The sequence below is a fragment of the Sphingomonas pseudosanguinis genome (assembly GCF_014196255.1).
GTDB lineage: Bacteria > Pseudomonadota > Alphaproteobacteria > Sphingomonadales > Sphingomonadaceae > Sphingomonas > Sphingomonas pseudosanguinis.
The window spans coordinates 1-57,671 of sequence record NZ_JACIDH010000007.1; the positions used below are offsets into that span (position 1 = coordinate 1).

The following is a 57,671-nucleotide window of genomic DNA, read 5'->3' on the forward strand; positions in this document are numbered from 1 at the left end:
GACATGCTGGCCCGCTTCAACCGACGAACCAAGCGCGCCTCCAAGACCCAGCACATGCTCGAGGTCACCCTCGACATCTTCCTCGCCAGAAAACGATTGCAGAGTCCAAAGTGAACACTCCCCCTGCAAGGGGGAGGTGGACGGGGGGTGTCACGGCCGGCGAGAAGGGTCTGCATTGCCCAAACAAGCCCCTCCCCTTCAGGGGAGGGGTTGGGGTGGGGCTTCTCCCCCTGGCGCAGGGCTTGCGGAAGCGCCCCACCCCCGTCCCCTCCCCTGAAGGGGAGGGGTGATTGTGTTTTGAATCATCGCGTTGCCGGTCAGCCCGGCATGGGGAGGGTGCCTTCGCTGGCGGTGACACCCCTCCGTCAGCCCTGCGGGCTGCCGCCTCCCCTTACAGAGGAGGAAGGGACAATATTTACTGCGCCTCGCGCTTGTTGGTGATGTTGCCCCAGATCGGAGCGGTAACCGTGGACACGCGGACCTTGTCGTCCCCGGTCAGGTCGAAGAAGCGGATCTTGTTCACCCCCGCCTGCAACCATGGCGCCGGCGTGAACAGCGTGTGCACCGGTCCGATCGACCAGAAGCGGCCCAGATTATGCTCACCTAGCCACAATTGCCCCTTATGCGCCCCGCGCATGTCGAGATAGGTGTCGCCCGGCCGGTCGACCGTCATCTCGACCTCGTAGAAGCACGGCCCTGAGCAGGGCTCGGCGGTCATCGGCAGCTTGGCGACATCGTCCATCGGCAGGCGGTACATCCGCCAGTCGCGCAGCACGCGGCCGTCCAGGGTCACCGCGCCGGTCAGCCCGGTCTGCTCGGTGCGGATGGCGTGCGAATAGTTCACGCGTCCGGTATTCTCGACGAGGATGTCGATCGTCGCCGGCTTGTCCTGCGGCGTGATGTCGACCCGCTCCTGCCCCAGCCGCCGGTCGATCGTGCCGATCAGCTTCTGGTCGACATAGACCTGCGCATAGCTGTGCATGTTCTTCAGGACGAGCGCTCCGCCCTTCCCCGCCGGCAGCGCGACGCGGTAGAGGACATAGCCGTAATTCTGATCGAGTTCCTCGAAGGTCATGGGCAGATCGGCGCGCACCGGCTGCGGCAGGTTGCGCCAGAGCGAGGCGCTGTGCCGCACGGGCGAGACGGGGAAGCTGACCGCCTTGGTCGCGACGGGCGTCGGCGCGGCGGGCTTGCCCGTCACCTCGGCGATCACCGAGGCGAGCAGGCCGTATTTGTAGCGCGGATTGCCCGCCTCATCGAGCGGCGCGTTATAGTCATAGCTGGTCGTGTCGGGATGATAATCGGTGCCGGTGTGCGAATCCGCGCCGTTCATCCAGCCGAAGGTGGTGCCGCCATGGAACATGTAGAGCGACACCGAATAGCCGCGCTTGAGCATGAAGCCGAGTTCCTCGGCCTCCTTCTTGCCATCGGTCTCGTGATGGTCCTCGCCCCATTTGTCGAACCAGCCCGCCCAATATTCGCCGACCATGCGCAAGCCCTCGGGGCGGAATGCCTCCAGCTTGGCGACCGCGTTCTGCGCCCCGCCCGAGCCGAAATTGACGACCGACGGCACCTCGGGCAGCGAGCCCTTGGCCAGATCGCCCGCCTGGTTGGAGGTGAACAGCACGCCATCGGCGAGGCCGGCGCGCTGATAGCTGGCCTTCAGCCCCTCCAGATACGCCTTGTCGCTGCCGAACGCGCCATATTCATTCTCCAGCTGGATCGCGACGATCGGCCCGCCATTGCGCAGCAGCAGCGGCTTCACCTCCTGCCCCAGCCGCGCCAGCCAGCGGTCGACGGCGGCGGTGTATTTCGGATCGGTCGAGCGCAGCAGCAGCGAGCGATCCTTCAGCAGCCAGGATGGGTAGCCGCCCAGCTCCCACTCCGCACAGACATAGGGGCCGGGGCGCAGGATGACGTCGAGCCCCTCGGCCTGCGCATCGCGGATGAAGGCAGCGATGTCGTTCTGCCCGGTGAAATCATAGGTGCCGGGGCGCGGCTCATGCGCGTTCCAGAAGGAATAGGTGGTGATGGTGTTCAGCCCCATCGCCTTGGCCTTGCGCAGCCGGTCGCGCCAATAGGCGCGCGGGATGCGGGTATAGTGCATCTCGGCGGAGATGACCTGATAGGGCTTGCCGTCCTTTAGAAAGCCGTTGCCCTGGACGGCGAAGCTGTGCGCCGGCGTCGTCCCTTGCGCCGAGGCGATCGCCGGCACTAATGCCGATGCCGCCACCATCATTCCCAAAGCCGATCGCATTACCCGCTTCACGCGCCTCTCCTGCCCTTTGCCCCCGCCGCCCCCTTGGCCGGGGTCGCGCGATGATGTCGTCGTTCGGCGGCAAGGTGACAGGCGGAAGCGCGCGCGTCAATTTGTCAGACCTAAAAAGTCGACGAGCACATCCTCCCCGATACAAGGAGGTGGCAGGCCGTCAGGCCTGACGGAGGGGGGGCTTCAGCACAGGACACCCTTTGCGGCGCCCCCCCCCTCCACCATGCTTAGCATGGTCCCCCTCCCCGCGCCGGGGAGGATTTTTAGAAGGTCACTGTTCGTTCGTCGGAGCCTCTTCGGGCGCCGCTTCGTCCGACGACGCACGACCGCGCGTCACGCGCGACGTCATGCCGGTGGCTGAGGCGTCGTCGAGCACCTGCTGGTCGACCGTCCGCTCGGGCGGCGGGGGCGGCAGGGTTTCCTCGACGGCGTTCATGTCCGCGACCGGTGCGGCCTGGTTTTCCATCGCCGGCATCACGTCTTCGGGCTTCGTCTCGATCACGCCCGTGTCGTTTTCGGTCATCGCGGCCGGCTGTTCCTCCGGCTCGGAGCGCGAGCAACCGGCCAGCGCCGGCAGCAACAGCCCCGCCGCGACAAGCGCCAGGCCATGGCGGCGATAGGTCTTGATGGTCATGGCTTTACCCCTCTTTTCTATTACTTGGTCGACTGCGCGCGCTCGGCCGAGCGTGCCTCGATCTTGCTCGCCAGCTGGCTGTCCCAGCCATAGGGATCTTCGCGGAACCCGACCTGCCCGTCATTATTGGCGAAGGCCGTCCAGTAGAGCAGATAGACCGCCACCGGCTCGGCCATGCTGGCGCGTACCGTCTTGCCCGACGCCAGCGTCGCGTCGACCGCCGCCGGCTGCCATTCGGGCGTGGTCTTCAGCACCCAGTCGGCCAGTTCGGCGGGCTTTTCCAACCGGACGCAGCCATGGCTGGCCAGCCGGTCGAACTTCGAAAAGCCCGACTGCGCCGGCGTATCGTGCAGATACACGGCGAAGTCGTTGGGGAAGTCGAACTTGAACCGACCCAGCGCACTCTTTTCCGAGGATTGCTGGAGGCGCTTGGAGCCGTCGCCATTGTCGATGATGCGGAAGCCCGCGCGCTTCAGATAGCCGGGATTGGCGCGCTCCTTGGGCCACAATTCCTTGTTTGCGATCGAGCTGGGCACGTTCCACGGCGGATTGAGCACGACACTGTGGATCGAGGACACCAGCATCGGCGTCTCGTTGCCCGGCCGCCCGGTCACCGCCTTCATCGACATGACGGGATTGTCGCCCTCGAACACGGTCAGCACGGCGGCGGCGATGTTCACCTGCACCCGCTTGGCCTCCAGCTGCTGGGGCAGCCAGCGCCAGCGCTCCATGTTCGCCATGATCTGGCGGATGCGCTGCGACACGGGCACGTTCAGCGCGGCGATCGTCTGCGACCCCACCGTGCCGACGGGGTTCAGGCCGTAACGACGCTGGGCACGGCGCACCGCCGCCAGCAGCGGTTCGTCGAAGGTCGCGCCGGTCGCGCTGACCGCCGGGTCCTCCATCGCGAGGCGCTTGCGCAGTTGGGCGACCAGCGGCCCGCTCGACTGATAGGGGATGGTGGCGTTGGCCGGAAGCGCGGTCCAGCCGCCCGCCTCCGCCATCGCGCGATAGCGGGCGAGCCCGGCGACCAGCGTGTCGTAACCGGCATAGGGCGGCGGCAGCGATGCGATCCAGTCGGCGATCCGATCCTGCCGCACCGCGTCGGTAAAGCCGGGCAGCGGGTCATAGGATTGCGGCCGGATACCCCAGTCCTTGGTGAAGTCGGCGGTGTCGAGCCGCCCGACATGCACGGCATGCGCATAATCGAGGGCGATGCGCGCGATCGCGTCCGGGGCCATGCCCGACAGGTCGCGCGGCGCGCCCTGTCGCAGGCCGTTGGTCACCTCCCCCTTGGCGATCAGCGTCGCGAGCTGACGCGCCTGCGCCTCGCTGAGCGTCGGCATCGCCACCGGGGCTGCGATCTGGGTCGGGGTGGCGATCCGGGGCGCGGCGGCCGGCGCTTGGGCCGCGGGCGGCATGGTCGCCTGCGGTGTCGCGGCGGGTACGGGCACGGGTGGCGGCGACACCTGCGCCATCAGCGGCGTCGCGACGAGCGATCCGCTCGCCAGCGCGCCGATCCAACGGGTAACCGAACGGCCAGAAACAGGGAAAGGCGATGCGGTCATAATATCAGGATTGCCCCTTCTCGACATGGTGCCCCTCGGCAAACGCGGCCTATTGCACCATCCTATCCTACGCCAAGCTGAACCGATCGGTCCCGCCCCCGATTAATTTTTTTGCCGGCCGGCCTCTGCCGGATCGCCCCCGATCCGCTTCCCAAGCGAAGGGTATAATGGGCGTTAACCAACTGAATCAGTTCCGATTGCGGACAGGTAGCATCTCAGGCGCGGCCGACCCGGTTAGCATGCCAGCAATGGGAGGAGGTCGTGCGCCCGCACGGCATGACACGGGTTCACGGCCCTTCTCCCGCCGACGCCGACGCGTCGGTCCAGTGACATGCGAAAAGGGAGGATCACGCCATGCAGACCGAGATCATCGCAAAGGCAACCGGCACCACCACGACCACCACCGCCAATGTCATCGATCTCACCACGCCCAGCGTCGTCCGCCTCGATCTGAACCGCGATCGGGTGGCGAGCATGGAGCGGGACGGCAATGATCTGGTCATCCGCCTGACCGACGGTCAGACCATTCGCATCGACAACTTCTATGCCGACCAGCGCGGCGTGGGCAGCGACCTGGTGCTGCGCGAGGATAATGGTGGCCAATGGCTGGCCAACCCGAACGCCAGCGGCGCGGGCCGGTTCACGACGCTGACCAATCTCGACGATCTGCTGGCGGCGCAGGCCGCGCAAGGTGGCGGCTCGTCTTTCGTGCTGCCCGCGATCCTGGGCCTGGCGGGGGCCGGCGGCCTGATCGCGGCGGTGGCGAGCGGCGGCGATGACGACAATGATTCGCAGACGCCGACCACCCCGCCCGACACCAGCGCCCCGGCGCGCCCGACCGCGCTGTTCGGCTCGAACGGCGGCGTCGTCACCGGCACCGGCGAGGCGGGCGCGACCGTGCGCGTCATCGGCGGCAACGGCACCGTGCTGGGCACCGGCACGGTCGGGTCGGACGGCAATTACAGCATCCCGCTCAACCCGCCCCAGACCAACGGCCAGCAGCTGACGGTGACGCAGACCGACGCGGCCGGCAACGTCTCGCCCACCACCCCGGTCACCGCGCCCGACCTGACCGCACCGAACGTCCCCACCGCCGCGATCAACGGCCAGGGCACGACCATCACCGGCACCGGTGAGCCGGGTGCGACCGTCACCGTGCGCAACGCCGCCGGTCAGGTGTTGGGCACCGCCACGGTGGATGCGCAGGGCAATTACAGCCTGACGCTGACCACCGCGCAGGCCAATGGCGGCACCCTGACCGTCACCCAGAGCGATGCCGCCGGCAATGTCTCCCCCGCCGCCAGCGTCACCGCGCCCGATCTCACCCCGCCCGCCGCGCCGACCGCCTCGATCGACGATGAAGGTGCGATCATCGCCGGCACCGGCGAACCCGGCGCGGTCGTCGCGGTGCGCGATGCCGCCGGCGTCGTGCTGGGGTCCACGACCGTCGATGCGCAGGGCAATTACAGCCTGACGCTCGACGTGCCCCAGGCCAATGGCGAGGCGCTGACCGTCACGCAGAGCGATGCGGCGGGCAATCCCTCGCCGACCGTGCCGCTGACCGCGCCCGACATCACGCCGCCGGCCGCGCCCACGGTCACGATCGCGGCGGACGGCGTGTCCGTCAGCGGCACTGGCGAGCCGGGCACCACCCTGACCATCCGTGACGGATCGGGCGCGGTGCTGGGCACGGCGGTCGTCGATGCACAAGGGGCCTATAGCCTGACGCTCGCCACTCCGCCGGCGAACGGCACGATGCTGATGGCCACGCTGACCGATGCGGCGGGCAATGTCTCGCCCGATGCGACCGTCATCATCTCGGACCTGGAGGCGCCCACCGCGCCGACCGCGACGATCAACGGCGACGGCACCAGCGTGACCGGCGCGGGCGAGCCCGGCGCGACCGTCAATGTGCGCGACGCGGCGGGCCAGGTGCTGGGCAGCGCCGTGGTGGCGGCGGACGGCAGCTACACTCTCACCCTCTCGCCCGCTCAGGCCAATGGCGAGACGCTGAGCGTGTCGCAGACCAATGCGCAGGGCCTGTCCTCCCCCGCCATCGATCTGCCCGCCCCCGACATCACCGCCCCCGCGATCCCGGTTGCGACGCTGGCCGGTGACGGTGCGACCGTGACCGGTACGGGCGAACCCGGTGCGACGGTTCGCGTCGTCGGCGCGAACGGCCAGGTGATCGGCACCGCCACTGTGGGCAGCGATGGCAGCTTCACCGTGCCGCTCAACCCCGCACTGACCAATGGCGAGACGTTGAGCGTCGATCAGGTCGATGGCGCCGGCAACACCTCGCCCGCCGCGACGCTGACCGCCGCCGACACGACCGCGCCGACCGCCCCCACCGCCGCGATCGATGGGCAAGGGACCGCCGTCACCGGCACCGGCGAGCCGGGCGCGACCGTGACGGTGCGCGACCCCGCCGGCCAGGTCATCGGCACGGCGACCGTCGATGCCCAGGGCAATTACACTCTGCCGCTGACCACGCCGCAAACGGCGGGCGGCACCCTGACCGTCACGCAGAGCGATGCCGCCGGCAACGCCTCCCCCGCCACCAGCATCACCGCCCCCGACACGTCCGTTCCCGACACGACACCGCCGACGGCCCCGGTGGTGACGGTCAGCGCGGATGGCACCACCCTGACCGGCACCGGCGAGCCCGGTGCGACCGTGCAGGTCACCGACGCCGCCGGCCAGCCGATCGGCACCGCCACGGTGGCGGCCGATGGCAGCTTCACCATCGCCCTGCCCGCTGGCACCGCCGATGGCCAGTCGTTGAGCATCACCCAGGCCGACGCCGCCGGCAACGTCTCGCCCGCCACCAGCGCTGCGACCCCTGACCTTGTCGCCCCCGGTGCTCCCACGGCCGCTCTCAGCGCCGACGGCACGGTCGTCACCGGCACCGGCGAGATCGGCGCGACCATTCAGGTCACCAATGCCGATGGCCAGTCGGTCGGCACCGCCATTGTCGGCGCTGATGGCCGCTATAGCGCCGCGCTGCCCGCAGGGACGGCGGACGGCCGTCCGCTGACCGTTACTCAGACCGATGCGGCGGGCAATGTCTCGCCACCGACCACGGCCGTCACGAACGACACCACCGCCCCCGACGCGCCAGTCGCGACGGTGAGCGCCGATGGCGCAACCCTGACCGGCACCGGTGAGGCCGGTGCGACCATCCGCGTGACCGACGCCAATGGCCAGCCGGTCGCCACCACGACGGCAGGCCCCGATGGCAGCTTCAGCGTCGCGTTGCCCGCCGGCACTGCCACCGGCCAGTCGCTGAGCGTCACCCAGACCGACGCCGCCGGCAACGTCTCACCCGCCACCAGCGCCGTTACCCCAGACCTTGCAGCGCCAGCCGCCCCCACGGCTACCCTCAGTGCCGATGGCGTCACCCTGAGCGGCACCGGTGAGCCGGGTGCGACCGTTCAGGTCCGCGGCGCCGATGGCACCGTCCTCGGCACCGCGACGGTGGCCGCCGATGGCAGCTACACCGCCACGCTCAGCGGCGCACAGGCCAACGGTCAAACGCTGACCGTCACCCAGACCGACGCGGCGGGCAACGCCTCGCCCGCGACGACCATCACCGCGCCCGACACCACCGCACCCGCAGCGCCCGCTGCGACTGTGAGTGCGGACGGCACCACCCTGACCGGCACCGGCGAACCCGGTGCCACGGTGCAGGTTACCGATGCCGCCGGCCAGCCAGTCGGCTCCACCACGGTGGGGGCCGATGGCAGCTTTACCATCACCCTGCCCGCTGGCACCGCCGATGGCCAGTCGCTGAGCGTCACCCAGGCCGATGCGGCCGGCAACGTCTCGCCCGCCACCAGCGCAGCTACCCCTGACCTTGTCGCCCCCGGCGCTCCCACGGCAGCGCTCAGCGCCGATGGCACGGTCGTCACCGGCACCGGTGAGATTGGCGCGACCGTTCAGGTCACCAATGCCGATGGCCAGCCGGTCGGCACCGCCATTGTCGGCGCTGATGGCCGCTATAGCGCCGCGCTGCCCGCCGGGACGGCGGATGGCCGTCCGCTGACCGTCACCCAGACCGATGCGGCGGGCAATGTCTCGCCCCCGACCACAGCCGTCACGAACGACACCACCGCCCCCGACGCGCCAGTCGCGACGGTGAGCGCCGATGGCGCAACCCTGACCGGCACCGGTGAGGCCGGTGCGACCATCCGCGTGACCGACGCCAATGGCCAGCCGGTCGCCACCGCCACGGTCGCGGCCGATGGCAGCTACAGCGTCGCGCTGCCCGCCGGCACCGCCTCCGGCCAGTCGCTGAGCGTCACCCAGACCGACGCCGCCGGCAACGTCTCGCCCGCGACCAGCGCGGCGACGCCCGATCTCGTCGCTCCTGGGGCGCCGACCGCCACGCTCAACGCCGATGGTTCGATCCTGACCGGCACCGGCGAGCCGGGCGCGACCGTGAAGGTCACCGATGCCAATGGCCAGCCGATCGGCACCGCCACGGTGGCCGCCGATGGCAGCTACACCATCGCGCTGCCCGCCGGCACTGCCACCGGCCAATCGCTGAGCGTCACCCAGGCCGACGCCGCCGGCAACGTCTCGCCCGCAACTGATGCGGTCACCCCCGACCTCGCCGCGCCCAGTGCGCCAACGGCAACGCTGGGTGCCGATGGCATCACTGTCTCCGGTACCGGCGAACCCGGTGCCACGCTCGAAATCCGTGCGGCCGATGGCACGCTGCTCGGCACGACGACGGTGACGGGCGACGGCAGCTACAGCGCGACGCTGAGCGGTGCGCAGGCCAATGGCGAGACGCTGACCGTCACCCAGACCGATGCGGGCGGCAACGCCTCGCCCGCCACGACCATCACCGCCCCCGATACGACCGCGCCCACCGCTCCGGCGGCGACGGTCAGCGCAGACGGGACCACCCTGACCGGCACCGGCGAGCCCGGCGCGACCGTTCAGGTCAATGACGCCAATGGCCAGCCGATCGGCACCGCCACGGTGGCGGCCGATGGCAGCTATAGCCTCGCGCTGCCCGCTGGTACGGCGGATGGCCAGGCGCTGAGCGTGACCCAGACCGATGCCGCTGGCAACACATCCCCCGCGACCAGCGCAGCGACGCCCGACCTCGTCGCGCCCGGCGCACCGACGCTGACCGTCGCGACCGATGGCACGAGCGTATCGGGCACGGGCGAGGCCGGCGCGACGGTCGAGATCCGTGCGGCGGACGGCACCCTGCTCGGCTCGGCGGTCGTCGCGGCGGATGGCAGCTATAGCGCGACGCTGACCCCCGCACAGGCCAATGGCGAGGCGCTGACCGCGACGCAGACCGACGCGGCCGGAAACATCTCGCCGGTCGCGACTGCCACCGCGCCCGACATCACCGCCCCCGCCGCGCCGATCGTGACGCTGGCGGCCGATGGCGCCTCGGTGTTCGGCAATGGCGAACCCGGCGCGACCGTCCGGATCGTCGATGCCAATGGCACGCTGCTCGGCACCGGCGTGGTCGGTGCGGACAGCAGCTTCACCCTGACGCTGACCCCGCCCCAGGTGAACGGCCAGACGCTGAGCGCGACGCAGACCGATGCGGCGGGCAATATCTCGCCCGTGAGCACGGTCGGCGCGCCCGACGTGATCGCCCCCGACGCGCCGGTCGCGACCGTCTCGGTCGACGGCACGGCCGTCACCGGCACCGGCGAGCCCTTCGCCACCGTCACCATCCGCGCCGCCGACGGCACGGTGCTGGGTACCGCCGTGGTCGCGGCGGACGGTAGCTTCTCCGCAGCCCTCACGCCGGCGCAGGCGGATGGCGAGACGCTGTCGATCGATCAGACCGATCGTGGCGGCAACACCTCGCCCGAAGCGACGCTGACCGCCCCCGACATCACCGCCCCCACCGGGCTGGTCGCGGCGATCAGCGGCGATGGCAGCATCGTGACCGGCACCGGCGAGGCGGGCGCGACCGTGACCGTCCGCGATGCGAACGGCGTGACCTTGGGCACGGGGGTGGTCGCCGCCAACGGCACCTATAGCGTCACCCTGACGCCGCCCCAAATCGACTCCGAGCCGCTAAGCGTCGTGCAGGCCGATGTGGCCGGCAACGTCTCGGCCCCCGTGGCGCTGACCGCGCCCGACCTGACCGCCCCGCTCGCCCCCACCGGATCGGTGATCGACGGCGGCGCGACGCTGGCGGGCACGGGTGAGGCGGGTGCCACCGTCACGGTGCGCAGCCCCGACGGTACGGTGCTGGGCACCGCCATCGTCGCGGCGGACGGCAGCTTCGCGGTGCCGCTGACCCCGGCGCAGGCCAATGGCGAGACGGTGCAGTTCAGCCAGGCCGACGCGGCGGGCAATGTCTCGCCGAACGTCACGCTCGTCGCCCCCGACGTCACCGCCCCGACCGGGCTGACCGCCGGGATCAGCGGCGATGGCAGCATGGTGACCGGCACCGGCGAGGAGGGTGCGATCGTCACCGTCCGCGATGCCAATGGCGCGACGCTGGGCACCGCGACCGTCGATGCCAATGGCGTCTATATGGTCCAGCTGACCCCGCCGCAGATCGATGCGGAGGCGTTGAGCGTCGTCCAGGCCGATGCCGCCGGCAATGTCTCGGCCCCCGTGCCGCTGACCGCGCCGGACCTGACCGCGCCGCCGGCCCCGACAGGGATCGTGGTGGATGCCGGCGCGACGCTGACCGGCACCGGTGAGGCCGGCGCGACCGTGACCGTGCGTGCCACCGATGGCACCATCCTGGGCACCGCGATCGTCGCCGCCGATGGCAGCTTCTCGGTGCCGCTCGCGACGCCGCAGGCCAATGGCGAGACGCTGACGCTGGTGCAGACCGACGCGGCGGGCAATGCCTCGCCCATCGTCGCGGTCGTCGCGGCCGACATCACCGCGCCCACCGGGCTGACCGCGACGGTCAGCGTCGACGGCGCCGTCATGACCGGCACCGGCGAGGCGGGTGCGGCCGTCACGATCCGCGACCCGGCGGGCAACGTCATCGGCACCGCGACCGTGGCGGGTGACGGCAGCTATGCCGCCATCCTGACCCCGGCGCAGCTGAACGGCGAGGTCCTGCAGGTGATCCAGGCCGATGCGGCCGGCAACGCCTCCACACCGGTCAATCCGATCGCCCCCGACCTGACGGCACCGGACGCACCGCTCGCCGCGCTGGCGGCGGGCGGGGCCAGCGTCACCGGCACCGGTGAGGCAGGCGCGACCGTCACCGTGCGCGCCGCCGATGGCAGCGTGCTGGGCACCGCGACGGTCGCCGCCGATGGCAGCTTCACCGTTCCGCTGGCCACCGCGCAGGTCAATGGCGAGACCCTGACCGTCGAGCAGAGCGATGGGGCGGGCAATATCTCGCCCCAGCTCGGTCTGACTGCACCGGACATCACCTTGCCCACCGCGCCGACCGCCAGCATCGACGGCACCGGCACGGTCGTCAGCGGCCAGGCGGAGGCGGGCGCGACCGTCATCGTGCGCGATCCCACCGGCGCCGTCATCGGCACCGTCACGGCGGGTGCCAATGGCGACTATGCGGTGGCGATCAACCCGCCCCAGGCCAATGGCGAAGCGCTGACCGTCACGCAGAGCGACGCGGCGGGCAATGCCTCGCCCGCGACGCCGGTCATCGCGCCGGACATCACCGCGCCCAACGCGCCGCTGTTCACCGTCAATGGCACCGGCACCGAGGCCAGCGGCAGCGGCGAGGCGGGGACCACCGTCACCATCCGCGATCCCGCCGGCGCGGTGCTGGGCACCGCCGTGGTCGCAGGCGACGGCAGCTTCATCGTCCCGCTCAACCCGGCCCAGGCCAATGGTGGTACGCTCAGCGCGACGCTGACCGATGCGGGCGGCAACGACTCGCCCGTGTCGACCGCGCCCGCACCCGACATCACCGCGCCTGGCGCACCCGTCGCCGCGCTCGACGTGACCGGGACCATCGTGTCCGGCACCGGTGAGGCCGGCGCGACGATCACCGTGCGCGCAGGCGACGGCACGGTGCTGGGCACCGCGCTGGTGGCGGCCAACGGCACCTATGCGGCGGTCCTGTCGACGCCGCAGCTCGACAGCCAGGTTCTGTCGGTGAGCCAGGCGGATGCGGCGGGCAACCTCTCGCCCACCATCACCGTCACCGCGCTCGACCAGACCGCACCGGCCGCCCCGGTGGCGACCATCTCGGGCGATGGCGTGACCCTGACCGGCACGGGCGAGGTCGGCGCGACAGTGACGATCGCCGATCCGGTCGGCGTCGTCATCGCCACCGTGCCGGTCGGTGCGGACGGCAGCTTCACGGTTACCCTCACCCCACCGCTGGTCAACGGCCAGCTGCTGACCCTGACCCAGGCGGATGCGGCCGGCAACGTCTCGCTGCCCGGCACCACCGCCGCACCCGATCTCGTCCCCAACGACACACCGGGTGCGCCGACCGCGACGGTGGCGCTCGATGGCGCCAGCGTGACCGGCACCGGTCTGGCGGGCACGACCATCACCGTCCGCGATGCGACCGGCGCCATCATCGGCACCACCACGGTCGCGGGTGACGGCAGCTATACCGCGACCCTGACCACCCCGCTGATCAACGGCGAGACGGTGCGTGTGACCCAGACGGATGCGGAGGGCGATGTCTCGCCGCCCGCCACCGCGCTGGCACCCGATCTGACTCCACCCGCCCTTCCGACCGCCGCGATCGACGCGACCGGCACGGTGGTGACGGGCACCGGCGAGGCGGGCGCGACGCTGACCGTCACCGACGCCGGCGGCGCGGTGATCGGCACGACCACCGTGCTGGCCAATGGCAGCTATGCCGTGGTCCTCAACCCCGCCCAGATCGACGGGCAGGCGCTGACCGTCACCCAGACGGACGGTGCGGGCAATCCGTCGCCGGGCGCGGGCGTCACCGCACCCGACCTGACCGCGCCGCTGGCCCCGGCGGGCATCGTGTCGCTCGACGGCACGACGCTGACCGGTACGGGTGAGGCCGGCGCGACCGTCACCATCCGCGATGTCACCGGCACCGCGATCGGCACCGCCGTGGTCGCCGCCGATGGCAGCTTCACCGCGACGCTGACCCCGGCGCAGGCCAATGGCGAATTGCTGACGCTGGCCCAGGCAGATGCGGCGGGCAATGTCTCGCCCGTCACGCAGGTAACCGCGCCCGACATCACCGCGCCGGTCGGCCTGACCGCCGCGATCAACGGCGCGGGTACGCTGGTCACCGGCACCGGTGAGGCCGGGGCGATCGTCACCATCCGCGAAGCCGGCGGCACCATCCTGGGCACCGCGATCGTGGCGGATACCGGCACCTATGCCGCACTCCTGACCCCGGCGCAGCTCAATGGCGAAATCCTGAGTGCCACCCAGGTCGATGCGGCCGGCAATGCCGGGGTCCCGGCGGGCGTCACCGCACCCGACCTGACCGCGCCGCTGGCCCCGGCGGGCATCGTGTCGCTCGACGGCACGACGCTGACCGGTACGGGCGAAGCGGGTGCCACCGTCACCATTCGCAATGTCGATGGCACGATCCTGGGTACCGCGGTGGTCGCCGGCGACGGCAGTTTCACCGCCACGCTGACCCCGGCACAGGGCAATGGCCAGCTGCTGTCGCTGACCCAGGCGGACGCGGCGGGCAATATCTCGCCCATCGCCCAGGCGCTCGCGCCGGACTTCACCATCCCGGTCGGGCTGACCGCCGCCATTAACGGCGCGGGCACGCTCGTGACCGGCACCGGTGAGGCGGGCGCGACCGTCACCATCCGCGATGCCGGCGGCACGGTGCTGGGCACGGCGGTGGTCGCGGCGAACGGCACCTATGCCGCCGTCCTGAATACGCCGCAGATCGCCGGTCAGGCGCTGACCGCGACGCAGGCTGACCCGGCGGGCAATGCCGGGGCCCCCGCCCCGATCACCGCGCCGGACCTGACCGCCCCACTGGCCCCCGTCGGCGCCATCTCGACCGATGGCACGACGATCACGGGCACGGGCGAAGCGGGCGCCACCGTCACCATTCGCGGTGTCGACGGCACGGTACTGGGCACCGCCGTGGTCGCTGGCGACGGCAGCTTCACCGCCCCGCTGACGCCGGCACAGGCCAACGGCCAGCTCGTCTCGCTGACCCAGGCCGATGCGGCGGGCAATGTCTCGGGCGTGGCGCAGGCGCTCGCACCCGACATCACCGCCCCGATCGGACTGACCGCCACCATCAACGGCGCAGGTACGCTGATCACCGGCACCGGTGAAGCGGGCGCGACCGTGACCATCCGCGATGCGGGCGGCACGGTGCTGGGCACGACGGTGGTCGCCGCGAACGGCACCTATGCCGCCGCGCTGACCACGCCGCAGATCAACGGCCAGGCCTTGACCGCGACGCAAGCGGACGGGGCGGGCAATGCGGGGGCGCCGGCCCCGGTCACCGCACCCGACCTGATCGCGCCGCTGGCCCCGGTCGGCACGATCGTCGCCAACGGCACCACCCTGACCGGCACTGGCGAGCCAGGCGCGACCGTCACCATCCGCAGCGCGGGCGGCACGGTTCTGGGCACCGCCCTGGTCGCAGGCGATGGCAGCTTCACCGCCACCCTCACCCCGGCGCAGGCGAACGGCCAGATCGTCTCGCTGACCCAGACCGATGCGGCGGGCAATGTCTCGGGCGTGGCGCAGGCGACCGCGCCGGACATCACCGCGCCGATCGGGCTGACCGCCGCGATCAACCCGGCCGGCACGCTCGTGACCGGTGCGGGCGAAGCGGGCGCGACCGTCACCATCCGCGATGCGGGCGGTGCGATCATCGGCACGACGGTGGTCGCGGCCAACGGCACCTATGCCGCGATCCTGACCACGCCGCAGCTCAACAGCCAGACGCTGACCGTGACCCAGGCGGATGCGACGGGCAATGTCTCCGCCCCCGCCACGGTCGTCGCCCCCGATCTCACCGCGCCGCTGGCACCGGTCGGGATCGTGGCGACCAACGGCACCTCGATTACCGGCACCGGTGAGGCGGGCGCGACGGTCACCATCCGCGCCGCCGACGGCACGGTGCTGGGCACGGCGGTGGTCGCGGCGAACGGCACGTTCACCGCGCCGCTCAGCCCGGCCCAGGCCAATGGCCAGATCGTCTCGCTGACCCAGGCCGATGTCGCGGGCAATGTCTCGCCGATCGGCCAGGCGACCGCGCCCGACATCACCGCCCCGGTCGGCCTGACCTCGACGATCAACGGGCTCGGCACGGTGGTGACCGGCACCGGCGAAGCGGGGGCGACCGTCACGGTCCGCGATCCGCTGGGCAATGTGATCGGCACCACGGTCGTCGCCGCCAATGGCAGCTACACCGCGACGCTGACCACGCCGCAGGCCAATGGCCAGTTGCTGCAGGTGACGCAGGCGGATGCCGCCGGCAACGCGTCGCTGCCCAATGCAGTGCGCGCGCCCGACATCACCCCGCCGGCCGCGCCGATCGGCTTCGTCAACGGCACCGGCACGGTCGTGACCGGCACCGGCGAGGCGGGGGCGACGGTCCGCATCCTCGACCCCCTGGGCCAGCTGGTCGGCACGGCGGTGGTCGCCGCCAATGGCAGCTTCAGCGCGACGCTGACGACGCCACAGGCAAACGGCCAGGTCCTGACGCTCAGCCAGACCGATGCGGCGGGCAATGCCTCGGGCACGGTCGCGGTCAATGCGCCGGACATCACCCCGCCGGCGGCCCCGACCGCCGTCATCGATCCGACCGGCTCGGTCATCACCGGCAGCGGTGAGCCGGGCGCGCGGATCGAGGTGCGCAACGCGGCGGGGACGCTGATCGGCACCGGCACGGTGACGGCGGGCGGCCTCTATGCCGTCACGCTGACCAGCCCGCAGGTGGCGGGTCAGGCACTGGGCGTCGGTGCGCGCGACGCGGCGGGCAATCTGTCGCCCTCGACGGCGGTCACCGCGCCGTTCGACATTAGCGCCTTCGACAATACGGCGATCGCACTGGTCGACCTGAACCCGGTCCAGACCAACCAGAATGTGGGCAGCGCCAACTATACTGCGCTCGTCTCGCTGGGCCTCATCAACCTGAATGCCCAGGTGCTGGCGGTCCCCAACGTCCAGTTCACCGTCCAGCCAGGCCATACGCTGGCGGCAACCTTCACCTATGACGCGACGGCGAATGTCGGCGTGGCCAGCGGTTACTCGGTCGTCATCCAGCGGTTCAACGGCACCAGCTGGGTGGCGGTGAATGGCGGCGGCAACAGCTCGCTGTTGCAGGTCGGGCTGCTCAACGGCGACCTGGTCGCCACGGCGGATCTGGGGCCGGGCCAGTACCGGGCCTTTGTCAGCTTCGACAATACGGCGGGTGTCGGCCTGCTCGGCAGCCTGAACGTCCGCGGCGTCGACTCCGACTTCACCGATGTCGCCTCGGCCGTGCCCGCACCGGTCAGCGGCAACGTGATCACCGATCCCGGCCCCACGGGCCAGATCGACGTGGTCAGCCCGCAGACCCGCGTCGAAAGCGTGACGCTGAACGGCGTGACGACGCAGGTGACCGTCGACGACACGGTGGTCACCGGGCAATGGGGGACGCTGATCATCGATCGCGACGGCAGCTATACCTACACCCCCAATGCCAATGCGGCATCGATCGGAAAGGTCGACAGCTTCACCTACACGCTGCTCGACGCCAGCGATAACGAGCGTGAGAGCGCCCGCCTGACCATCTCGATCGGCAGCCCGGACATCACCGGCGCCCCGATCGCGGTGAACGACACCGCCATCGCGACCGCCAACTTCACCAATGTCGTGGTCAACCGGCCGGCGGTGGTGGACTCGTTCTTCTCCACCCCGGCGGTGCCGCTGCTCGGGTCGGCGCAAACGACCCGCGTCAATGACAGCTTCACCGTCGACGCCAACAGCAGCTCGACCGTCACGCTGTCGGCGGTCACCACGTCGGTGCTGGCGGTCCTGCCCAGCTACACCATCACCGTCACCAATTCGGCGGGCACGGTGGTCGGCACCGCGTCGGGAACGGCCCTGGCCGGCGTGGGCGGTCTGGTCGGCAGCGGGATCAGCGTGACGCTGAACAACCTGGCGTCGGGCACCTACAACTATACGGTCACCGGCACGAACGGCGCGCCGCTCCAGCTCAACACCAATGTCTATGTCGCCGAGACGGTGACCCGGCTGAACGAGTATAACCCACCGGTCACCACACCGGTCAGCGGCCTGTTGACCGCGAACGACACGCTGGGCAGCCCGTTCATCGGCATCAAGGTGCTGACCGCCGCCGGCTTCCAGGAGGTCGGGGAGACGCCGATCACCCTGACCGGCGCGCATGGCCAGTTGGTCGTCAACGAGACCGGGGGGTACACCTATACCCCGATCGGCGTGACCTATTCGGCGACCGATCCGATCGACAGCTTCACCTATCAGCTGATCCAGCCCGACGGCCAGTTCTCGACCGCGCGACTGGATGTGGCGGTGAACATCAACAACGGCGTGGCACCGGTCTTCCCGACCGCCACGGTCACCGCGCTGTCGGCCGATGCCTCGCTGACGCTCGATGCCGATGTCGTGCCGCTGTCGCTGGCGGCGGACCACACGACCCAGGCGGACGCACCGACGCTCGATCAGGGGGATGCCCGCCTCGCCTTCTCGCTGATGGAAGGACAGGGCGACAGCATCGAGGATGTGCTGGGCCGTTATCTCGACAACCAGGAAACCGTAACGGAATCAGCAACAGCAAATGACAATACGGACTTCACCCATGCCGCTACCGATACCAGTATAAGTGCCCCGATTATGGACGACCCCCTGTCGTATCTGACCGTTTCGGTCGATCCGGATCAGGAGAAACTGAGCACCATGCATATTATGTGACCATCGCCGTCACTGGTCCGGAAACGGGCTTGATTATGGGTGCCGAAACCGCTCCCTTTCGGCACCTATTTTGTTTAAATAAAACAGCTTAGCCGAATGTAGCGGCCAAGCGGATTAACGGGGCGATCGATGACGGGACGGCGGCAGGGACGCTACCAGGATCGAGGGAAACGGGTTTGGCGAACCGCCGGCACCCTTTTCGTCATGGCGTCGATCGCCACCCCGGTTAGCGGTAATTCCACCCCCGTCACCATGGAACGCGCGATGCAGGAGGTGCTGTCCTGGCACCCCACGGTCGTGCAGGCCGCCTCCACGCTCGACGCGCGCGGCGAGGATGTGACGGTGGCGCGCGCGGGCTACCTCCCCCGCATCAGCGCCGGGGTCGGCAGCGGCTATGACAGCCGGATCGGCAACATCTGGCGCCCCCGGCCGCAGGTCTCGGCCTCGCAGATGCTCTTCGATTTCGGCAAGGTCGCCAGCGCGGTCGACTATGCCCGTGCCGGCACGCGGCTGGGCCGCGCCGACATGCTGCTGGCGATCGACGGGCTGATCCGCGAGACGGGCTATGCGATCGTCGAGGTGCAGCGCAACGCCGCGCTGCGTGCCGTCGCGCTCGAGCAATTGTCGCGCATCCAGGAGATCAGCGCGCTGGTCGAAAAGCGTTTCGGCAAGGGGGCGACCACCCGCTCCGACACGCTTCAGGCGCAGTCCCGCGTCGCCGCGGCGCAGGCCTCGCTGACCCGGATCGAGGCGGAGCAGCGCCGCTGGACCACCAGCCTCGCCTTCCTGCTGGGTCGCGACACCGCGCCCATCGTCGATCCCGACGTACCCGACTGGCTGATGCGCAGCTGTCGCCAGGCGACCCAGGTCGACTGGGCCGACATCCCCGTCATCATGCGCGCCAAGGCGCAATATGAACAGGCCACCGCCGAACAGCGCCGCGCGCGCGCCAACCGCCTGCCGACGGTGGCGCTGGCGGGCGATGCGGCGGCGGACATATCCTCGCCCTTTTCCGACCGCAGCATCTATAATTTCGGGCTGAACGTCAGCAGCGATGTGTTCGGGGGCAGCGCGGTGCGCGCCCGCGTGCGCGGCGCCGATTATGCCCTGCGCGCCGCCGAAGCCGCCGAGCGGCAGGCGCGCGTCGAGATCGGCCAGCGCTTAGCCGAGGCGCAGCAGCAGATCGCCGGGCTGACCGAGCTGCTCGGCACTCTGTCCGAGCGGCAGGAGAATATGATCGAGACGGGCAAACTCTACCGTCTACAATATCTCGACATGGGCACGCGCACGCTGGTCGACCTGCTCAACGCCGAGCAGGAGTTGCAGCAGGCGCGCTTCGACGGCGTCAACACGACGCACGACCTGCGCCGGCTGGAGATCGACTGCCTCTATTATTCGGGGCGCGCGCGCGACGATTTCAAGCTGACCGGCACGACGATTCGCGGGGTGACGCTGTGAGCCCCGCCACCCTGTCCGCCGCACCACCGACCGATCCCTTCGCCTGGATCGACATGCTCGGCCAGGTCGCGCGTCATTTCCGCATGCCCTTCGCCGAGCAGCGCGCCCGCCTGACCACGCTTTGGCAGGGTGGCGGCGACGAGGAGACGCGGGTCCGCGCGCTCGCCCGCGCCTCCGGCCTGTCGGTCCGCTTCGTCGCGCCCAGCGCGATCCGGCTGACGAGCTGGCGGCTGCCGGTCATCGCCTGCCTGAACGACGGCGAACTGGCGCTGATCACCGCAATCGATGCCGATGGCGAGGCGATCTTCTCGGTCGCGGGCGAAGGCGGATCGCCGGTGCAGCGCCCGCTATCCGCCCTGGTCGAACAGACCCGGCTGTTTGTCGTCCCCCGCCCCGCCCGCTCGGCGACCGACATCCGCGTCGACAGCTATATCCGCCCCTTCGAGCAGCATTGGCTGCGTACCCTGCTGTTGCAGGATGCCAAGGGTTATGGCCATGTCGCCATCGCCTCGGTCGTCACCAACTGCCTGGGGCTGGCGGGCGTGCTGTTCTCGATGCAGGTTTATGACCGGGTGGTTCCCGCCCAGTCGATGCCGACGCTCTACATTCTGTTCCTGGGCGTGATCCTGGCGACGGGGTTCGACTTCGTGCTGCGGCGGTTGCGGGTCAGCATCACCGACATTCTCGGCAAGCGCGCCGACCTGCGGCTGTCGGACCGGGTCTTCGGCCATGCGCTGCGCGTTCGCAACCGGGCGCGGCCGACCTCGACGGGGACCTTCATCGCGCAGCTCCGCGATCTGGACCAGGTGCGCGATATGCTGACCTCGACCACGGTCGCGGCGATCGCCGACCTGCCCTTCTTCATCCTGTTCCTGGTCATCCTGGCCTTCATCGGCGGCGCGCTGGCGCTGGTGCCGGTGGTCGCGCTCGTCGCCCTGCTGCTGCCCAGCCTGCTCGCCCAGCGCCGGTTGCGCGCGCATGCCACGGAGTCGATGCGCGAAACCTCGCTGCGCAACGCCCTGCTGGTCGAGGCGGTGCAGGGGATCGAGGACATCAAGACGCTGCAGGCCGAGGAACGCTTCCAGCGCCAGTGGAACCATTGCAACGCGGTGGCGGGCGAGGCGCAGCTGCGGCTGCGCGGCCTGACCGCCAGCCTGTCGACCTGGGCGCAGAGCGTGCAGAACGCGGTCTATGCCACCGTCATCTTCGTCGGCGCGCCGATGGTGATCGCGGGCGACATCACGACCGGCGCGCTGGTCGCCACCTCGATGCTGGCCAGCCGGATGATGGCGCCGATGGGCCAGGTGTCGCACCTGCTCGGCCGCTATCAGCATGCCAAGGTCGCGGCGGGCAGCCTGGACCAGATCATGGGCCTGCCGGTCGACAACCCCGATGCCGAGCATCGCATCCCCCTGCCCTCGGTCAGCGGCCGCTTCGCGCTTCGCTCGGCGGTGTTCGGCTATGCCGATCCCAACGCCCCGCCCGCGCTGACCGTGCCGCAACTGGAGATCGCGGCGGGCGAGAAGGTCGCGCTGCTGGGCCGCAACGGCGCGGGCAAGTCGACGCTGCTCCAGGGCCTGTCGGGGATGCTCCAGCCGCTGGCGGGCGAGGTGCTGCTCGACGACCTGACGCTGCATCAGATCGACCCCGCCGATGTCCGCCGCGACGTCGCCCTACTGACCCAGAACAGCCGGCTGTTCCACGGCACCTTGCGCGAGAACCTGACCATGGGCGCACCGATGGCGTCCAACGAGGAAATCATCCGTGCGCTCGACATGGTGGGAGCGATCGACTTCGTCCGCCGCCTGCGCAACGGGCTGGAGCATGTCGTGCTGGAGGGCGGGCTGGGCCTGTCCGGTGGCCAGCAACAGGCGTTGTTGCTCGCCCGGCTGCTGATCCGCCAGCCCCAGGTCATGCTGCTCGACGAGCCGACGGCGGCGATGGACGAAACCTCCGAGCGGCTGTTCATCGACCGTTTCCGCGACTGGAGCCGGGATCGCACCATCGTCGTCGCCACACACCGGATGCGCGTCCTCGATCTGGTCGACCGGATCATTGTCATCGATAATGGCCAGATCCTGCTCGACAAGTCCAAGGCCGCGGCGCTCGAGACGCTACGCGGTGGTGGACGGAGCCAGGCGGCATGAGCGCGCTGACCGCCCCCGCCGATCTGCCCTTCGCCGATGAGGGCGGCGCGCCGCTGCTCGCGGCCAAGCGGATGACCTGGGTGCTGACCGCGCTGTTCGTCGTCGCGCTCGGCTGGGCCTGGTTCGCGACGCTCGACGAAGTCGCGACGGGCAGCGGCAAGGTGGTGCCGACCAGCCGCGAACAGGTGCTGCAATCGCTGGAGGGCGGCATCCTCGCCAAGATGCTGGTGCGCCAGGACGATATCGTGAAGCCGGGCCAGATCCTCGCCCAGCTCGACCCGACCCAGGCCGGATCGACCGTCGAGGAAAGCGCCGCCAAATACCGCGCCGCGCTGGCCGCACAGGCGCGGTTGCAAGCCGAGGTGAACGGTACGCCCCTTACCTTCTCCCCCGAACTCGCCGCCTTCCCCGATCTGAAGGCCGAGCAACAGCGGCTCTACAATGCCCGGCGCAGCAGCCTGTCCAGCTCGATCGGGCTGATCGACGAATCGCTGGCGCTGATCGGGCGTGAGGTCGGCATCGGCGAGTCGCTGATCCAGGTCGGGGCCGCCAGCAATGTCGAGGTGCTGCGCCTGAAGCGCCAGCGCGCCGAGCTGGACCTGAAGAAATCCGACCTGCGCTCGCAATATATCGTCGAGGCGCGGCAGGATCTGGCCAAGGTCAGCGAGGAGGTCGAGGCGCTGGCGCCCGTGGTGCGCGGCCGGTCTGATACGCTCAGCCGCCTGACCCTGCGCTCGCCGGTGCGCGGCGTGGTCAAGAATATCGAGGTGTCGACGATCGGCGGCGTCATCCCGCCCAACGGCAAGATCATGGAGATCGTGCCGCTCGACGAACGCCTGCTGGTCGAGGCGCGGATGTCGCCGCGCGACATCGCCTTCATCCGCCCCGGCCAGCGCGCCAGCGTCAAGATCACCGCATACGACTATGCGATCTATGGCGGGCTGGAGGGGCAGGTCAGCAGCATCTCGCCCGACACCATCCGCGACGAGGTGAATCCGGACGTCTATTATTACCGCGTCTTCATCCGCACCCGGTCGGACTCGCTGGTCAACAAGGCGGGCAAGCGCTTCCCGATCGTGCCCGGCATGATCGCCACCGCCGACATCCACACCGGCAGCAAGACCGTGCTGCAATATCTCCTGAAACCGCTCAACCGCGCACGCGAAGCGATGCGCGAGCGATGATCATGTTTTTCACCCACTCCCACGCCGCTCCCATCCCACGCCACATCCCGGGATTTGCCCCGGCATCAGCACAGGATCATGCCCATGCCCAAGAGTAGCGCCATCCGCTATTTCCCCCCGGCCTCGACACGGAGTTACAGCGCGCAACCGGCCGCGCGGGACAACAAGCCCACCCTGCTCGACCTGGCGCGCCAGACCCAGGCGATGCGCGCCAATGTCGCACAATTCTTCCCCCGCGACGTGTTCCGCGATTCCGCCTGGGACATGATGCTGGAGCTGTTCATCGCCGAGCAGCAGGCAAAGCCACTCTGCGTCAAGGAGTTGATCCTGGTATCGGGCGAAAGCTCGACCAGCGCGCTGCGGCGGATCGACCGGCTGGAGGAATCCAACCTCCTCCGCCGCCGCACCGACCCGACCGACCACCGCCGCCTGATCGTCAGCCTGACCCAGCGCGGCACCGACGCGATGACCGCGATGCTGCGCCACCTCTATCTGACGATGAGCGACGAACCCATCGGCGGACAGCGGACCGGCAAGCCGGATTGAGCCAATCCCATTCCTCCCCTGCAAGGGGAGGTGGCAGGCCAAAGGCCTGACGGAGGGGTGTCACCGTTCGCAAGGTCGGACTTTCCTCGCGACCGGGTACACCCCTCCACCATGCTTCGCATGGTCCCCCTCCCCTTGCAGGGGAGGAATGGAGGAACGTTACGCCGCCAGCGCCAGCAGGGCGAAGGTGGCGAGCCAATGCTCGCCCATATAGTTGTCGCCGATATGCGGCAGGCTGGCGGCAAGGTGATCGGCCGCCGCCGTCTCGGCGCGGGCCGCGACGGGATGATCCGGCCCCAGCTTGGCCGCGATCGTCCGCCAGCACCACGCACGGCTGAGGTTCAGTCCGTCGAGATGCGCGATCTTGCCGTCGTTACGGTCGGAGACGATCGCGGGGGTGAACAGCGTGACCGGCTCGCCCTGCCCGACGCGCGGAAGGAAGCCGTCGAACCACGCGCGAAACGCCGCGTCGTCGAGCACCCGGCTCATCACCAGCGCTTCGGTCAGCGCGGGCGACAGGAACTCGTCGCCACCCGGCTCCCACGCCTGGCAATCGCAGTCCTTCGCAAACCAGCCGGGCACGACATCGGCGATCAGCGCGCGTAGTTCCTCGTCACGCCCCTCGGCCCAGTCCCATGCCAGCGTCAGCGCGAAGCCCGTGTTGAAATGCGTCCCCACCCGCAGCGGATAGGTCAGGCGCGGCAGGAAGCCGCGGAACCGCGCCGCCAGAAACCTTGCCAAGGGTTCCAGCGCGTCGGCCCAGCCCGCATCATGCCGGCTCGCCTCGTCATGCAGCGCGAGCAGCCAGGCCCAGCCATAGGGCCGTTCGAACCCGCCGGCGCTGGGGCGTTGGATATAGGCGATCTCGGCGGCGATCTTGTCCGGCACCAGTATCGCATCGGCCCGCGCGCGCACTTCGGCGACGACGGGCATGTCGGGATAAAGGCGGATCAGGCGCAGGAGCTGCCACCAGCCATGAACGCAGCTATGCCAGTCGAAGCTGCCATAGAAGACGGGATGCAGCTCGGCGGGTGTCCGCGCGTCCTCCGGCCCGTCCAGCGCGTGGCTGAGATGATTGGGATATTCGCGCCCGACATGCCCCAGCGTCATGGTGGCGAACATCTGCGCGGTGGCTTGGTCCAATCGGGTCACGCGATCATTCCGTAGAGCAGGAGGATGTTGAAGACGAGCAGCAGGAGCGCGGTCGGCGCCTGCGCGCGAATGACGCCATATTTGTCCTTCAACCCCAGCAGCGCGGCGGGCAACAGGTTGAAGTTCGCGGCCATCGGGGTCAGCAGCGTCCCGCAGAACCCCGCCAGCATCCCCACCGCCGCGACGATCGCGGGATCGCCGCCGGCACGCTGGACCAGGAGTGGCACGCCCACCGCCGCCGCCATCACCGGAAAGGCAGCGAAGGCATTGCCCATGACGATGGTGAACAGCGCCATGCCCAGCGCATAGGCCAGCACCGCGCCTATCACGCTGCCCGCCGGGATGATCGTGCCGATCAGCATGCCGACCACCTGCCCCACCCCGGCCAGCGCGAAGACCGCGCCCAGGCTCGCGAGCAGCTGCGGCATCACCGCCACCCAGCCGATATCGTCGATCAGTCCACGCCCGGCGACGAACGGCTCGGCCGGCTTCGCCTGGAGCAGCGTACGGCACAGGATCAGCGCGATGATCGTCCCGAAGGTCAGCGCGACCAGCGTCGCCTGTTTGGGGTCGACCAGCGCGGGCACCTGCTTGAACGCCAGCGTGCCGAGCAAGGCGACCGCCGGCACGATCAATGCGGGCGCGAAGACCTTCGCGCCGTGACGATCCCTTGCCGGCTCCACCGGCTCGGCACGGCGCATCCGCCCCGACGCGGCGATCGCCACCAGTGCCAGGACGAGCACGCCATTGCCGACATCGCCCAGCCAGTCGCCGGCCAGGAAGGACAGCGCAATCAGCCCATGAAACGCGCCATTGGCCCAGCGCCGGTCGCGCAGGCCGAGCCCGGCAAAGATCGCGAACAGGATGCCGACGACGCCGTAGACCAAGTTCAGCCCGATCACCGGCCCGCTCCCCGCTCCCCGGCGCGCCGTGCCAGCCGCCGGTCGAGCAATAATAATCGCGCGCCATGGATGACGAACGCCGCGATCGCGGTCGGGATCGCCCAGATCGACAGCTGGAACGGCTCCAGATGGATGCCATAGCCGTCGAGCACGCCCTTCATCAGCAGGATCGATCCGATCGCGATGAAGATGTCCTCGCCGAAGAACAGACCCACCGTATCGGTCGCCGCCGCCATCGCCTTGACCTTTTCGGCGGTCTCGGCGCTGCCGTCGCCCTGGCGCTCGGCGGCGGCCTCGGCCATCGGCGCGACCAGCGGGCGCACCGTCTGCGCCGGTCCCGCGACCGAGGTCAGGCCCAGCGCCGCCATCACCTGGCGGAAGAGCAGATAGCCGATCAGCAACCGCCCGGTCGTCGCACCGCGCAGGCCCGCGACCAGCGCCCGTGCGCGTTCCTGCAACCCCCGCCGCTCCAGCAGCGCGATGACCGGCAGGATCATATAGACGGCAGTGACATAGCGCGTTTCGTTGAAGGCATGGCCGAAGGTCGCCAGCACCCGTACCGGATCGAGTCCCGCGGCAAGCCCCGTGACCGCCGCCGACACGATGATGACCAGCAGCGGATGCGCGCGCAGCAGAAAGCCGCCGGCGATGACGACGATCCCCGCGAGCACCCACATCAGCGGCTGCCCTCGCCATAACCGCCGCCGCCCGGCGTCTCGATCACCAGCACGTCGCCCACGCCCATGTCGATCCGCGCGGTGGAAGCGAGCGGTTCGATGCCGCCATCCGCCCGCTCGACGCGGTTGACACCCACCCGTCCGTCCGCGCCCCCGGCCAGTCCGAAGGGCGCAACGATCCGCCGATTGCTGAGAATACCGGCGCGCAAGGGCCGCAGGAAACGCAGGTGGCGGACCGTCCCGTCGCCGCCGCTTTGTGCCCCCGCCCCGCCCGATCCGCGCCGGATCGCGAATTGTTCGAGCAGCACCGGATAGCGCGTCTCGAGTATCTCGGGATCGGTCAGCCGGCTGTTGGTCATGTGCGTCTGGATCGCGTCGGCCCCGTCATGCCCCGGCCCCGCACCCGCCCCGCCGGCGATGGTCTCATAATATTGATAGCTGTCGTCCCCGAAGGTCAGGTTGTTCATCGTCCCCTGGCTGCCCGCCATCGCCCCCAGCGCGCCGAGCAGCGCGTCGGTGACGACCTGGCTGACCTCGACATTGCCCGCGACCACGGCGGCGGGGGAGCGCGGGTTGAGCATCGATCCTTCGGGCACGATGATCCGGACCGGGCGCAGAAAGCCCTCGTTCAGCGGCACCGCCTCGTCGACCAGCAGGCGCAGGACATAGAGGACGGCGGCGCGGGTCACCGCCAGCGGCGCGTTGAAGTTGCTCGGCCGCTGTTCGCTCGTCCCGGTGAAGTCGATCACCGCGCTGCCCTCGGCCCGGTTCACCCGCACCGCCACCTCGACCGCCGCACCGTCGTCCAGCGCATAGCGGAAATGCCCGTCGGACAGCGTCGCGATCATCCGCCGCGCCATCGCCTCGGCATGCGCCTGGACATGCGCCATGTAGCGGATGACGACGCCTTGCCCCTGCTGCTTCGCCAGCTGGCGAAGCCCCTCCGCGCCGCGTGCGCAGGCGGCGACCTGCGCGGCGAGATCGGCGATGTTCTGGTCGATATTGCGCGCCGGATGGGGACCGCCGGCGAGCAGCTCGCGGATCGGCGCTTCGCGCAGAACCCCGTCCTCGACGATCAGCATGTCGTCGAACACCACGCCTTCGTCGGCCAGCGTCCGGCTGTCGGGCGGCATCGAGCCGGGCGTGGTGCCGCCGACATCGGCATGATGGCCGCGCGCCGCGACGAAATAGGCGGGCGTCCCGCCGCCGGCGAAGACCGGCATGATGACGGTGATGTCGGGCAGATGGGTGCCACCACGATAGGGATCGTTCAGCGCATAGACCTGCCCCTCGCGCATCGTGCCCGCGCGATTGGCGATGACGGTGCGGATGCTCTCCCCCATCGATCCCAGATGCACCGGGATATGCGGCGCGTTGGCGACCAGCCCGCCCTCCGCGTCGAACAGCGCGCACGAGAAATCCAGCCGCTCGCGGATATTGACCGAGGCGGCGCTGCGTTGCAGCGCGGCACCCATCTCCTCGGCGATGCCCATGAACAGGCCGGCGAAAATCTCCAGCCGCACCGGATCGACCGCATCGTCCGCCGCCCGTTCGACGCGCGCCTCGGCGCGTTCGAGGATCAGCGTGCCGTCGCTCAGCACCCGCGCGCGCCAGCCGGGTTCGACCACGACGGTCGACACTGGATCGAGGATCAGCGCGGGGCCCGTCACGACACCGTCCACCGCCAGTCCGTCGCGGCGATGAACCGGTACCTCGTGCATCGCACCGGCCAGATACATGGGCACGCGTGCCACCGGCGCGGCGGACTGCGCGGGCAAATCCGGCGCGGGCAGGTCCTGCCCGTCCTGCTCGGCGCTCGCCTCGACCCGCAACTGCTCGACGACCAGCGCGTCGTCGCCGACAAAGCCGAAACGCTGGCGATGCGCCGCCGCGAACGCCTCGGCCATCGCGTCCGGCGATCCCCAGGGGACCGCGATCGTCTGGTCGTTGCGGGCATAGCGGAGCTGCGCCAGCGTCTCGATGCGGATCGCGTCGCCGGCCACGCCCTGCGCGGACAGCGCGGCGGTCGCGGCATCGCGCAAGTCGGCCAGCGCCGCGTTCAGCCCGCCATCGGCCAGCGGCAGCGCCACCGTCGCCTCACGCACCACGCTGCGCGCCGCCAGCCCGATGCCGACCGCCGACAAGACGCCGGCCAGCGGGTGGATCAACACCTGCTCCATGCCCAGCGCATCGGCGACCAGGCAGGCATGCTGCCCGCCCGCCCCGCCGAAACAGGCAAGCGCGTACGAGGCCGGGTCCTCGCCCCGCGCCACCGACACGGCGCGGATCGCGCGTGCCATGTTGGCGACCGCGATCGCGACCATCCCCTCGGCCGCCGCAAACCGGTCGAGCCGCTCGCCGGTCGTCGCCGCCACTTGGTCGAGCAGCGCGTCCAGCGCCGCCTCGGCCGCCTGCCGATCGGGCGGCAGGTCGCGGTTCGGCCCGAACAGCGCGGGGAAATAATCGGGTTGCAGCTTGCCCAGCACCATGTTGCAGTCGGTCACGGTCAGCGGCCCGCCGCGCCGGTAACAGGCCGGCCCCGGATCGGCCCCCGCCGAGGCCGGGCCGACCAGCAGCCGCCCGCCATCGAAATGACAGATCGACCCGCCGCCCGCCGCGACCGTATCGATCCGCATCATCGGCACCGCGACGCGCACCCCCGCCAGTACCGCATCCGATCGCCGGTCATAGCTGCCCGCATAAAGCGACACGTCGGTCGAGGTGCCGCCCATGTCGAACCCGATGACCCGGTCGAACCCGGCCCCGCGCGCTGTGCGTGCCATGCCGACGATCCCGCCGGCGGGACCGGACAGCAGCGCGTCCTTGCCGCCGAACCGGTCGGCCGCGACCAGCCCGCCGCTCGACTGCATGAACAGCAAGCCACCGGCGGCAGCGTCACCCAGCGACGCCTCCAGCCCCTGCACATAGCGGCGCAGTACGGGCGACAGATAGGCGTCGACCAATGTCGTATCGCCGCGCGCGACCAGCCGGATCAGCGGCGCGGTGCGGTGGCTGACCGAAATCTGGGTGAAGCCCGCCGCCTGCGCGAGATCGGCCAGCTTCGCCTCGTGCGCCTGATGCCGCCAGCCATGGACCAATATGATCGCGACCGACCGGAGGCCCGCCGCATAGGCCTTGGCAAAGGCCGCTGCCGCCCCCTCTTCGTCGAGCGGGGTCAGCACCGTACCGTTCTCCGCCACCCGCTCGTCGATCTCGACGACATCGGCAAACAGGGGCGCGGCGCGACGGATGTCGCGCGCGAAAATGTCGGGGCGATCCTGATAGCCGATGGTCAGCGCATCGCCAAAGCCCCGCGTGATCGCGAGCAGCACCGGCGCGCCTTCGCGCTCCAGCAGCGCATTGGTGGCGATGGTCGTGCCGATCCGGATGGTGCAGGGCTGAAGCGGGCCGTCCCCTGCGCCTGTCAACTGGCGGATCGCCGCCTCGGCCGCATCATAGCGACGCTCCGGGTCTTCGGAGAGCAGCTTGGCGGTGACGAGCGTGCCGTCGGGCCGCCGGGCCACCACATCCGTGAACGTTCCCCCGCGATCGATCCAGAACTGCCATTCTTTCATGGGTGCACGGCATGTCATCGATTCCGACCCGTCGCTAGAGGGTATTTTTTATTCGATTTTTTCGCCGGGGTCGCTCGTGCCCTGTTTGACCTTCGGCGGAGGGCCGGCCATCATCCGGAGATGGATCGCTTTTTCTCCCGTCGCGAAACCCTGGCCGGGTTCGCCGCCGTCAGCGCCTCGACCGCCATCCCCGCCGCCGCCCAGAATGCCGCGCCGCCGCTGCTCGATCGTATCGCGTGGCAATTGCTGGACCTCCTCCCCGAACGCGCCACCTCGCTGGGCGTCGATACCGGCGCGCATGCCGATCTGCGACGGCGGCTGGAGGATCGCTCGCCGGCGGGTATCGCGGTCCGGCAGCGCGTCCTGACCAAGGCGCTGGCCGACCTGGCGCGAGTGCCGCGCGCCGGGCTCGATCCCTCGACCGCGACGAGCATCGCGGTCGTCGAAAGCGCATTCCGCACCGCGCTGGACGGCATGGCGCTGCCCTATGGCGTGGCGACGATCGGCGACTGGCGCAACACGCCCTATGCCGTCGTCCAGAATGTCGGGTCCTGGCTCGACGTGCCGCAACTGCTCGATGGCGATCAGCCGGTGCGCGACAAGGCGGATGCCGAGGCCTATCTCGCCCGCTTGGCCGCGATGCCCGCGCAGCTGGACGGCGAAACCACGCGCATCGCGCAGGCGCGCGGCATGGGCGTCGTCCCGCCCGCCTTCCTGCTCGACAAGACGATCGCAGGGATGACCCGCACCATCGCCGAGGCGGCGAACACCGACGGCCCGCTGGTCGGCCCGCTGGCGCGCAAGGGGGCGAGCGTCCCCGGCGACTGGAGCGCCCGGGCGGCGCGGATCGTCCGTACCGCGATCGTCCCCGCGCTGGAGCGGCAGCTGGCCGAATTGCGCGCCGAGCGGGCGGTGGCGACCGATGCGGCGGGTCTCCTCACCCGTCCGCATGGCCCCGAATGGTATGCCTGGGGCCTGCGCGCCGGCACGACGACTCGCCGCAGCGCCGCCGACCTGCACGCCATGGGCCGCGCCCGGCTGACCGATCTTCAGGCGCAGATGGACGTGATCCTGCGCGGTGCCGGGCTGACCCAGGGCAGCGTCGCCGAGCGGACCATCGCCTTTCAGAAGCGCCCCGGCATCGGCTTTCCCGATGGCGACGAAGGGCGGCGCCAGATCGTCGCCTATATGCAGGGGCGCATCGACGCGATCCGGCCCAAATTGCCGCAGGCCTTTCGACGGCTGGCGCGCGGCAATCTGGAAATCCGGCGCATGCCGCTGGCGCAGGAGCCGGGCGCGCCCGCCGCTTATGGCGGGCCGGGCACGATCGACGGCAGCGTACCGGGCAAGGTCTGGGTCAATCTGGGCGATCCGTCGATCCACAACCGCGTGACCATCCCCGACCTCGTCTATCATGAGGGGATACCCGGGCATGTCTGGCAGGGGGAATATGCACAGAAGCTGCCGCTGATCCGATCGATCCTGGCGTTCAACGCCTATTCGGAGGGCTGGGCGCTCTATGCCGAGCAGCTGGCGGACGAGCTGGGCCTGTATCAGGGCGATCCGGCCGGTCGGCTGGGCTATCTGATGGGGCTGGCCTGGCGGGCGGCGCGGCTGATCGTCGACACCGGCATCCATGCGATGGGCTGGTCCCGCGACAAGGCGCTGGCCGAGTTCATCGCCGCCACCGGCCTGCCGCGCAGCAACGCCGAGAGCGAGGTCGATCGCTATTGCGCCTGGCCGGGCCAGGCCTGTGGCTATGAGGTCGGTCGCGCCGAGATCGTCGCGCAGCGGAGCCGCGCCAAGGCGGCGCTGGGTCCGCGCTACGACCTGCGCGATTTCGACCAGGCGGTGGTCGATGGCGGCAACGTGCCGCTCGACGTGCTGGCGGGCAATGTCTCGCGCTATATCGCGGGGGCGTAGCGGCCCGAGAACGCCGCCCCCTTCCCCTGGCGAGGCTTTCCGCCCTATCCATGGCGCAAAGCCATGAAAACATGCCGTTTCCGGGATAGGACGGCACGCGGGGGAGACGATGCGATGCGAATGATGCTGACCGTGGCGATGGCCGCGATCCTGCCCTTGAGCGCGCCCGTCATCGCGCAAGGGCCCGCGCCGATCGCCCAGACCGATCGGGGCGCGGTGCGCGGCGGCGTCGAGGACGGCGTGGCCAGCTGGAAGGGCATCCCCTTCGCCGCGCCGCCGGTCGGCGCGCTGCGCTGGCGCGCGCCACAGCCCGTGACAGCCTGGACTGGCGTGCGTGACGCGACCGCCTATGCCCCCGACTGCATGCAGGTCCCCTTCCCCAGCGACGCCGCACCGCTGGGCACCAGGCCCGCCGAGGACTGCCTCTACGCCAATGTCTGGAAACCGGTGGCGGCCAAGGGCAAGCTGCCGGTGGTGGTATGGATCTATGGTGGCGGCTTCGTGAATGGCGGGGCGTCGCCGCCGACCTATTCGGGTGCCGAGCTTGCCAAACAGGGCGTGGTCTTCATCAGCTTCAACTACCGCGTCGGCCGGTTCGGCACCTTCGCGCTGCCGCAGCTGACCAAGGCGAATGCCGATGGCGGGCGTCTGGGCAATTACGGGATCATGGACCAGATCGCGGCGCTGCAATGGGTCCGGCGCAACGCGGCGGCCTTTGGCGGCGACCCGGCCAATGTCACGATCATCGGCGAGAGCGCGGGCGGCATGTCGGTGCACATGCTCAACACCTCGCCGCTGGCCAAGGGGCTGTTCCACAAGGCCTTCATCATGTCGGGCGGCAATGGACAGTCGGACAAACGCACGCTGGCCGATGTCGAGGCGATCGGCGCCGATTTCGCACGGTCGAAGCATATCGATCCCGCCGGCCCCGACGCGCTCGAACGCCTGCGAGCCTTGAGCGCCGAGGAGGTCACCGACGGCCTCAACATGATGGCGCTGTTCCGGCCGCAAGCCGGGCCGCCCACCAACACCGGTCCGTTCGTCGATGGCAAGGTGGTTGTCGACATGGGAGCGGCCTATGCCGATGACCGGTTCGCGCGCGTGCCCGTGATCGTCGGCGCGACCAGTGCCGACATGGGCGGCAAGACCGGCTTCATGATTGCCGGCGCACGTCAGGTCGCCGGCGTGCTGGCGGACAGGCGCGTGCCGGTGTGGCATTATCGCTTTTCCTATGTCGCGGACTCGGTCGGCCAGCCCGGCGCGCAGCATGCGACCGACATCCCGTTCTTCTTCGATACCGTCAGGGTCAAATATGGCGACAAGACCACCGAGCGCGACCGGGCGATGGGACAGGTCATGAGCGCTTATGTCGTCCGCTTTGCCAAGACCGGCAATCCCAACGGCCCCGGCCTGCCCTCATGGCCGGGTTATACCCGGTCTGGGGACCCGCTGGTGGACTTCACCGCGCAAGGGCGGGCCGTCGCCCGGCCCGATCCCTGGGGCGCGGAGATCGATGCAGCGACGCCGCGACCTGCATCTCCGTCGCAATAAGGGACACCGCCTCCGCGCAGACCCGATTGCCGTCACCGCCGTGCCGCGATACGCGGTGCCCCCTAGGGGTTCTTTGATAGACAGGTCGGCATCAGCGCGACTGCGGGGGCACGTCGGCAAATGGGGGCCGCGAGAGTGGCATCGAACATCAGAGCGCTGGTGCTCGCTATGCTTATGCTGTTGGCAGGGTTGATCCCGGCGACGGCATCGGCGGCGACCATCGGCTTGCGGCAATCGGCCTGCGTCGCCACCCTGCCCGATTCCGCACGGCCCGCGGATGTCGTCACGGCGCGCTATGACTGCGGGCCCGATGCGCCGAGCCGTGGCCCCGACTGGACTTGGCTGAAGCTGGACGCCACGCGGCTGGGCGCGCTGCCCGCGCATTGGAGCCTGCTGGTCGACCAGACGCGGTTCGATCGGATTGCGGTGATCGTCGTCGGCCGCGAGGGCACGACCCGGCTGGACCGCTCCGCCCATGACCTGCGCGGCCATTGGGCGCCGGGCGGCCTGCTGAAATTCACCATCGCCCAGCCCGGACGTGACATTCGGGGCCTGTATCTGGGCTATCGCCACATCGACGACCTGTCGCTGATGCGCAAGGTCGTGGCCCAGCCAGGCTCGGTCATGACGAACACCGACATCGCGTGGCTGGTGCTGATGGGCCTGTTCGCGGGGACGCTGCTGTCCGCGTTGCTCTACAATCTCGTCATCCATACCGGGCAGCGATACGCCTTTCAGCGCTGGTATCTGCTGTGGGTCGGCGTGGCACTGGTCTATGGGCTGACCTGGTCCAATGTCGCGGCGTTGCTGATCCCCGATCTGGTCGGACCGGTAGCGGTGCGGCTGGACTTCGCGCTGGTCGGGCTGATGGTCGCGGCCTGCAACATGTTCTTCTTCGCGGTGGTCGAGGACGGTGTCCTGCCGCGCGGACTGGCGCGGGTGGGGCGATTGCTGGCGGCGGCGGGCGTCGTCACCGGCGTCACGGCGGCGGCCGATACGTGGTTCCCCCCGGTCCTCACCGACCGGCTACTCAACTATGTGATCGCGGCGATGGTCGCGGTCGTCGCGCTGTCCTGCGTCATCGCGGTCCGGCGCGGCAGCCGGGTGATCTGGTTCTACATGCTCGGCTGGGGGCCGGTGATCGGGTTGTTCCTGGCCCGGCTGGCGCGCAATTTCGGCTTCGCGCCGCAGAATGACGCGATCGACATGGGCACCTTCGCCGCGCTCGCCTTCGAAGCGCTGGTCCTGTCGCTGGCCATCGCCGACCGGTTCCGCCTGATCCGCCAGGACATGGAGCGCGTCCGACAGCGCCGCGAGATCGATCTGGCCGAAACCAAAGCCCTGCGGCTGGCCGCGCATACCGACTTTCTGACCGGCCTGGGCAATCGTGCCGCCTTTCAGGAACGGGCACAGAGCCTGATCGACGCGGACACGCCCTTCAGCCTGTTCCTGATCGATGTCGACTATCTGAAGACCGTCAACGACCGGCTGGGCCATGGCTATGGCGACATGCTGCTGCGCCATGTCGGATCGGCGCTGGCGCGCACGATCCGGATCTGCCCGGACGGCTATATCGCGCGCATCGGCGGCGACGAGTTCGCGATCCTCTGCCCCGGCGATCTGCCCGCCGAGAACCGGCTGACCGACGCGCTCGACGGCTTGCAGGGCGAGGTCTGGCATCCCGGCGATCGCAATCGCACCGTATCGTTCAGCGTCGGCTCGGCGCGGTTTCCCAACGATGCCGATGCGCTGGAGCTGCTCTATCAGAATGCCGATCTGGCGCTCTACACCGCCAAACGCCTCGGCCGTGGTCGCTATGTCCGCTACGATCCGCTGCAGCGCAGCCTGCGCGACCTGCAGCTGACCTTCACCGACGATGCCGAGGTCGCGATCGAACGCGGCGAGTTCACACTCTTCCTGCAACCCATCGTCTCGCTGACCACGGAGACGGTGTGCGGGCATGAAGCGCTGCTGCGCTGGAATCACCCGCTGCACGGCCAGATGACGCCCGACCGCTTCGCCGATGTGCTGGTGGCCGAGCGGATCGGTCCGTTGATCCAGGACCATGTCCTCGAACTGGCGCTGACCCTGTTGCGGGACGAGGGCGAGCGGCTGGGCGTGCTGAGCGTCAACTTCACGTCCGCCCAGCTTGCCGGGCCGCGATCGGCGCAGGCGGTGATCGACCGGCTGGCGCATCACGGCATTTCGCCCAAAAGGCTGTGCGTCGAAGTGACCGAGGGCGTTATGCTCGACCGTGCGGCGGACAGCATCCTGGGCAATCTGCGCACGCTGCACAATGCCGGGGTGGCGATCGCGCTCGACGATTTCGGCACCGGCTATGCCTCGCTGGTCCATCTCCGCCGCCTGCCGGTCGACCGGATCAAGATCGACCTGTCCTTCGTCGCCGGCATCGACCAGCCCGATGGCGGCGGTACCCTGGCCATCGTCCATGCGATCGTCGGCCTGGGCATGGGGCTGGGCAAGGTCGTCATCGCCGAAGGGATCGAGAACGAGGCACAGGCGCTGCGCCTGCGTCAGCTGGGGTGCCAGATGGGTCAGGGCTTCCTGTACGGACGGCCCGCCCCGATCGGTCGCAGCCCGGAGCCGGCGGCCCTACCCGCACCGGCCCGCCGCCTGACGCCGCCGCTGCACGGATAAGCGCCGCCCTCGCCATCCCGCCCACCATGGCGGACCGCCGATAAATGCTTGGGGCCGCGACATTTCCTGCAAACGTCGCGGCAAGTTTGCAGCCCCTATTTTCGGCCTGCGGCATGGTGCCGCATTCCGAAGGTAGACATGATGACGATCCACGATCCCCAATTCGCGGCCGGGCTGCGCAACGCCCGTCCCGACCGGACGGCGCGCACCCCCGTCAACGCCGACGCGTCCAGATCGCCCTTCCAATACGGGCAGCTCGATGCGCGTCACGATCCCGACACACAGACCTTGTGGACCGACATGCGCCCGCGTACCCGGCCCAGCTTCAACCCCGATCTGCTGGTCGACTTCGTGCACTGGCAGGCCGACATCGTCGATGCGGTCGATACCGGGGCGATGCCGATCCGCTATCTGGTGCTCGGCTCGCGCTTTCCCGGCGTCTTCTCGCTGGGCGGCGACCTCGACCTGTTCGCGCATGCCATCCGCACCCGCGACCACGGCGCGCTGTCGCGTTACGGGCGGACCTGCGTCCAGATCCTCCATCGCAACATGTGCGGGCTGGACCGGCCGATCATCACCATCGGCCTGGTCGAGGGCGATGCACTGGGCGGCGGGTTCGAGGCGCTCTTGTCCTTCCACGTCGTCATCGCCGAGCGCGGGACCAGTTTCGGCCTGCCCGAGACGCTGTTCGGGCTGTTCCCCGGCATGGGGGCGCATTGCTTCCTGTCGCGCCGGCTGGGCGCGGCGCGGGCCGAACGCATGATCCTGAGCGGCCGGACCTACAGCGCCGACGAACTCTATGAGATGGGGCTGATCCATGGGCTGGCCGAGCCGGGCGAAGGGCGGCGCATGGTCGCCGACTATATCCGCCAGAACGATCGGCGGCACAGCGCGCATTGTGCGATCTATGAAGCATCGCGCGCGGTCAATCCGCTACCGCTCGAGGAGCTGGAGGCGGTGGTCGACCTCTGGGCCGAGGCCGCGCTGCGGCTGACCGAGGGGGATCTGAAACGCATGGAGCGGCTGGTCGCGGCGCAGACCCGGCTGCTCGACAAGGCCGCCGACTGATCAATCGGCCCCGGGCAGCGCGGGCTGTCCGGGGTTTGATCGGAAGGCGGCCTGCTCGGCGAACAGGCCGATCACCTCCGGCGCCGACATCGGCCGGGCGAGCAGGAACCCCTGTACCGCATCGCACCGCGTCCGTCGCAGCTGGTCGAGCTGCGCGGGCGTCTCCACCCCCTCCGCCACGGTGCGCATGCCGAGCTTGGCGGCGAGATCGACGATCGTCTGGACGATCGCGACCGAGGCGGGGTTATGCTCCAGGTCGATGACGAAGGAGCGATCGATCTTCAGCGTCTGGAACGGGAACTGGGTCAGATAGCTGAGCGAGGAATAGCCCGTCCCGAAATCGTCGAGCGTGGTGCACACATGGATGCGGTTCAGCGCGCTCAACGCCGCCAGCGACCGGTCCACATCGTCGAGCAGCACCGACTCGGTCACCTCCAGCGTCAACCGCTCCGGGGGCAGGCCGCTCGCGCTCAGCGCCGCCAGCACCGCATGGGTCAGGTCGGGCGCGCGGAGCTGCACCGGCGACAGGTTGACCGCGATCGTCACATCGGCCGGCCAGTGTGCCGCCGTCCGGCACGCCTGGCGCAGTACCCAGTCACCGATCATGACGATCAGCGTATTGTCCTCGGCGATCGGGATGAACTCGGCGGGCGATATGCTGCCGAATTGCGGGCTGTTCCAGCGCAGCAGCGTCTCGCACGACGTGATGCGCCCCTTCGCCAGATCGAAGATCGGCTGATAGACCAGCTCGAACTCGTTCCGCTCCAGCGCGCCGTCCATCGCGAGCGCGATCTGGCGCCGCCGTTCAATCTTCTCGTCCATCAGCGGCTCGTAGAAGAAGAAGCGGCCCCGCCCCTTCTCCTTGGCGCGGTACAGCGCGAGGTCGGCATTCTTCAGCAGCGTGTCGGCATCCCGGCCATTGTCCGGCGCGATGGCGATGCCGATCGAGGCGGTGGTGCGCAGGTCGTGGCCGTTGAACCCGACCGGCTGGCGCACCGCCTCCAGCATGGCGCTGCCGATGCAGCCCGCCGCGCGCGCATCGGCGACGCCGCACAGGATGGCGAACTCGTCCCCGCCCAGCCGTGCGACGATGCCCCGGTCGCCCAGCACCTGCTCCAGCCGGCGGGCGACCGCCACCAGCAACGCGTTGCCCGCCAGATGCCCGAAAAAGTCGTTCACCTCCTTGAACCGGTCGAGATCGAGCCAGAGTAGCGCCAGATGCTCGCCCGATGCCGTCAGGTTGCGCAGCCGCTCCTCGAAATGCTCGCGAAAGGCGGTGCGGTTGGCCATGCCGGTCAGGTCGTCGCGGCGCGCCATGCCCGCGTGGTGCTCGGCCAGCGCGGCCATCTCCTCCGACGCGGTGGTTGCGCGCAGGATGACGGCATAGGTCTGCTGCGTGATGTCGCTCATCGCCAGCACGAACAGCAGGATGACCGCCGCCAGCAGCGCCTTCAGCGGGTCGAGCGGCAGGAGCAGCCCGAACACCAGCGGCAGCGAGGCGAAGCAAAGCTGCGACAGCGCGATCAGCGGCCGGCCGGCATTGCGCCCCGCGATCCCTGCCGCATAGCCGATGGCGGTGGTGACCGAGAGGAGGTCGAGCACGCCGCTGTCCGTCCGGGTGAGGGTCAGCAGGCCGAACACGCCGAGCAACCCGGCATAGGTCAGCGCGCCGATGCGATAGCCGCGCTCCTGCTGGCGCACCGTCGCCGAGCCGCGCATCCGCAACGCATCGACGATGCGGACCGCCCCGACCAGCCCGATCAGCACCGCACAGCCGATCAGCCATTCGTCGCCGCTGGCCGCCGCGACGACGGCCGCGATAGCGCTGCTGGTCAGCGCGCCGATGATCAGCGAGCGCGGCGAGGCGTAGAGCGATTCCACCAGCACCGCGCGGACGCGGGCCGAAATCTGATCGTCGGAGTGTCGAAGATGCGTCATCCGGCGGATTAAACGTTTCATATCAACCTCCTGAACGAACACCTATCCGATCCGTCCGGAGTGCCCAAAGGCCTTTTGCTAAGCCTGTGTTGGGTGGGATGGCACGTCTCTCACCCCTGGATCGCGGCCCCGGATGCCGCCGTCATGGCAAGGCCGCTAGCGATAACAACGTCTTACAGGGTGGCGCCTGGTGATGAACCGACACCGATAAAACCGCGACAACTGACCAATGGTGCCGGAATATGTCAGCTTGGGTCCGATTCCGGACTATTTCGCCCATCGGCGTCCGGCATGGCCCGTTTCCATCGATGTTCCTTGTCCAGCGCCAGCACGTCGCGCCCCGCCGTCAGGACGGCCTGCTCCCGACCGTCCTCGGCGAAGAAGACGGCGAAATCCCGGTCCGCGACATCGCCGTCGATCCTGCGATCGTCGGGCGCGGCGACATGGCCGACATAGCGCAGGCTGAGGTCGTAATGGCCCGACCAGAAGAAGGGCACCTCCTGATACGCGCCCTCCGCCTTGCCCAGCAGATGCCGCGCGAGCCATTGTCCCATGCGCTGCGCCACCACCCAATGCTCGACGCGGATGGGATGGCCCAGACGGGGGTCGGGCACGCTGGCGATGTCGCCGATCGCATGGATGGCGGGGTCCGAGGTGCGGAGCATCGCATCGACCTGCACCCCGCCGCCGGCCGCCTTGTCCGCAATGGTCAGGCCCGCTGCCTCGGCCAGTTCGACGCGTGGCTGAACACCGATACCGGCGACGACGAGATCGCCTTCGACGCGGGTGCCGTCGTCCAGCGTCGCCGCTTTGCCGTCCCAACGCACGATATGGCGGCCGAGATGGAAGGAGACGCCCTTGGACTCGTGCAGGTCGCGGATCATCGCCCCGACCTCCGGCCCGGCGGTCTTTTCCAGCGGCAGCGCATCGCCCGACACCACCGCGACCTCCAGCCCGCGCGCGATCAGCGAGGCGGCGACCTCCAGCCCGATATAGCTCGAGCCCAGCACGATGGCGCTACCCGCATCGGCGGTGGCGGCGATCAGGCGATCGGCATCGGCAAGACCACGCACGACATGGACGTCGTTGCGATCGGCACCGTAAAAGTCCGGACGGATCGCGGCGGCACCGGTGGCGAGCACCAGCGTGCGATAGGGAATGCGTGCGCCGTCGCGCAAGGTGACGACCCTGGCCTCGCGATCGATCCCGGCCACGGCAACGCCCGATCGGACGTCGACGCCCTCCAGCGCGGGCAATGCCGCATCGTCGCGGTCCGCCTTGCCGGCCAGATATTGTTTGGAACAGAAGGTGCGGTCATAGGGCGCATCGCCCTCTTCCTCGATCACCGTGACCGCTCGGCCCGCACCGTGCCGCGCCAGCATTTCGGCACAGGCATGTCCGGCCCCGCCGGCACCGATGATGACGACGGGACCAACGGTGTCCGTGTCGACCGAAGCGGGCTTATCGACAGGATCGGCGGGTCCGTCGATGCGGACCTGTCCGTCCTCTTCGATCACCGTAAACCGGTCGAGCGGCGCGAAGGCGGGCGCGCCCACGGCTTCACCGGTTTCCAGATCGAAGCGGGCGTGATGGAACGGGCAGCGCAGCGTGCCATCGGCGACGATCCCGTCTGCAAGCGGCGCCTTCAGATGGGTGCATGTCCCCGACAGCGCGCAGACCCGGCCGCGATGGCGGACGAGCACGATGTCCTGTCCGTCGAGGGTAGCCGGGACGATCCGCCCCTCCGCCAATTCGGTCGAGGCGATGCCGTTCGCCAGATCACGCTCCGCCATCGCCTCGTCCTCTCCCATCGCTCAGATCGTTCAGTCGGCGCGCTGGAGCGCGGTGGCGGCGAGGTGCTCGCCGATGAACCAGACCTGCGGTTCGTTGGAGCGGATGATGTCGCTGACCAGCAGATCGTTGGTGCCGTCATCACCCGACTCGTCGGCGGTCTTGGCGCCCTCATGCGCCTGTTCGAGTATGATCTTGTGCGCCTCCAGCAGACGCGCCAGCATCGTCGGCACATCCTCACGCCCGCGCGGCGGACGCGGGATACGGGTCATCTCGGCTACGTCATGCGGCGTCGCGATGCTGATCCCGCCCAGCGACTGGATACGCTCGGCGACCATGTCGACCAGTTCGGCCTGCTTTTCATAATGGGTGTCGAGCAACAGATGCAGCTGATAGAAGGTTGCGCCCGACATCTGCCAGTGATGCTTCTTATACAGGTCACGCAGCATCATCGTGTCGGCAAGGACCTGATTGAGGATCGATACGCTCTGCTTGCGGGCATTGTCGGACAGACCCAGTGGCAAGTCTTTCAGCGTACCGAACGCCTGGATTTCGCGATATTCGATCTTGTATTGCGGCTGTGCTTCATCGGTCTTGGCCACGATTTCACTCCGGGCAGGGACAGGGATGATGGCGAAGCGCATGCCCGCCGCCACGGTTCCATGAAATTTTGGACTGGCCGAACCGACCGAGCATTTTCCGGCAATGATCCAAATTAATTTTTGATCTCAAGCGTGAAAGCGGAACGCTACCGCCGCTGCGACGTCCAGCAGGGGCTTTTTGTTTGCGAGGCCGCATGACCCAACCCTCTCTGGTTTTCCTTCACGCTCTGGGCGCCAGCCACCGCGAATGGGACGGCGTGCGCGCGGACCTGTCCGACATCGATGGCATCGCGCTCGACCTGCCGGGGTTCGGCGAGCGCAAGGGCGAAGGCTATGCCGATGTCGCGGCGATGGCCGATGACCTGGCGGGCGAAATCCGGCGTCGGCGGCTGACCGCGTGCATCCTGGTCGGGCACAGCATGGGCGGCAAGATCGCCACCATCGTCGCGGCGCGCGCCGCGGCGGGCGAAGTCGGACTGGCCGGCGTGGTCGGCGTGGTGCTGGTCGCCGCCTCCCCGCCCTGCCCCGAGCCGATGGACGAGGATCGCCGCGAGCAGATGATCGGCTGGGTCGCCGATGGCGCGATCGGCCGTGCGGATGCCGAGACCTTCGTCGATGCCAACACCGCCACGCCGCTGCCCGAGCCGTTGCGGGAGAAGGCGATCGCCGATGTTCGCCGGTCGAGCCGCGAGGCCTGGCTCGGCTGGCTGGAGCGCGGCAGCCTGGAGGATTGGCGCGCGCGGGTCGGCCGTGTCTCGATCCCCGCGCTGATCGTCGCGGGGGCCGAGGACGGCGACCTGGGCGAGGCGGCGCAGCGGGCGCATAATCTGCCGCATTATCCCCACGCCGAGGTCCGGTCGGTCGAGGGTGCCGCGCACCTCATTCCCTATGAACAGCCGCAAGCGCTCGCGCGGTTGATCCGCGCGCATGTCGCGGCGGTCGCGTCATCGGCCCTGCCGGCGGCGTTCGTCGCCATTCTCGGCTCCGACCGGGTGAGCCGCCGGACACGCACCGCGATGCTGGAGCGCACCCGCCCGGTGGCTGACGCGCCCGCCGGCTGGACGGCGGCGGAGCGGGCGATCGCGGCGCAACTGGTGGCGCATATCCTGCCCGAGGTCGAAGACATGGACGGCCTGGCGGCACGAGTGGAACGGGCGGTGAACCAGGGTCAGGGCGATGGCTGGCGCTTCGCCGAACTGCCCGCCGATGCCGAGGCCTGGACGCGCGGGCTGGCGACGTTGGACGCGGTGAGTGGCGGCTTCGTCGCGCTCGACCATGACGCGCAGGCGAACTGGCTGGAGCGGATTGCCGAGGGACAGGGCGGCGCCACGGACGACGAACGCCATTTGTCGCCCGCGCAGATGGTCTTGTGGTTTCAGGATGTCCGCGCCGAGATCGTCCGCCAATGGGTGGCGCTGCCCGCGACCATGGCGGCGATCGGCTATGACGGCTTCGCGGTCGGCGGCGATGGTCCGCGCAAACAGGGCTATTCGCGCACGGCGGCGACTGACGTCGAGACATGGCAGCAGGTGCGGGAGACGATGGCATGAGCCGCGCGCCCTATTCCCATCAGGAGATGGTCGATGCCGTGGTCATCGGCACCGGAGCGGGCGGCGCCCCGCTGACCGCGCGGCTGGCGAAGGCCGGGCTGTCGGTCGTCGCGCTGGAGGCGGGCCGCTCCTTCGCCCCCAATGATCACGTCGCCGACGAACTGGCCGCCGACATCTATTGGATGGAAGAGCGGTTGAGCGGCGGGGCCGATCCCACCGCTTTCGGTTCGAACAATTCGGGCATGGGCGTGGGCGGATCGACGCTGCACTGGGGTGCCTTCTGCCCGCGCCCCGATGCGCGCGATCTGCAACTGAAGTCGTTGACCGGGCAAGGCGCCGACTGGCCGATCCCCCATGCCGAGCTGATCGCCTATGTCGAGGAGGTCGAGGCGTTCACCGGCGTGTCCGGGCCGGCCGACTATCCCTGGGACGCCAGACGCCGCTATGCCTATCCGCCGGTGCCGCGCAACGCCTCGGCCGATGCGATGGCGCGCGGGTGTGAGGCCATGGGCATCACCGCCACCGACGCGCCCGCCGCGCTCGTCTCGCGCGACCGCGATCAACCCTATTGGGGCCAGCGACAGGCCTGTGTGAATTGCGGCACCTGTCATCAGGGCTGCCGCAACGCCGCCAAGACCAGCATGGATACCAGCTACCTGCCCTTCGCCGTCGCGCATGGCGCGGAGGTGCGCTCCCAGGCCCGCGTCCTGTCGTTCGATCTCGACCATGAAGGGCAAATCACCGGCGTCGTCTATCATCAGGGTGGCGAGGAACGCCGCCAGCGCTGTCGTGCGGTCTTCCTGTGCGCGGGCGGGGTGGAAAGCCCGCGCCTGCTCCTGAACCTGGGGCTCGCCAACTCCAGCGGGCAGGTCGGCCGCAACTTCATGGCGCATGTCGCGACCCAGGTCTGGGGCCGCTTCGACGACGAGATGCGGATGAACCGGGGCTATCCCTCCTCGCTGATCACCGAGGACATGATGCGCCCGGCCGAGGCGGGGTGCGCGGGCGGCTATCTGATCCAGAGCCTGGGCGTGCTGCCGGTCAATCTGGCGACCCAGCTGGCGCGCGGCGCGGGCATGTGGGGCACGCGGCTCCAGTCCCTGCTGCGCCAGTATAACCACATGGCCGGGATCGGCATCAATGGCGAGTGCCTGCCGCATCCGGACAACCGCCTGACCCTGTCGGACGAAACCGACGCCTTCGGCCATCGCAAGGCCAGGATCGATTTCAGCTATCACGACAACGAGCGGGCGATCGACCGCCATTCTCGTCAGGTCATGACCGCGATCTGGGAAGCGGCGGGGGCAAAGGACATCTTCGCTATCGACCGTTCGGCGCATACCATCGGCACCTGCCGCATGGGCGGGAATGGCGACGAAGCCGTCGTCGACGCCGATGGACGCAGCTTCGACATCGCCAATTTGTGGATTTGCGACAATTCGATCTTCCCCAGCGCGCTGGCGGCCAATCCGGCGCTGACCATCATGGCGCTGTCGCTGCGCACCGCCGACCGTTTCCTGGCCCTGTCGAAGGCGCGTGCCGCATGAACGAGACCGACCTGAAGCATCTTGCCCGCTGCGTCGAACTGGCGACCGAGGCGGTGGAAGCGGGCGATGCGCCGTTCGGCTCGCTGCTCGTCTCGCGCGATGGCGAGGTGTTGTTCGAGGATCGCAACCGGATCGGCGGCGGCGATCCCACGCGGCATCCCGAATTCGCCATCGTCCGCTGGGCGGTGGAACATCTCTCGCCCGACGAACGCCGGGCCGCGACCGTCTATACCTCGGGCGAGCATTGCGCGATGTGCGCCGCCGCGCATGGCCTCGCCGGGATGGGGCGGATCATCTATGCCAGCTCGACCGAGCAACTGATCCGCTGGATGGCCGAGCTCGGCAAGCCGCCGCTGGGCATCGCGCCGCTGCGGATACCCCAGGTCATCGACGGTGCCGAGGTCGAGGGCCCTGTCCCCGCCTTCGCCGAGACGATCCGCGATCTTCACGCCCGCTCGCGCGCCTGACGGCGGCTCAGACCGCCAGATCGTTCGCCTCGACATGGTCGGCGATCTGGCCGGCGGTCGTCCACCAGATGCGCGGATCGGCGGCCTGCCGCAATTCCTCCAGCGCGCGCGCCAGCGGCGGCACCCGGTGCGCCTGCCCCATGATATAGGGATGCAGCGCGATGCCCAGCACCAGCGGCCGGCGGTCCGCCTCGCTCAGCAACTGGGTCACCGCATCGCGGATCATCGTGGCGAAGCCCGTCGCCTCCTGCCGCCGCTGAACGATGGCGGGTATGTCGTTGATCTCCTGCGAATAGGGCACCGACAGCAGATCGCCGGCTTGCGTCGTCAGGCGCGTCGGCTGGTCGTCATGCGCCCAGTCCATGACGTAGCGATAGCCCGCCGCCTTCAGCAGGTCGGGCGTCGCCTTGCTCTTGGAAATCCACGGACCTAGCCAGCCGCTGGGCCGGACGCCCAGTGCCGACAGCCGCGTCGTCACATCGTCGATCATCGCCCGCTCGTCATCGACCGACAGCTCGCCCTGCGCCTTGGCATTGCTGCGGCCATGCGCGGCGATCTCGTCGCCCCGGTCGCGGCACGCCTCGGCCAGGCCGGGGCAGCGATCGAGCACCTCGGCATTGAGGAGCGCGGTCGTCTTCAGCTCCAGCCGGTCGAACAGGTCGAACAAGCGCCACGCGCCGACCCGATTGCCATAGTCGCGCCAGGCATAGTTCATGACGTCGGGCTGGGTCTGCGACGGGGCCAGCTCGGCCCCGAGCCCGCCGTCAAAGTCGAACACCTCGTAGTTGATGCCGAAATAGATGGCGAGCCGGCGCCCGCCCGGCCAGTCATAGACGGGGCGATCGATGATGGGGCTATAGGGGTATCGGTGGTGATCGGACTGGCTCATGCCACCCCAACGAAGCCGCGCGTCGATGGATGCCCGACGATCCGACGCGTCGCTCAGCTTTTCGCGGTCACCGGCACCGATGGCCGTGATGCGGCGCGCGGCTCGGGTGTCTCGAGCGCTGGCGAGCCCGGTCCGCCATGCCGGGTGGCGTAAAGATGGCGCAGGATCAGCGCCAAATCCTGCTCGCCCAATTGCGACCCGCGATCGATCAGCGCGTCTTCGGGCAGCGATTCGACCCAGGCCGCCAGCCGGTTGCAGGCCGCGCCGAGTTCGGGATCGGCACTGTCGTCGAAAGCCGCCATCACGTCATCTCCTGCATTTCCGCGCCGTCGACCTCATTACAAGGCGATGCCGCGCCGCGCCATTTCCCCCGAGGCCATATCGCCGAGCGGCGTTGCCGCCCCGCCCGAGAAAATGTCTGCCAGATCAAGCAGATCGTCATCGCTCAGCGCGACGATCGACGCCTCGATCCGCGCGACTGTCCGAGCTGCCGCCGCATGATCGTTCGCGATCCGCTTGTTTCGTATCTTCAACATGGCGCCTCTATCGCATCTTTCCGGTCGAGGAGAGAAGCCGCTCCAGCGTCACCGGCGCGAATATATGGACATCGACGCCGACATCGAACTGCCGGGGCATCGGCTTCAACCGGCCATGGCTATGCCCATGCAGGTTCAGCGCGCCCTTATGTTGCCCGTTCCAGCTTCGGAACGGGTAATGGCACAGCACGAGCGCGCGGTCATCCACCATGATCTCGGCATAATCGCCCGTGCTGGCCCAGCCGGCGGCGGTCAGCGTCGCATCGGGATCGTTATTGCCGCGCAGGAGATGCTTGGTCCCGTGCAGCCGGTCGAGCAACGCCGGGACATCGGCGGGCCGCCGGGCGACATCGCCCAGATGCCAGACGACATCCTCCGGCCCGACCACGGCGTTCCAACGTTCGATCAAAGCGGCGTCCATCTCCGCGACGTTGGCGAAGGGGCGCTTCTGGATATTGATGGTGCGGTGGTCGCCGAAATGCGTGTCGGCGGTGAAGAAAATCGTCATGTCCAATAGAGGATACGCGCGAACGGCAGCGTGGATGCGAGCCGCTCCTCGAAAAAGCGGCGCAGTTCGCGCATCGTCTCGGCGTCATAAACCTGTTTCTCGGTGCCGAACTTGGTCCGCTTGGTGGTGCGATTGGCCTCCCCCATGTCGAGCGTCGAGCCGGGATACCAGCTGTCGAGCACCGCCTTCGACCCGCTGGTGAAGCGGTGGGTGATCAGCTCGATGGTCAGGTCCAGCCCCGGCACATCCGCCAGCATCGCGCCCGCATCGGCCAGCAATTCGCCATAGGCGTCGCGCCAGCCCGGCGCGGCAATGATCGGCGCGATGGTCAGCCCGACCGGATAGCCTGCCAGCGCCATCCGGCGCAGCGCGGCCAGCCGATCGGCGACGGGCGCGGTGCCGCCCTCGAACCGCGCGAACAGGCGTGGATTGATCGATGCGCGCATCCGCGTCCGCCGCTGGTGATCGATGTCCAGCAGCGGCGCGACGTCGGCGAACTTGGTCGTGAAGCGCAATTGCGCGGGCACGTCCCACCGCCCGAACCAGTCGATCATGTGCGACAGCGATCCGGTGATCGGCTCCAGCGCGAGCGGGTCGGTGTAGCAGGACGCTTCGAACGTCGTGCCCTCCTGCGCGCGGTCGCGACTGCGCGAGGTGATGGTCCCCTGCCCCAGATAGGCGGGCAGCCCGTCCAGTATCTCGTCGAGATTGGCATAGACACGCGTGATCGGCGGCCCCTTCAGCGAGCCTGCGAGATAGCAATAGCTGCAATGCGCCGGACACCCCTCGGCCAGATCGACCCGCCAATCCGCGCTCGGCGCGATGGGTTGCAATTTGCGCTTGGAAGGCGGCGCGACGACGACCGCCAGCGTTGATTTGGCCGCAGTATAGGCGCGGCGCGGATCGTCGGGCAGACCGAGATTGAGCCGATCGCTCGCCAGTTCGACGATCTCCACGCCAAGACCGGCCGCACGCTCGACCATCGCCCGGCCATGTGCGAAGGTCATGGCGGACCTTGTGATCAACAGACGGCGCGGACGCCATGCCGCACGGTCGGATAGGACGGATGTCGCGGCGGTGGCCATCCGCACTCAACGCCCCGCGCCGCCGGACGGTCCGAATTTTCCATTGCGATAAACGGTTTATTCCTGACCGACGGACCAAGCCGCCCGGGCATGCGTTAAGCCCCCTCACCATAAAAGGGCCAAGCGTGCCGCATTACCTGATCGCCCAGAGCGAATTGCCCGAGGAGCGCGAGGCACGCCGCAAACGCGCCGGCCAGAGTTCGGGCGAGACCTATGCCGCGACGCTGGCGCAGATGCAGCCCGGGATCGACACCACCATAGCCTCCCCCGCCGACGCCGATACGCCGGTCTTTTCCGCCGAGCGGCTCGCATCCTTCGACGCCGTGTTCCTCACCGGCTCGCCCATGCATGTCTATGACGATGGGCCGGAGGTGGACCGCCAGCTCGATTTCATGCGCGCGGTCTTTGCCGCCGGGGTTCCGTCTTTCGGTTCCTGCGCCGGCCTGCAGATCGCGGTCGCGGCGGCCGGCGGACAGGTGCGCAAGATGCCCGAGCGGATGGAGGCCGGCATCGCCCGACGGATCAGCGCCACCGAGGCGGGGCGTGACCATCCCCTGCTCGCCGGCCGCCCGCCCAGCTGGGACGCGCCGGCCATTCATGGCGACGAGGTTCTGGAACTTCCCCCCGGCGCGACCCTGCTCGCCAGCAATGCGGTCACCCGCGTCCAGGCCGCCGAGATTCGATATGATCGCGGGATTTTCTGGGGCGTCCAATATCACCCCGAGCTCGCCTTGCGCGAAATCGCCATCGCGCTCGCCGCACAGGCCGATGATCTGGTTGAGGCCGGACTGGCCGATCGCAAAAGCGACGTCACCACCCGCGCCGCCGACATCGACGCGCTGCACGACACGCCCGACAGCCGCGCGCTCCACTGGCAACTGGGCATCGACGGCGAATTCGCCGAAGAACGTCTGCGCCGCCGCGAGATCGGCAACTTCCTGGCCAACCTGTCCGCCCTGCGGGAGGGCTAGGGGATTTTGTCCGGTGATGTGAAGTAAGTGGCGGAGAGGGAGGGATTCGAACCCTCGGTACCGTTGCCGGCACGCCGCATTTCGAGTGCGGTGCATTCGACCACTCTGCCACCTCTCCGCGAGGATGATCCGGGCGGTGGGAAACCGCCGGGGCCAGTCGATTGGAGGCGCGCTCCTAGATCAGCTTTTTCGGCAATGCAAGCACCTAAACTTGTGCAACGCCACAAACGCATTAAATCTGTGGATATGGATTTCATCGACATGCCGCCCCTCACCTCGCGCTTCGACGTGGAAGCGCCCATCGTCGCGAGCGCCCGGTTCGCGATCGGCGATGTCGTGCGGCACCGGATGTTCGACATTCGCGGCGTGATCTTCGACGTCGACCCCGTCTTCGCCAATAGCGACGAATGGTATGACGCGATTCCCGAACAGATTCGCCCGGCCAAGGACCAGCCCTTCTACCACCTGCTCGCCGAGAACGCCGAATCGAGCTATGTCGCCTATGTCAGCCAGCAGAACCTGCTGCCCGACGACAGCGACGAGCCGGTCGATCATCCGGCGCTGGCGGGGCTGTTCACGGGGTATGAGCATGGGCGCTATCTGTTGAAGCGCGAACACCGCCACTGACGGAGACGGCCGGGCCCTTCGACCCGGCCGGCCGGAACGCTCAGAAGTTGACCGAGGCCCGCGCATAGAGGAACCGGCCGTTGAAGCCGAAGGGCGACAGGCTGGAATAAGGCAGGAAATAATTGTTGACCCCGAACGTGCCGCCGACCGGCGCGCGCGTGGGATAGATGTCGAACAGATTGTCCGCCCCGATCGCCAGTTCCAGCGCCTCGATCGGCTTCACCCGAACCTCGGCATCGGTGATCCATTTGGGCGCCAGCGTGAAGTCGCCGGCCCCCGCTCCCGGGGCGATCGCCAGATCGGTTGCCGTTCCCGCCGAGAAGACAGTGCCATAACGGTTGGCGCGGATCGTCGCCGAAACGCGGCCCAGTTCGTAATCGGCGCCCAGATTGATCTTGCTGTTGGGCTGTCCCCTGGTCAGCCGGTAGCTTTCCGCACGACCGAACACCAGCAGGCCGGGCAGCGAGGGCAGCGATTCGCGCCCCGTGATCGTCTGGTCGTTATAATTGAATCCGGCGGTCAGGCTGACCCGGCCATAGCCGAAATCGGGCACGCGATAGGTGGCGATCACGTCCACGCCCTGCGTCTTGGTATCGACGCCGTTGACGAAAAAGCGCGCCGAATTGACGCCCGCAAAACCCTGCGCCTGGAGCAGGGCATTGACGGCGGCGCCTTGCAGGTTTTCGCTGAGTACGATCCGGTCGCGGATGCGAATCTGGTAATAATCGGCCGTCACGTTGAAGCCGGGGATCGGGTCGAAGGTCAGGCCACCGCCGAAATTGGTCGCCTTTTCCGGCTGTAGCGGCTTGGACCCCAGCGCGATCGCCAGCGGGCTCGACACCGGCACGGTCAGGATTTCCAGCAGCGTGCCGGCGACATTGTTGGTCGAGGAGGTGCTGAAATATTGCTGGGCCAGGCTGGGTGCGCGAAAGCCGGTCGAGATCGAGCCACGGATCGCGACCCCGGGGAAAAGCTGCAACCGGCCCGCCAGCTTGCCGTTCACCGTGTCACCGAAATCCGAATAATGCTCATACCGTCCCGCCGCCTGGACGGACAGCGCCTCGCTTACCTCCGCATCGAGTTCGACATAACCGGCAAAGCTGTTGCGTGAGACATCGGTCACGTTGGACGGACGGAAGCCGGGGAAGACCTGCGCCCCGCCCGGTGCACCATTGGGCACGAACGGGCCATTGACATAGCTGGCCGGATTGCCTGCGCGAATCTGGAAATTCTCACGGCGGAATTCGCCGCCTGCGGCAAAGCCCAGCGACTGGAGGAAGCCGACGTCGAAGCGATGGCTCAGGTCGAGATTGGCGACGGTCTGGCCGAAACGGATGCCGCCCGCATAGAAGTTGCGCGGGCTGTTCGCGCCGCCCAGCGAGGTGTTGAAGCTGTTCTCGACCGAGTAATCGAGCGAATTGGCCCCATAGACGACCGACAGATCGGCATTCCATCCATCGGCGATCTCCCCCTTCACCCCGACCGCGCCCGAATAATCGGCGATCTCGGACCGGATGAAGGGCAGGAAACCGTTGGCGTAGAAGGGCACAAAGGTCGTGGTCGAGGCCGACCAGTCGCGGTTGCGCGAGTCATTGGGGCGCCGGAAGAAGCCCGCGCCCAGCCCGTCGCGAATGCCGTAGGAACCAAAGGTATAGAGGTCGAACTGCCCGGCGATCTGGGTGCCCGCATTCACGAACAGGTTCATGTCGCGTGTCTTGCCGTCGCCATAGGCGTGGTTGAAGCGGTTGGCGGTCAGCTCCCGCGCATCGCCCGCGACATATTGGCGGCGGGGATCGGCGGCGGCGCGCTGGGTCGGATCGCGGTCTCGGAACTGGCTGGAAAAGACGAAGTAACCGCCCTCCCCCATCGGCAGGCCGATCGACGAGGCGAGGGTCAGCGTATCGCCGTCATGACGCACCCGGTCATCCTGCGCGTAATTGAGGCCCAATATGTCGTTGGCGCGGTTGGTGCCGCCCGATACCGCGATCACGGGATTGCCCGCGGCATCTGTCTGGACGCCGAGCAGATCCTTCACCCCGTCCATGCTGGTGCGATATTGGCCATAGGTGACCGAACCGCGCACGCCCTTGCGCTTGGAAAGCTGGATATTGATGACGCCCGCGATCGCGTCCGATCCATAGAGCGAGGAGGCGCCGTCGCGCAGGATCTCGATCCGGTCGATGGCGATGGGAATGATCTCGTTCAGATCGACCGCCCCCGACCCGCGCCCGACCGACCCGTTCAGGTTGAGCAGCGCCGCCTGATGCCGCCGCTTGCCGTTGACCAGCACCAGCGTCTGATCGGGCGCCAACCCGCGCAGCGTCGCGGGGCGCAGCGAGTCGGTACCGTCGGTGATCGACGGCTGCGGAAAGTTGAACGAGGGCACCAGCTGGTTCAGGAGCTTGTTGGTTTCGGTATAGCCCGCATTGGTCAACTGCTCGCCGCCGATGACGTCGACCGGCACCGGGCTGTCGGCGAGCGTGCGGCCGGGAATCCGGCTGCCGGTGACGATGACCATGTCCTGCGACTCGCCGTCCTGTTGAGCGGCTGGAGAGGCGGACGTAGCGGTCTGGGCCATGGCGGGCAAGGCGAGGCCGAGGCTCGACACGGAGACGAGCAGGATCGTGGCGTGAAGCGAACGCATCAAATTCCCCATTTTTGATACAGGACGGTCATCGCGCCGCCCCCGACGATCACAATATGTCGAGCTTAGCGGCCAGCAATTGCCATTTCGATCGTTTCACAATTTTGTCATTCGATTGTTGCTGCAGTGCAACATCGCCAGATTAGTACCAATGTGGCCAAACCGCGCGATCGCGTCGCCTGACATGCCGTCAGGCGTGTGCGACCGGCGAAAACATGCAATCCTTGGTTGACAATCCGGCCACCTTTGCCTAGCTGACCCTTCTTTCCCGACGGGCATTCCCGCGCGGGAGCCATGCATTTGGGAAGTGATAAGAGCCATGTTCGCAGTCGTGCGCACGGGCGGCAAGCAGTATCGCGTCGCCGCCGGAGATAAGATCGTCGTCGAGAAGATCGAGGGCGAAGCCGGCGCGTCGGTGACGCTGGGTGACGTTCTGCTGGCGGGCGAAGGCTCGGAGCTGAAGGCCGTCGACGGCATCACCGTTGCCGCCGAAATCATCGCTCAGGCGAAGGCCGACAAGGTCATCGTCTTCAAGAAGCGTCGCCGCCACAACTATCGCCGTCGCAACGGCCACCGTCAGCAGCACACGATCCTGAAGATCGTGTCGGTCGGCGCCTGATTTTTCAGACGCGCCTCCCAACGAAATCCAGGAGTAGTTCGCAATGGCACATAAGAAAGCAGGCGGTTCGTCGCGTAACGGTCGTGATTCGGCCGGCCGTCGCCTTGGCGTGAAGAAGTTCGGTGGCCAGGAAGCCATCGCCGGCAACATCCTCGTGCGTCAGCGCGGGACGAAGTTCTATCCGGGTCGCAACGTGGGCATGGGCAAGGACCATACCCTGTTCGCGCTCGTCGATGGCCGCGTCTCGTTCCACGAGGGCAAGCTGGGCCGTAAATTCTGCTCGGTCGAACTGGCCGCAGCGGCCGAATAATCGGGCAACCGCGCCGGGTTGCCCACCAGGGTGACCCGGGTTCCGCGCAGGAACCAGCAAAAAAGGGAGACGGGTCACCCCGGCTCCCTTTTTTTCGTGCTCCCTCCACCGCTTCCGGGCTTCTGTCGCCGTCCCGTCATCCAGACGTGGCAGGGGCGGGCCCGACGCGACGAGGAGTTGTCGAGTGATGTTCGCGCGGACCGAAAGATTGTTGTTACGGCCGGCCTGGCCGGAGGATGCCAATGCCCTGGCGGAGGCCATCGGCCATGAGTCGATCGCCCGCATGGCGGCGCGGGTCCCCTACCCGTATCACCCCGAAGACGCCGAGCGCTGGCTGGCCCAGCCCTGCGCCGCGACCGAGCCGCGCTTCCTGATCACCGCGCTGGATCGCGGCGGCGCGCCCGAGCTGATCGGCGGCATCGCGATCATCGCGGGGGATACGGGACACGAGCTCGGCTATTGGCTGACCCCGTCGGCCTGGGGTCGCGGCTATGCGACCGAGGCGGGCCGCGCGGTCGTCGCCACGGCGCGCCATGCCCTGCCCATCGCCCGGCTGAACGCCTGGCACTTCGCCGACAACCCCGCCTCGGGCCATGTCCTGACCAAGCTGGGCTTCCGCCCCACGGGGCAGCGGATGGCGCGCGCCTCGGCCGGGCGGGAGGCGCTGTCGCCCAGCATCCATTATGCGCTGGACCTGGAGGACGAGCGCAATCGCGCGATGCCGTTGGCGGCGTGAGGGTTTTTGATAGGGGGTGTTCCGGATCGTCGGCGCGGGTCCGCGTTGCGATCCGGGATGCTTGGCGTCCGGGTGGGCGTGGCCTTCGACTGCGCTCAGGCTGAACGGAGGGTGGAACACGGGGCTTGGCACAACGACCGTTCAGCCTGAGCGCAGTCGAAGGCCACGTCATGCCCCCTCACACCCGGTGCGCCAAGGTCACGCCCCGCCCCCGATCGCCCGCGCGATACACGGCCGGGCTGGTCAGTCGGCGCGGTCAGCGGTAAGGGCGGGCCATGCATTTCCTTGACCAGGCCAAGATTTTCGTTCGCTCCGGCGCGGGCGGCCCCGGCGCCGTTTCTTTCCGGCGCGAGAAGTATATTGAATATGGCGGCCCCGACGGCGGTAACGGCGGCAAGGGCGGCGACATCATCTTCGAGGCGGTCGCCGGCCTGAACACGCTGATCGACTTCCGCTATACCCAGCATTTCCGTGCACCGCGCGGGCATGGCGGGTCGGGATCGAACCGCACCGGCGGCGGCGGCGACGATCTGGTCATCAAGGTACCGGTCGGGACCCAGGTCCTGTCCGAGGACAAGGAAGAGGTGCTGCTGGACTTCACCAAGGTCGGCCAGCGCGAGGTGTTCCTGCGCGGCGGCGATGGCGGTCGCGGCAATGCCAGCTACAAGACCTCGACCAACCGCGCGCCGCGCCAGCACGGCACCGGCTGGCCGTCCGAGGAAGCGTGGGTCTGGCTGCGGCTGAAGCTGCTGGCGGATGCGGGCCTCGTCGGCCTGCCCAATGCGGGCAAGTCGACCTTCATCAACGCGGTAACCAACGCCCAGGCCAAGGTCGGCGCCTATGCCTTCACCACCACCCGCCCGCAGCTGGGCGTGGTGCGGCATCACAATCGCGAGTTCGTCGTCGCCGACATCCCCGGCCTGATCGAGGGTGCGGCGGATGGCGCCGGCATCGGCGACCGCTTCCTGGGGCATATCGAACGGTGCCGCGTGCTGCTCCATCTGGTCGATGCCAATGATGCGGACGTGGCCGAAAGCTATCGCATCGTTCGTGACGAGCTGGAGGCCTATGGCGGCGGCCTGATCGACAAGCCGCACATCATCGCGCTGAACAAGATCGACACGCTCGACGACGAGCTGATTGAGGCGCTGTCGGCCGAACTGGCCGAGGCGAGCGGCGCGGACGTGATCCCGCTGTCGGGCGCGGCGGGGACCGGTGTCGACTGGGTGCTCGACAAGCTGCTCGAACAGATCGGGCCGGGGCCGGATTCGGTGCCGGACAATGACGAGGGCGAGGACGAGATTACGTGGTCGCCGCTGGGCTGATTCGTCGGGTGGCGGGCTCGGTGAGACACCCTGCCCTCCCCCAGCCCCTCCCGCTTGCGGGAGGGGAGCGATACTTGGCGGGCCGCTCGCCCCAAACACGCCCCTCCCGCAAGCGGGAGGGGATGGGGGAGGGCCGCGCGTGGCTGGACCCAACCCTACAATGATCTTCCCCCCCACCACCTGCCAGCGGCTGATCGTCAAGGTCGGCTCGGCCCTCCTGGTCACACCCGAGGGCGAGGTCCGTCGCGAATGGCTGACCGGTCTCGTCGCCGACATCGCCGCGCGCGTGCGGGACGGCCAGCAGATCGCGATCGTCTCCTCGGGCGCGATCGCGCTCGGCGCGCGTCGCCTGGGCCTGCCCAAGGGCGGCCGCGCCAGCCTGGAGGATGCGCAGGCCGCCGCCGCGACCGGGCAGATCGCGCTGAGCCAGGCCTGGGCCGAACTGCTCCACGCCGAAAACCTGACCGCGGCGCAGATGCTGGTGACGCTCGACGATCTGGAGGATCGCCGCCGCTACCTGAATGCCGCGGCCACGCTGAACCGGCTGCTGGGCCTGGGTGTGGTGCCGGTCATCAACGAGAATGACAGCGTCGCCACCGAGGAAATCCGCTTCGGCGACAATGACCGGCTCGCCGCACGCGTGGGGCAAGCGGCGGGCGCGAACGGCGTGCTGCTGCTCTCCGACGTCGATGGCCTGTACGACAGCAACCCGCACACCAACCCCGATGCGCACCATATCGAGCGGGTCGAGCGAATCGACGCGGTCAGCGGCATGGCCGATGGCGGCTCCGCTTCCGGCATGGGATCGGGTGGCATGGTGTCGAAGATCGCCGCCGCGCGCATCGCGGTGAGTGCGGGCGCGCACCTGGCCATCGCCTCGGGGCGGATCGACCATCCGCTGTCGACCCCTGCCCGCCACACCATCTTCGTCGCCGAGAAGAGCGCCCCCGCCCGCAAGGCGTGGCTGGCGGGCGGCCTGACCGCGCGCGGGGCGATTCAGGTCGATGCGGGCGCGGCCAAGGCGCTGGCCGAGGGTGGCAGCCTGCTCGCGGCCGGCGCGACCGCCGTGCAGGGCCATTTCGCACGCGGCGACCTCGTCACCGTCGAGGGGCCGAACGGCACCATCGCACGGGGCCTGAGCGAATACGATTCGACCGAGGCGCGCGCGCTGATCGGCACGCGCTCGGATCAGCAGGCCGACATATTGGGTCATGCGCCGCGCGCCGCGCTGATCCATCGCAACCATCTGGCCCTGCTATGATCGTCGCCGTGACGGGAGCGACCGGCTTCGTCGGTCGCGCGGTGGTGGACCGTGCCGCTGGTGCGGGGCTGTCCTTGCGCGCGCTCACCCGCCGCGCCCAGCCGTCGCGCGCCGGCATCACCTGGATCGCGGGTGCGCTCGACAAGCCCGACAGCCTCGCCACGCTGGTCGAGGGTGCCGACGCGGTGCTCCATATCGCGGGCGTGGTCAGCGCGCCCGACCGCGACGGCTTCGTAGCGGGCAACATCGACGGCACCCGCGCGATGGTCGCGGCGGCCAAGGCGGCGGGTATCCGACGCTTCGTCCATGTCTCCTCGCTGTCGGCGCGCGAGCCCGAACTGTCCGTCTATGGCTGGTCCAAGCGCCAGGCCGAGGATGTGGTGACCGAGAGCGGCCTCGACTGGACCATCGTCCGGCCTAGCGGCATCTACGGCCCGCATGACGCCGAATGGCTCGATGTGTTCCGCACCGCCAAGCTCGGCCTCGCCTTCATGCCGCCTCCGGGCAAGCTATCACTGATCGCTGTCGAGGATTTCGCGCGGTTGCTGACGACGCTCGTCGCGACCGATGGCCCCCGCGCGGTGCTGGAGGTCGATGACGGGCAGGTGCTGACCCATGCCGAACTCGCCGCCGCCATGGGTGCAGCGGTGGGTCGGCGGGTGATGACGCTGCATCTGCCTAAAGCTCTGCTGAGCGTGGGCGCGAAGATCGATCGCAAGTTGCGGGGCAAGGGTGCCAAGCTGACCCCCGACCGGGTCGGCTATCTTTGTCACCCCGACTGGACCGCCGACCCCGCTTTGCGCCCCGACCCGGCGCTATGGGAGCCCGCCGTTCCGCTCACCAAGGGATTGGCCGACACGGCACGGTGGTATCGCGCCAACGGCTTGCTATAGCAGCGAACATATCGCGGCCGAAAAGCCGCCGCATTTGGGTGCCACTGGGCGCCCGACTGAAAGGATCATCATGAGCGACCGCCAAGCCATTTTCGACATCGTCGCGGCCCAGATCGCGCCCTTCAACAAAAAGGGTGTGGAACTGACCGAGGCGACCACCTTCCAGGGCGACCTGGAGTGGGACAGCCTGACCGTGATGGATTTCGTCGCCGCGA

37 protein-coding genes and 1 tRNA gene (1 of these 38 running past the window's edge) are annotated in these 57,671 nt (G+C 68.8%); 21 read left to right on the plus strand and 17 right to left on the minus strand.

Features of this window, described 5'->3' with window-relative positions; all coding sequences use genetic code 11:
• Positions 1-415: 415 nt before the first annotated feature.
• From GGR48_RS09350 to GGR48_RS09360, 3 genes are all read right to left on the minus strand, one after another.
• A complete protein-coding gene (locus GGR48_RS09350) occupies positions 416-2,269 on the minus strand; it encodes a glycoside hydrolase family 35 protein (protein WP_338110546.1) in 1,854 nt (617 codons plus the stop codon).
• Between the two features lie 271 nt (positions 2,270-2,540).
• Positions 2,541-2,903, minus strand: a complete 363-nt coding sequence (locus GGR48_RS09355; protein WP_183951654.1) for a hypothetical protein — start codon at positions 2,901-2,903, stop codon at positions 2,541-2,543.
• A gap of 20 nt (positions 2,904-2,923) precedes the next feature.
• A complete protein-coding gene (locus GGR48_RS09360) occupies positions 2,924-4,471 on the minus strand; it encodes a L,D-transpeptidase family protein (protein ID WP_183951655.1) in 1,548 nt (515 codons plus the stop codon).
• Between the two features lie 354 nt (positions 4,472-4,825).
• On the opposite strand from GGR48_RS09360, the gene GGR48_RS09365 reads away from it, so the two are divergent.
• The 5 genes from GGR48_RS09365 (at position 4,826) to GGR48_RS09385 (ending at position 23,651) form a co-directional block, all read left to right on the plus strand.
• Positions 4,826-18,316, plus strand: a complete 13,491-nt coding sequence (locus tag GGR48_RS09365) for a BapA/Bap/LapF family large adhesin (RefSeq protein WP_183951656.1) — start codon at positions 4,826-4,828, stop codon at positions 18,314-18,316.
• A 204-nt stretch (positions 18,317-18,520) separates the two neighbouring features.
• Positions 18,521-19,774, plus strand: a complete 1,254-nt coding sequence (locus GGR48_RS09370) for a TolC family protein (RefSeq protein WP_183951657.1) — start codon at positions 18,521-18,523, stop codon at positions 19,772-19,774.
• Positions 19,771-21,921, plus strand: coding sequence for a type I secretion system permease/ATPase (locus GGR48_RS09375; protein WP_183951658.1), 2,151 nt, complete (start codon positions 19,771-19,773; stop codon positions 21,919-21,921). Before GGR48_RS09370 ends, GGR48_RS09375 begins: the two co-directional genes overlap by 4 nt.
• Complete coding sequence (locus GGR48_RS09380) at positions 21,918-23,105, plus strand: beta-barrel domain-containing protein (protein WP_183951659.1); 1,188 nt, start codon at positions 21,918-21,920, stop codon at positions 23,103-23,105. Before GGR48_RS09375 ends, GGR48_RS09380 begins: the two co-directional genes overlap by 4 nt.
• A gap of 84 nt (positions 23,106-23,189) precedes the next feature.
• Positions 23,190-23,651, plus strand: coding sequence for a helix-turn-helix domain-containing protein (locus GGR48_RS09385; protein WP_183951660.1), 462 nt, complete (start codon positions 23,190-23,192; stop codon positions 23,649-23,651).
• A 159-nt stretch (positions 23,652-23,810) separates the two neighbouring features.
• On the opposite strand, the gene GGR48_RS09390 is transcribed toward GGR48_RS09385, so the two are convergent.
• The 4 genes from GGR48_RS09390 to GGR48_RS09405 are packed head-to-tail and all read right to left on the minus strand — an operon-like array spanning position 23,811 to position 29,957.
• Positions 23,811-24,803 (minus strand): DUF2891 domain-containing protein, encoded by a 993-nt coding sequence (locus GGR48_RS09390; protein ID WP_420854082.1) that lies wholly within the window; start codon positions 24,801-24,803, stop codon positions 23,811-23,813.
• Positions 24,800-25,705 carry a 5-oxoproline transporter, DUF979 family subunit gene (locus GGR48_RS09395; protein ID WP_183951661.1) on the minus strand — a complete coding sequence of 302 codons (906 nt, stop codon included), beginning with the start codon at positions 25,703-25,705 and terminating at the stop codon, positions 24,800-24,802. Before GGR48_RS09395 ends, GGR48_RS09390 begins: the two co-directional genes overlap by 4 nt.
• Entirely contained in the window at positions 25,702-26,382 is a 681-nt protein-coding gene (locus GGR48_RS09400; protein ID WP_183951662.1) for a DUF969 domain-containing protein, read from the minus strand. Before GGR48_RS09400 ends, GGR48_RS09395 begins: the two co-directional genes overlap by 4 nt.
• Complete coding sequence (locus GGR48_RS09405; protein WP_183951663.1) at positions 26,382-29,957, minus strand: hydantoinase B/oxoprolinase family protein; 3,576 nt, start codon at positions 29,955-29,957, stop codon at positions 26,382-26,384. The genes GGR48_RS09400 and GGR48_RS09405 overlap by 1 nt, the downstream gene beginning before the upstream one ends.
• A gap of 120 nt (positions 29,958-30,077) precedes the next feature.
• Here GGR48_RS09405 and GGR48_RS09410 point away from each other — a divergent pair, with 120 nt between their 5' ends.
• The 4 genes from GGR48_RS09410 (at position 30,078) to GGR48_RS09425 (ending at position 37,157) form a co-directional block, all read left to right on the plus strand.
• Positions 30,078-31,880, plus strand: a complete 1,803-nt coding sequence (locus GGR48_RS09410) for a DUF885 domain-containing protein (RefSeq protein ID WP_240456189.1) — start codon at positions 30,078-30,080, stop codon at positions 31,878-31,880.
• Between the two features lie 114 nt (positions 31,881-31,994).
• Entirely contained in the window at positions 31,995-33,431 is a 1,437-nt protein-coding gene (locus GGR48_RS09415) for a carboxylesterase/lipase family protein (protein ID WP_240456188.1), read from the plus strand.
• A 168-nt stretch (positions 33,432-33,599) separates the two neighbouring features.
• A complete protein-coding gene (locus GGR48_RS09420) occupies positions 33,600-36,089 on the plus strand; it encodes a putative bifunctional diguanylate cyclase/phosphodiesterase (RefSeq protein ID WP_183951779.1) in 2,490 nt (829 codons plus the stop codon).
• 141 nt (positions 36,090-36,230) lie between these two features.
• A complete protein-coding gene (locus GGR48_RS09425) occupies positions 36,231-37,157 on the plus strand; it encodes a crotonase/enoyl-CoA hydratase family protein (RefSeq protein ID WP_240456187.1) in 927 nt (308 codons plus the stop codon).
• Here the strand turns inward: GGR48_RS09425 and GGR48_RS09430 are convergent, their stop codons facing one another.
• The 3 genes from GGR48_RS09430 to GGR48_RS09440 form a co-directional block, all read right to left on the minus strand.
• Positions 37,158-39,116 carry a putative bifunctional diguanylate cyclase/phosphodiesterase gene (locus tag GGR48_RS09430; RefSeq protein WP_183951664.1) on the minus strand — a complete coding sequence of 653 codons (1,959 nt, stop codon included), beginning with the start codon at positions 39,114-39,116 and terminating at the stop codon, positions 37,158-37,160.
• A gap of 224 nt (positions 39,117-39,340) precedes the next feature.
• Positions 39,341-40,888 carry an FAD-dependent oxidoreductase gene (locus GGR48_RS09435; RefSeq protein ID WP_244954854.1) on the minus strand — a complete coding sequence of 516 codons (1,548 nt, stop codon included), beginning with the start codon at positions 40,886-40,888 and terminating at the stop codon, positions 39,341-39,343.
• A 30-nt stretch (positions 40,889-40,918) separates the two neighbouring features.
• Positions 40,919-41,488, minus strand: coding sequence for a Dps family protein (locus GGR48_RS09440; protein ID WP_338110545.1), 570 nt, complete (start codon positions 41,486-41,488; stop codon positions 40,919-40,921).
• A gap of 194 nt (positions 41,489-41,682) precedes the next feature.
• Here GGR48_RS09440 and GGR48_RS09445 point away from each other — a divergent pair, with 194 nt between their 5' ends.
• The 3 genes from GGR48_RS09445 to GGR48_RS09455 are packed head-to-tail and all read left to right on the plus strand — an operon-like array spanning position 41,683 to position 45,052.
• Positions 41,683-43,038, plus strand: coding sequence for an alpha/beta hydrolase (locus tag GGR48_RS09445; protein ID WP_183951667.1), 1,356 nt, complete (start codon positions 41,683-41,685; stop codon positions 43,036-43,038).
• Positions 43,035-44,585: a GMC family oxidoreductase gene (locus tag GGR48_RS09450; RefSeq protein WP_183951668.1), complete on the plus strand. Its 1,551-nt coding sequence runs from the start codon at positions 43,035-43,037 to the stop codon at positions 44,583-44,585. The genes GGR48_RS09445 and GGR48_RS09450 overlap by 4 nt, the downstream gene beginning before the upstream one ends.
• The gene (locus GGR48_RS09455; protein WP_183951669.1) at positions 44,582-45,052 is read left to right on the plus strand and encodes a nucleoside deaminase; all 471 of its coding nucleotides are present in this window, start codon (positions 44,582-44,584) and stop codon (positions 45,050-45,052) included. The genes GGR48_RS09450 and GGR48_RS09455 overlap by 4 nt, the downstream gene beginning before the upstream one ends.
• Positions 45,053-45,059: 7 nt before the next feature.
• On the opposite strand, the gene GGR48_RS09460 is transcribed toward GGR48_RS09455, so the two are convergent.
• The 5 genes from GGR48_RS09460 to GGR48_RS09480 are packed head-to-tail and all read right to left on the minus strand — an operon-like array spanning position 45,060 to position 47,992.
• Positions 45,060-45,941 (minus strand): polysaccharide deacetylase family protein, encoded by an 882-nt coding sequence (locus tag GGR48_RS09460; RefSeq protein WP_183951670.1) that lies wholly within the window; start codon positions 45,939-45,941, stop codon positions 45,060-45,062.
• 53 nt (positions 45,942-45,994) lie between these two features.
• Positions 45,995-46,243 carry a hypothetical protein gene (locus GGR48_RS09465; protein WP_183951671.1) on the minus strand — a complete coding sequence of 83 codons (249 nt, stop codon included), beginning with the start codon at positions 46,241-46,243 and terminating at the stop codon, positions 45,995-45,997.
• 36 nt (positions 46,244-46,279) lie between these two features.
• Positions 46,280-46,477 (minus strand): hypothetical protein, encoded by a 198-nt coding sequence (locus GGR48_RS09470; protein ID WP_183951672.1) that lies wholly within the window; start codon positions 46,475-46,477, stop codon positions 46,280-46,282.
• A 7-nt stretch (positions 46,478-46,484) separates the two neighbouring features.
• Positions 46,485-46,985 carry a metallophosphoesterase family protein gene (locus tag GGR48_RS09475; protein ID WP_183951673.1) on the minus strand — a complete coding sequence of 167 codons (501 nt, stop codon included), beginning with the start codon at positions 46,983-46,985 and terminating at the stop codon, positions 46,485-46,487.
• A complete protein-coding gene (locus tag GGR48_RS09480) occupies positions 46,982-47,992 on the minus strand; it encodes an SPL family radical SAM protein (RefSeq protein WP_240456186.1) in 1,011 nt (336 codons plus the stop codon). Before GGR48_RS09480 ends, GGR48_RS09475 begins: the two co-directional genes overlap by 4 nt.
• Before the next feature lie 203 nt (positions 47,993-48,195).
• Between GGR48_RS09480 and GGR48_RS09485 the strand changes: the two genes are divergently transcribed.
• Positions 48,196-49,041 (plus strand): glutamine amidotransferase-related protein, encoded by an 846-nt coding sequence (locus GGR48_RS09485; protein WP_183951675.1) that lies wholly within the window; start codon positions 48,196-48,198, stop codon positions 49,039-49,041.
• A 28-nt stretch (positions 49,042-49,069) separates the two neighbouring features.
• On the opposite strand, the gene GGR48_RS09490 is transcribed toward GGR48_RS09485, so the two are convergent.
• Positions 49,070-49,159: transfer RNA gene (locus GGR48_RS09490), tRNA-Ser, on the minus strand.
• Positions 49,160-49,287: 128 nt separating this feature from the next.
• Between GGR48_RS09490 and hspQ the strand changes: the two genes are divergently transcribed.
• On the plus strand, positions 49,288-49,668 hold the full coding sequence (hspQ, locus tag GGR48_RS09495) for a heat shock protein HspQ (protein WP_240456185.1): 381 nt from the start codon (positions 49,288-49,290) through the stop codon (positions 49,666-49,668).
• Between the two features lie 40 nt (positions 49,669-49,708).
• Here the strand turns inward: hspQ and GGR48_RS09500 are convergent, their stop codons facing one another.
• Positions 49,709-52,312 (minus strand): TonB-dependent receptor plug domain-containing protein, encoded by a 2,604-nt coding sequence (locus tag GGR48_RS09500; RefSeq protein WP_183951677.1) that lies wholly within the window; start codon positions 52,310-52,312, stop codon positions 49,709-49,711.
• A 319-nt stretch (positions 52,313-52,631) separates the two neighbouring features.
• Between GGR48_RS09500 and rplU the strand changes: the two genes are divergently transcribed.
• The 7 genes from rplU to GGR48_RS09535 all read left to right on the plus strand — a co-directional run.
• Positions 52,632-52,931, plus strand: a complete 300-nt coding sequence (rplU, locus tag GGR48_RS09505) for a 50S ribosomal protein L21 (protein WP_007405484.1) — start codon at positions 52,632-52,634, stop codon at positions 52,929-52,931.
• Positions 52,932-52,974: 43 nt separating this feature from the next.
• A complete protein-coding gene (rpmA, locus tag GGR48_RS09510) occupies positions 52,975-53,241 on the plus strand; it encodes a 50S ribosomal protein L27 (protein ID WP_183951678.1) in 267 nt (88 codons plus the stop codon).
• Positions 53,242-53,428: 187 nt separating this feature from the next.
• A complete protein-coding gene (locus GGR48_RS09515) occupies positions 53,429-53,977 on the plus strand; it encodes a GNAT family N-acetyltransferase (protein WP_183951679.1) in 549 nt (182 codons plus the stop codon).
• Between the two features lie 275 nt (positions 53,978-54,252).
• Positions 54,253-55,302, plus strand: coding sequence for a GTPase ObgE (gene obgE / locus GGR48_RS09520; protein WP_183951680.1), 1,050 nt, complete (start codon positions 54,253-54,255; stop codon positions 55,300-55,302).
• Between the two features lie 160 nt (positions 55,303-55,462).
• The gene (gene proB / locus GGR48_RS09525) at positions 55,463-56,563 is read left to right on the plus strand and encodes a glutamate 5-kinase (RefSeq protein ID WP_183951681.1); all 1,101 of its coding nucleotides are present in this window, start codon (positions 55,463-55,465) and stop codon (positions 56,561-56,563) included.
• Positions 56,560-57,456 carry an SDR family oxidoreductase gene (locus GGR48_RS09530; protein ID WP_183951682.1) on the plus strand — a complete coding sequence of 299 codons (897 nt, stop codon included), beginning with the start codon at positions 56,560-56,562 and terminating at the stop codon, positions 57,454-57,456. The genes proB and GGR48_RS09530 overlap by 4 nt, the downstream gene beginning before the upstream one ends.
• Before the next feature lie 70 nt (positions 57,457-57,526).
• Positions 57,527-57,671, plus strand: the 5' portion of a protein-coding gene (locus tag GGR48_RS09535) for an acyl carrier protein (protein ID WP_007405408.1). The gene runs 101 nt beyond the window's last position; 145 of the gene's 246 nt are visible here — the first part of the coding sequence; its start codon is at positions 57,527-57,529; its stop codon lies off the right edge, out of view.

Bases quoted from the DNA above. Each gene is read 5' to 3' on its own strand.
- GGR48_RS09355 (WP_183951654.1), bottom strand. From the start codon at position 2,903: ATGACCATCAAGACCTATCGCCGCCATGGCCTGGCGCTTGTCGCGGCG.
- GGR48_RS09360 (WP_183951655.1), bottom strand. From the start codon at position 4,471: ATGACCGCATCGCCTTTCCCTGTTTCTGGCCGTTCGGTTACCCGTTGG.
- GGR48_RS09365 (WP_183951656.1), top strand. From the start codon at position 4,826: ATGCAGACCGAGATCATCGCAAAGGCAACCGGCACCACCACGACCACC.
- GGR48_RS09370 (WP_183951657.1), top strand. From the start codon at position 18,521: ATGGCGTCGATCGCCACCCCGGTTAGCGGTAATTCCACCCCCGTCACC.
- GGR48_RS09380 (WP_183951659.1), top strand. From the start codon at position 21,918: ATGAGCGCGCTGACCGCCCCCGCCGATCTGCCCTTCGCCGATGAGGGC.
- GGR48_RS09385 (WP_183951660.1), top strand. From the start codon at position 23,190: ATGCCCAAGAGTAGCGCCATCCGCTATTTCCCCCCGGCCTCGACACGG.
- GGR48_RS09400 (WP_183951662.1), bottom strand. From the start codon at position 26,382: ATGTGGGTGCTCGCGGGGATCGTCGTCATCGCCGGCGGCTTTCTGCTG.
- GGR48_RS09405 (WP_183951663.1), bottom strand. From the start codon at position 29,957: ATGAAAGAATGGCAGTTCTGGATCGATCGCGGGGGAACGTTCACGGAT.
- GGR48_RS09410 (WP_240456189.1), top strand. From the start codon at position 30,078: ATGGATCGCTTTTTCTCCCGTCGCGAAACCCTGGCCGGGTTCGCCGCC.
- GGR48_RS09415 (WP_240456188.1), top strand. From the start codon at position 31,995: ATGCGAATGATGCTGACCGTGGCGATGGCCGCGATCCTGCCCTTGAGC.
- GGR48_RS09420 (WP_183951779.1), top strand. From the start codon at position 33,600: ATGCTTATGCTGTTGGCAGGGTTGATCCCGGCGACGGCATCGGCGGCG.
- GGR48_RS09425 (WP_240456187.1), top strand. From the start codon at position 36,231: ATGACGATCCACGATCCCCAATTCGCGGCCGGGCTGCGCAACGCCCGT.
- GGR48_RS09430 (WP_183951664.1), bottom strand. From the start codon at position 39,116: ATGAAACGTTTAATCCGCCGGATGACGCATCTTCGACACTCCGACGAT.
- GGR48_RS09435 (WP_244954854.1), bottom strand. From the start codon at position 40,888: ATGGCGGAGCGTGATCTGGCGAACGGCATCGCCTCGACCGAATTGGCG.
- GGR48_RS09445 (WP_183951667.1), top strand. From the start codon at position 41,683: ATGACCCAACCCTCTCTGGTTTTCCTTCACGCTCTGGGCGCCAGCCAC.
- GGR48_RS09450 (WP_183951668.1), top strand. From the start codon at position 43,035: ATGAGCCGCGCGCCCTATTCCCATCAGGAGATGGTCGATGCCGTGGTC.
- GGR48_RS09455 (WP_183951669.1), top strand. From the start codon at position 44,582: ATGAACGAGACCGACCTGAAGCATCTTGCCCGCTGCGTCGAACTGGCG.
- GGR48_RS09460 (WP_183951670.1), bottom strand. From the start codon at position 45,941: ATGAGCCAGTCCGATCACCACCGATACCCCTATAGCCCCATCATCGAT.
- GGR48_RS09465 (WP_183951671.1), bottom strand. From the start codon at position 46,243: ATGGCGGCTTTCGACGACAGTGCCGATCCCGAACTCGGCGCGGCCTGC.
- GGR48_RS09470 (WP_183951672.1), bottom strand. From the start codon at position 46,477: ATGTTGAAGATACGAAACAAGCGGATCGCGAACGATCATGCGGCGGCA.
- GGR48_RS09475 (WP_183951673.1), bottom strand. From the start codon at position 46,985: ATGACGATTTTCTTCACCGCCGACACGCATTTCGGCGACCACCGCACC.
- GGR48_RS09480 (WP_240456186.1), bottom strand. From the start codon at position 47,992: ATGACCTTCGCACATGGCCGGGCGATGGTCGAGCGTGCGGCCGGTCTT.
- hspQ (WP_240456185.1), top strand. From the start codon at position 49,288: ATGGATTTCATCGACATGCCGCCCCTCACCTCGCGCTTCGACGTGGAA.
- GGR48_RS09500 (WP_183951677.1), bottom strand. From the start codon at position 52,312: ATGCGTTCGCTTCACGCCACGATCCTGCTCGTCTCCGTGTCGAGCCTC.
- rplU (WP_007405484.1), top strand. From the start codon at position 52,632: ATGTTCGCAGTCGTGCGCACGGGCGGCAAGCAGTATCGCGTCGCCGCC.
- rpmA (WP_183951678.1), top strand. From the start codon at position 52,975: ATGGCACATAAGAAAGCAGGCGGTTCGTCGCGTAACGGTCGTGATTCG.
- GGR48_RS09515 (WP_183951679.1), top strand. From the start codon at position 53,429: ATGTTCGCGCGGACCGAAAGATTGTTGTTACGGCCGGCCTGGCCGGAG.
- obgE (WP_183951680.1), top strand. From the start codon at position 54,253: ATGCATTTCCTTGACCAGGCCAAGATTTTCGTTCGCTCCGGCGCGGGC.
- proB (WP_183951681.1), top strand. From the start codon at position 55,463: ATGATCTTCCCCCCCACCACCTGCCAGCGGCTGATCGTCAAGGTCGGC.
- GGR48_RS09530 (WP_183951682.1), top strand. From the start codon at position 56,560: ATGATCGTCGCCGTGACGGGAGCGACCGGCTTCGTCGGTCGCGCGGTG.